The organism is Micromonospora sp. NPDC049089, from assembly GCF_040648775.1.
In the GTDB taxonomy this organism is placed as follows: domain Bacteria; phylum Actinomycetota; class Actinomycetes; order Mycobacteriales; family Micromonosporaceae; genus Micromonospora.
Genome location: NZ_JBEZEH010000002.1, coordinates 56861 through 112446 on the forward strand (window position 1 = coordinate 56861; position 55586 = coordinate 112446).

Annotated in this window: 53 protein-coding genes and 2 riboswitches (2 of these 55 running past the window's edge); of the genes, 29 read left to right on the forward strand and 24 right to left on the reverse strand. The window is 72.2% G+C overall.

Annotated elements, in window-relative coordinates; translation table 11 throughout:
- The 9 genes from AB0B48_RS00840 to AB0B48_RS00880 all read left to right on the forward strand — a co-directional run.
- Nucleotides 1–462 carry the 3' portion of a DeoR/GlpR family DNA-binding transcription regulator gene (locus AB0B48_RS00840; RefSeq protein WP_091403015.1) on the forward strand. 324 nt of this gene lie to the left of the window's left edge, so 462 of the gene's 786 nt are visible here — the last part of the coding sequence; its start codon lies off the left edge, out of view; it ends in the stop codon at nucleotides 460–462.
- 121 nt (nucleotides 463–583) lie between these two features.
- Nucleotides 584–1594: an ATP-binding cassette domain-containing protein gene (locus AB0B48_RS00845; protein WP_355005877.1), complete on the forward strand. Its 1011-nt coding sequence runs from the start codon at nucleotides 584–586 to the stop codon at nucleotides 1592–1594.
- Nucleotides 1591–2607, forward strand: coding sequence for an ABC transporter permease subunit (locus AB0B48_RS00850; RefSeq protein ID WP_357193940.1), 1017 nt, complete (start codon nucleotides 1591–1593; stop codon nucleotides 2605–2607). Before AB0B48_RS00845 ends, AB0B48_RS00850 begins: the two co-directional genes overlap by 4 nt.
- A 110-nt stretch (nucleotides 2608–2717) precedes the next feature.
- Nucleotides 2718–3116 (forward strand): DUF3263 domain-containing protein, encoded by a 399-nt coding sequence (locus AB0B48_RS00855; protein WP_357193943.1) that lies wholly within the window; start codon nucleotides 2718–2720, stop codon nucleotides 3114–3116.
- A gap of 244 nt (nucleotides 3117–3360) precedes the next feature.
- On the forward strand, nucleotides 3361–3999 hold the full coding sequence (locus AB0B48_RS00860; RefSeq protein ID WP_357193946.1) for a hypothetical protein: 639 nt from the start codon (nucleotides 3361–3363) through the stop codon (nucleotides 3997–3999).
- Complete coding sequence (locus AB0B48_RS00865; RefSeq protein ID WP_357193949.1) at nucleotides 3996–4391, forward strand: phage holin family protein; 396 nt, start codon at nucleotides 3996–3998, stop codon at nucleotides 4389–4391. The genes AB0B48_RS00860 and AB0B48_RS00865 overlap by 4 nt, the downstream gene beginning before the upstream one ends.
- A gap of 22 nt (nucleotides 4392–4413) precedes the next feature.
- A complete protein-coding gene (locus tag AB0B48_RS00870) occupies nucleotides 4414–5013 on the forward strand; it encodes a DUF3618 domain-containing protein (RefSeq protein WP_357193952.1) in 600 nt (199 codons plus the stop codon).
- A complete protein-coding gene (locus AB0B48_RS00875; RefSeq protein ID WP_357193955.1) occupies nucleotides 4982–5869 on the forward strand; it encodes a hypothetical protein in 888 nt (295 codons plus the stop codon). The genes AB0B48_RS00870 and AB0B48_RS00875 overlap by 32 nt, the downstream gene beginning before the upstream one ends.
- 149 nt (nucleotides 5870–6018) lie before the next feature.
- The gene (locus tag AB0B48_RS00880; RefSeq protein ID WP_357193958.1) at nucleotides 6019–6528 is read left to right on the forward strand and encodes a GNAT family N-acetyltransferase; all 510 of its coding nucleotides are present in this window, start codon (nucleotides 6019–6021) and stop codon (nucleotides 6526–6528) included.
- Nucleotides 6529–6580: 52 nt separating this feature from the next.
- Here the strand turns inward: AB0B48_RS00880 and AB0B48_RS00885 are convergent, their stop codons facing one another.
- The 8 genes from AB0B48_RS00885 to AB0B48_RS00920 all read right to left on the reverse strand — a co-directional run bounded on the left by AB0B48_RS00885 (nucleotide 6581) and on the right by AB0B48_RS00920 (nucleotide 15867).
- Nucleotides 6581–7513: a superoxide dismutase gene (locus AB0B48_RS00885; protein WP_357193961.1), complete on the reverse strand. Its 933-nt coding sequence runs from the start codon at nucleotides 7511–7513 to the stop codon at nucleotides 6581–6583.
- A 93-nt stretch (nucleotides 7514–7606) separates the two neighbouring features.
- Nucleotides 7607–9820, reverse strand: a complete 2214-nt coding sequence (locus AB0B48_RS00890; RefSeq protein WP_357193965.1) for an AAA family ATPase — start codon at nucleotides 9818–9820, stop codon at nucleotides 7607–7609.
- Nucleotides 9821–9856: 36 nt separating this feature from the next.
- On the reverse strand, nucleotides 9857–10357 hold the full coding sequence (locus AB0B48_RS00895) for a hypothetical protein (RefSeq protein WP_357193967.1): 501 nt from the start codon (nucleotides 10355–10357) through the stop codon (nucleotides 9857–9859).
- A 38-nt stretch (nucleotides 10358–10395) separates the two neighbouring features.
- Nucleotides 10396–11151 (reverse strand): ATP/GTP-binding protein, encoded by a 756-nt coding sequence (locus AB0B48_RS00900; protein WP_357193970.1) that lies wholly within the window; start codon nucleotides 11149–11151, stop codon nucleotides 10396–10398.
- Nucleotides 11129–11617: a DUF742 domain-containing protein gene (locus AB0B48_RS00905; protein WP_355005865.1), complete on the reverse strand. Its 489-nt coding sequence runs from the start codon at nucleotides 11615–11617 to the stop codon at nucleotides 11129–11131. The genes AB0B48_RS00900 and AB0B48_RS00905 overlap by 23 nt, the downstream gene beginning before the upstream one ends.
- On the reverse strand, nucleotides 11614–12087 hold the full coding sequence (locus tag AB0B48_RS00910; RefSeq protein ID WP_355005864.1) for a roadblock/LC7 domain-containing protein: 474 nt from the start codon (nucleotides 12085–12087) through the stop codon (nucleotides 11614–11616). The genes AB0B48_RS00905 and AB0B48_RS00910 overlap by 4 nt, the downstream gene beginning before the upstream one ends.
- Nucleotides 12084–14702: a nitrate- and nitrite sensing domain-containing protein gene (locus AB0B48_RS00915; protein ID WP_357193974.1), complete on the reverse strand. Its 2619-nt coding sequence runs from the start codon at nucleotides 14700–14702 to the stop codon at nucleotides 12084–12086. Before AB0B48_RS00915 ends, AB0B48_RS00910 begins: the two co-directional genes overlap by 4 nt.
- Nucleotides 14689–15867: a hypothetical protein gene (locus AB0B48_RS00920; RefSeq protein ID WP_357193977.1), complete on the reverse strand. Its 1179-nt coding sequence runs from the start codon at nucleotides 15865–15867 to the stop codon at nucleotides 14689–14691. The genes AB0B48_RS00915 and AB0B48_RS00920 overlap by 14 nt, the downstream gene beginning before the upstream one ends.
- A 372-nt stretch (nucleotides 15868–16239) precedes the next feature.
- Between AB0B48_RS00920 and AB0B48_RS00925 the strand changes: the two genes are divergently transcribed.
- Entirely contained in the window at nucleotides 16240–19104 is a 2865-nt protein-coding gene (locus AB0B48_RS00925) for an alpha/beta fold hydrolase (protein WP_357193980.1), read from the forward strand.
- The gene (locus AB0B48_RS00930; protein WP_357193983.1) at nucleotides 19104–19970 is read left to right on the forward strand and encodes an ABC transporter permease subunit; all 867 of its coding nucleotides are present in this window, start codon (nucleotides 19104–19106) and stop codon (nucleotides 19968–19970) included. The genes AB0B48_RS00925 and AB0B48_RS00930 overlap by 1 nt, the downstream gene beginning before the upstream one ends.
- Here AB0B48_RS00930 and AB0B48_RS00935 read toward each other — a convergent pair.
- From AB0B48_RS00935 to AB0B48_RS00950, 4 genes are all read right to left on the reverse strand, one after another.
- The gene (locus AB0B48_RS00935) at nucleotides 19960–20574 is read right to left on the reverse strand and encodes a DUF4232 domain-containing protein (protein ID WP_357193986.1); all 615 of its coding nucleotides are present in this window, start codon (nucleotides 20572–20574) and stop codon (nucleotides 19960–19962) included. The two genes, AB0B48_RS00930 and AB0B48_RS00935, sit on opposite strands and share 11 nt — an antisense overlap.
- 68 nt (nucleotides 20575–20642) lie before the next feature.
- A complete protein-coding gene (locus tag AB0B48_RS00940) occupies nucleotides 20643–20897 on the reverse strand; it encodes a hypothetical protein (RefSeq protein ID WP_357194073.1) in 255 nt (84 codons plus the stop codon).
- Nucleotides 20885–21133 carry a DivIVA domain-containing protein gene (locus AB0B48_RS00945; protein ID WP_357194075.1) on the reverse strand — a complete coding sequence of 83 codons (249 nt, stop codon included), beginning with the start codon at nucleotides 21131–21133 and terminating at the stop codon, nucleotides 20885–20887. The genes AB0B48_RS00940 and AB0B48_RS00945 overlap by 13 nt, the downstream gene beginning before the upstream one ends.
- A gap of 484 nt (nucleotides 21134–21617) precedes the next feature.
- Complete coding sequence (locus AB0B48_RS00950; protein WP_357194078.1) at nucleotides 21618–22151, reverse strand: hypothetical protein; 534 nt, start codon at nucleotides 22149–22151, stop codon at nucleotides 21618–21620.
- A 248-nt stretch (nucleotides 22152–22399) separates the two neighbouring features.
- Here AB0B48_RS00950 and AB0B48_RS00955 point away from each other — a divergent pair, with 248 nt between their 5' ends.
- Entirely contained in the window at nucleotides 22400–22633 is a 234-nt protein-coding gene (locus AB0B48_RS00955) for a winged helix-turn-helix domain-containing protein (RefSeq protein ID WP_357193989.1), read from the forward strand.
- A 459-nt stretch (nucleotides 22634–23092) separates the two neighbouring features.
- Complete coding sequence (locus AB0B48_RS00960; protein WP_357193992.1) at nucleotides 23093–23548, forward strand: DoxX family protein; 456 nt, start codon at nucleotides 23093–23095, stop codon at nucleotides 23546–23548.
- A gap of 317 nt (nucleotides 23549–23865) precedes the next feature.
- On the opposite strand, the gene AB0B48_RS00965 is transcribed toward AB0B48_RS00960, so the two are convergent.
- On the reverse strand, nucleotides 23866–24171 hold the full coding sequence (locus AB0B48_RS00965) for a metalloregulator ArsR/SmtB family transcription factor (RefSeq protein ID WP_355005850.1): 306 nt from the start codon (nucleotides 24169–24171) through the stop codon (nucleotides 23866–23868).
- 91 nt (nucleotides 24172–24262) lie between these two features.
- On the opposite strand from AB0B48_RS00965, the gene AB0B48_RS00970 reads away from it, so the two are divergent.
- From AB0B48_RS00970 to paaN, 4 genes are all read left to right on the forward strand, one after another.
- Complete coding sequence (locus AB0B48_RS00970) at nucleotides 24263–25225, forward strand: DMT family transporter (RefSeq protein WP_357193996.1); 963 nt, start codon at nucleotides 24263–24265, stop codon at nucleotides 25223–25225.
- A gap of 68 nt (nucleotides 25226–25293) precedes the next feature.
- A riboswitch (SAM riboswitch) is annotated at nucleotides 25294–25429 on the forward strand.
- A gap of 10 nt (nucleotides 25430–25439) precedes the next feature.
- Nucleotides 25440–26726 carry a threonine synthase gene (gene thrC / locus AB0B48_RS00975; protein WP_357193999.1) on the forward strand — a complete coding sequence of 429 codons (1287 nt, stop codon included), beginning with the start codon at nucleotides 25440–25442 and terminating at the stop codon, nucleotides 26724–26726.
- Between the two features lie 266 nt (nucleotides 26727–26992).
- A complete protein-coding gene (locus AB0B48_RS00980; RefSeq protein WP_357194001.1) occupies nucleotides 26993–28012 on the forward strand; it encodes a GNAT family N-acetyltransferase in 1020 nt (339 codons plus the stop codon).
- A 100-nt stretch (nucleotides 28013–28112) separates the two neighbouring features.
- The gene (gene paaN, locus AB0B48_RS00985; protein WP_357194003.1) at nucleotides 28113–29786 is read left to right on the forward strand and encodes a phenylacetic acid degradation protein PaaN; all 1674 of its coding nucleotides are present in this window, start codon (nucleotides 28113–28115) and stop codon (nucleotides 29784–29786) included.
- 172 nt (nucleotides 29787–29958) lie between these two features.
- Here the strand turns inward: paaN and AB0B48_RS00990 are convergent, their stop codons facing one another.
- A complete protein-coding gene (locus AB0B48_RS00990) occupies nucleotides 29959–30489 on the reverse strand; it encodes a GNAT family N-acetyltransferase (RefSeq protein ID WP_357194005.1) in 531 nt (176 codons plus the stop codon).
- A gap of 325 nt (nucleotides 30490–30814) precedes the next feature.
- Between AB0B48_RS00990 and AB0B48_RS00995 the strand changes: the two genes are divergently transcribed.
- From AB0B48_RS00995 to groL, 3 genes are all read left to right on the forward strand, one after another.
- Complete coding sequence (locus AB0B48_RS00995) at nucleotides 30815–31018, forward strand: cold-shock protein (protein ID WP_355005844.1); 204 nt, start codon at nucleotides 30815–30817, stop codon at nucleotides 31016–31018.
- 95 nt (nucleotides 31019–31113) lie between these two features.
- Nucleotides 31114–32277, forward strand: coding sequence for a hypothetical protein (locus tag AB0B48_RS01000; protein WP_357194008.1), 1164 nt, complete (start codon nucleotides 31114–31116; stop codon nucleotides 32275–32277).
- Between the two features lie 272 nt (nucleotides 32278–32549).
- Nucleotides 32550–34172 (forward strand): chaperonin GroEL, encoded by a 1623-nt coding sequence (groL, locus tag AB0B48_RS01005; protein ID WP_074314936.1) that lies wholly within the window; start codon nucleotides 32550–32552, stop codon nucleotides 34170–34172.
- Nucleotides 34173–34228: 56 nt separating this feature from the next.
- On the opposite strand, the gene AB0B48_RS01010 is transcribed toward groL, so the two are convergent.
- The 3 genes from AB0B48_RS01010 to AB0B48_RS01020 all read right to left on the reverse strand — a co-directional run bounded on the left by AB0B48_RS01010 (nucleotide 34229) and on the right by AB0B48_RS01020 (nucleotide 38251).
- The gene (locus AB0B48_RS01010) at nucleotides 34229–34477 is read right to left on the reverse strand and encodes a hypothetical protein (protein WP_357194012.1); all 249 of its coding nucleotides are present in this window, start codon (nucleotides 34475–34477) and stop codon (nucleotides 34229–34231) included.
- 78 nt (nucleotides 34478–34555) lie between these two features.
- The gene (locus tag AB0B48_RS01015; protein ID WP_357194015.1) at nucleotides 34556–35494 is read right to left on the reverse strand and encodes a GNAT family N-acetyltransferase; all 939 of its coding nucleotides are present in this window, start codon (nucleotides 35492–35494) and stop codon (nucleotides 34556–34558) included.
- 57 nt (nucleotides 35495–35551) lie between these two features.
- Complete coding sequence (locus AB0B48_RS01020) at nucleotides 35552–38251, reverse strand: S8 family serine peptidase (RefSeq protein WP_357194018.1); 2700 nt, start codon at nucleotides 38249–38251, stop codon at nucleotides 35552–35554.
- Between the two features lie 200 nt (nucleotides 38252–38451).
- On the opposite strand from AB0B48_RS01020, the gene AB0B48_RS01025 reads away from it, so the two are divergent.
- Both AB0B48_RS01025 and AB0B48_RS01030 read left to right on the forward strand, forming a co-directional pair.
- On the forward strand, nucleotides 38452–40317 hold the full coding sequence (locus tag AB0B48_RS01025) for a glycerol-3-phosphate dehydrogenase/oxidase (protein WP_357194021.1): 1866 nt from the start codon (nucleotides 38452–38454) through the stop codon (nucleotides 40315–40317).
- Nucleotides 40318–40405: 88 nt separating this feature from the next.
- The gene (locus tag AB0B48_RS01030) at nucleotides 40406–40942 is read left to right on the forward strand and encodes a hypothetical protein (protein ID WP_357194024.1); all 537 of its coding nucleotides are present in this window, start codon (nucleotides 40406–40408) and stop codon (nucleotides 40940–40942) included.
- 10 nt (nucleotides 40943–40952) lie between these two features.
- Here the strand turns inward: AB0B48_RS01030 and AB0B48_RS01035 are convergent, their stop codons facing one another.
- Nucleotides 40953–42353 (reverse strand): FAD-linked oxidase C-terminal domain-containing protein, encoded by a 1401-nt coding sequence (locus AB0B48_RS01035; RefSeq protein WP_357194027.1) that lies wholly within the window; start codon nucleotides 42351–42353, stop codon nucleotides 40953–40955.
- 67 nt (nucleotides 42354–42420) lie between these two features.
- On the opposite strand from AB0B48_RS01035, the gene AB0B48_RS01040 reads away from it, so the two are divergent.
- Nucleotides 42421–42705, forward strand: coding sequence for a DUF4031 domain-containing protein (locus AB0B48_RS01040; RefSeq protein WP_357194030.1), 285 nt, complete (start codon nucleotides 42421–42423; stop codon nucleotides 42703–42705).
- On the opposite strand, the gene AB0B48_RS01045 is transcribed toward AB0B48_RS01040, so the two are convergent.
- The gene (locus tag AB0B48_RS01045) at nucleotides 42677–43333 is read right to left on the reverse strand and encodes a metal-dependent phosphohydrolase (protein ID WP_357194033.1); all 657 of its coding nucleotides are present in this window, start codon (nucleotides 43331–43333) and stop codon (nucleotides 42677–42679) included. The two genes, AB0B48_RS01040 and AB0B48_RS01045, sit on opposite strands and share 29 nt — an antisense overlap.
- Before the next feature lie 106 nt (nucleotides 43334–43439).
- Between AB0B48_RS01045 and AB0B48_RS01050 the strand changes: the two genes are divergently transcribed.
- Nucleotides 43440–44675: an FUSC family protein gene (locus tag AB0B48_RS01050; RefSeq protein ID WP_357194036.1), complete on the forward strand. Its 1236-nt coding sequence runs from the start codon at nucleotides 43440–43442 to the stop codon at nucleotides 44673–44675.
- A gap of 24 nt (nucleotides 44676–44699) precedes the next feature.
- Here AB0B48_RS01050 and AB0B48_RS01055 read toward each other — a convergent pair whose 3' ends face one another.
- Nucleotides 44700–45959 carry an aminotransferase class V-fold PLP-dependent enzyme gene (locus AB0B48_RS01055; protein WP_357194039.1) on the reverse strand — a complete coding sequence of 420 codons (1260 nt, stop codon included), beginning with the start codon at nucleotides 45957–45959 and terminating at the stop codon, nucleotides 44700–44702.
- A gap of 46 nt (nucleotides 45960–46005) precedes the next feature.
- Nucleotides 46006–46126, reverse strand: a riboswitch (SAM riboswitch).
- A 23-nt stretch (nucleotides 46127–46149) separates the two neighbouring features.
- Here AB0B48_RS01055 and AB0B48_RS01060 point away from each other — a divergent pair.
- The gene (locus AB0B48_RS01060) at nucleotides 46150–47640 is read left to right on the forward strand and encodes a PrsW family intramembrane metalloprotease (RefSeq protein ID WP_357194042.1); all 1491 of its coding nucleotides are present in this window, start codon (nucleotides 46150–46152) and stop codon (nucleotides 47638–47640) included.
- A gap of 203 nt (nucleotides 47641–47843) precedes the next feature.
- Here the strand turns inward: AB0B48_RS01060 and AB0B48_RS01065 are convergent, their stop codons facing one another.
- Nucleotides 47844–48011: a hypothetical protein gene (locus AB0B48_RS01065; RefSeq protein WP_167337262.1), complete on the reverse strand. Its 168-nt coding sequence runs from the start codon at nucleotides 48009–48011 to the stop codon at nucleotides 47844–47846.
- A 93-nt stretch (nucleotides 48012–48104) separates the two neighbouring features.
- On the reverse strand, nucleotides 48105–48443 hold the full coding sequence (locus tag AB0B48_RS01070) for a co-chaperone GroES (RefSeq protein ID WP_091402887.1): 339 nt from the start codon (nucleotides 48441–48443) through the stop codon (nucleotides 48105–48107).
- A 105-nt stretch (nucleotides 48444–48548) separates the two neighbouring features.
- On the opposite strand from AB0B48_RS01070, the gene AB0B48_RS01075 reads away from it, so the two are divergent.
- Nucleotides 48549–49913 (forward strand): AI-2E family transporter, encoded by a 1365-nt coding sequence (locus AB0B48_RS01075; protein WP_357194045.1) that lies wholly within the window; start codon nucleotides 48549–48551, stop codon nucleotides 49911–49913.
- 118 nt (nucleotides 49914–50031) lie between these two features.
- Here the strand turns inward: AB0B48_RS01075 and AB0B48_RS01080 are convergent, their stop codons facing one another.
- Nucleotides 50032–52236: an ATP-dependent DNA helicase gene (locus AB0B48_RS01080; protein ID WP_357194048.1), complete on the reverse strand. Its 2205-nt coding sequence runs from the start codon at nucleotides 52234–52236 to the stop codon at nucleotides 50032–50034.
- Nucleotides 52237–52340: 104 nt separating this feature from the next.
- Between AB0B48_RS01080 and AB0B48_RS01085 the strand changes: the two genes are divergently transcribed.
- On the forward strand, nucleotides 52341–52847 hold the full coding sequence (locus AB0B48_RS01085) for a DUF402 domain-containing protein (RefSeq protein ID WP_357194051.1): 507 nt from the start codon (nucleotides 52341–52343) through the stop codon (nucleotides 52845–52847).
- A 24-nt stretch (nucleotides 52848–52871) separates the two neighbouring features.
- Here the strand turns inward: AB0B48_RS01085 and sigJ are convergent, their stop codons facing one another.
- Nucleotides 52872–53837 (reverse strand): RNA polymerase sigma factor SigJ, encoded by a 966-nt coding sequence (gene sigJ / locus AB0B48_RS01090; RefSeq protein WP_357194054.1) that lies wholly within the window; start codon nucleotides 53835–53837, stop codon nucleotides 52872–52874.
- A 189-nt stretch (nucleotides 53838–54026) separates the two neighbouring features.
- Between sigJ and AB0B48_RS01095 the strand changes: the two genes are divergently transcribed.
- Both AB0B48_RS01095 and AB0B48_RS01100 read left to right on the forward strand, forming a co-directional pair.
- A complete protein-coding gene (locus AB0B48_RS01095; RefSeq protein ID WP_355005826.1) occupies nucleotides 54027–54968 on the forward strand; it encodes a PPK2 family polyphosphate kinase in 942 nt (313 codons plus the stop codon).
- A 127-nt stretch (nucleotides 54969–55095) separates the two neighbouring features.
- Nucleotides 55096–55586, forward strand: the 5' portion of a protein-coding gene (locus AB0B48_RS01100) for a DUF47 family protein (RefSeq protein WP_053655020.1). Its footprint extends 136 nt past the window's final position; the window shows 491 of its 627 coding nt (coding positions 1–491); its start codon is at nucleotides 55096–55098; its stop codon lies beyond the right edge, outside the window.

Sequence of the window (55586 nt, forward strand, 5' to 3'; positions counted from 1 at the left end):
GCGCTCGCCGTCCGACCGGATCTGAACACCAGCGCCGAGGGTGCCCAGCTCACCGTGGTGACGAACGCGCTGAACATCGCCAACGAGCTGCTGGTCCGGTCCCGGATGAAGGTCGTGGTGGCCGGCGGCGTGGTGCGGCCGAAGTCGTTCGAACTGGTCGGCCCGCTGGGCGGGGCGCTGCTGCGCGAGGTCACCCTGGACGTCGCCCTGCTCGGCGTGGACGCGATCGACCCGCAGCTCGGCGCCGCCGCCCACCACGAGGGGGAGGCGGCGATGAACAACCTGATGGTGGCCCGCGCCAAGCGCGTGGTGATCATCGCGGACTCGTCCAAGCTGGGCGGTCACGCCTTCGCCCGGATCTGCCCGGTCGAGCGGGTGGAGACGCTGGTGACCGACTCCGGTGCCGCCCCAGAGGTGGTGGACGCGTTCCGCGCTGCCGGCGTACAGGTCATCTGCGCCTGAGGGGTCACGCTCCGTCGATGAATTAGCCTGATCGGCGAGTCGATGCATACCGCGTATTGCGCGCTCCTGCATACCGCGTATGGTGTCGGCTGTCACGCCCACCCATCGGGGGAGGTGCAGCTTGCCAGCTGTCCTGGAGATCGAAGGTCTACGTAAGACGTACAAGAGTCGTCGACGCGGCACCCGCAACGCGCTCGACGGCTTCGACATGCGGGTCGACGCGGGGCAGGTGCACGGCTTCCTGGGTCCCAACGGGTCCGGCAAGACCACCACGCTGCGTACCCTGCTCGGCCTGATCCGACCCGACGGCGGCCGGATGGCGCTGCTCGGGCACGAGGTTCCCGACGCGCTGCCCGCGGTCGCCGGCCAGGTCGGCGCGATAGTGGAGAGCCCGCAGTTCTTCCCGCACTTCACGGCCCGGGACACGCTGTCCCTGCTCGCCGGTGCGGGCGAGGTGCCGGCCGTTCGCGTCGACGAGGTCCTGGAACTCGTCGGGCTGCGCGACCGGGCCGGCGAGCGGGTCAAGACGTACTCGTTGGGCATGAAGCAGCGACTCGCCGTGGCCTCGGCCCTGCTGAAGAACCCGAAGCTGCTCATCCTCGACGAGCCGGCCAACGGCCTCGACCCGGGCGGCATCCGGGAGATGCGCACGCTGATGCGCACCCTCGCCGAGTCCGGAATGACTGTGGTGCTGTCCAGCCACATCCTCGGTGAGATCCAGCTGATCTGCGACTCGGTCACCATCATTTCCCTGGGCCGGCGGGTCGCGTTCGGTCCCGTCGACGAGGTGCTCGCCCAGCACTCGTCCGGCGCGGTCCGGATCCGGCTGGAGGCGGTCAGCGACCTGCCGGTGGCCACCGAGGCGCTGACCCAGGCGGGAATCCGGGTCACCGGTCACCCGGACCACCTGATGCTGACCGGCGTCGACAAGCCGGCTGCGGTGACGCGGCTGCTCGCCGAGAAGAACCTCTACGTCAGCGAGTTGGCGCCGATCGCCGTCGATCTGGAGAGCGTCTTCCTCGAACTGACCGCCACCGCGCCGGTACCCGGTCAGCACCGGCAGGTCGACGAGTCCACGAAGGTTGGCGGGACGGGTCAGCCCGGTCCCGCCGGGGGAGGGTGGGGCGCGTGAGCCTCTTTCGTACGGAGCTGCGCCGGCTCACGAAGCGGCGCTTCACCCGCTACTCGACGCTGCTCGGCCTGCTGGTGCTGGTCGCGGTGGTGGTCGGGGTGTTCTTCACCAACCAGAAGATCGACGCCGCTCAGCTCGCTCGGGCCGAACGTCAGGCCGACCAGCAGTACCAGGAGCAGGTGCGCTGGAGCGAGCAGGAGCGCGCGGAGTGCGAGAAGGCCAAGACGGCCGGTACGTCGAGCGACCGCCCCTTCCCGGACGACTGCTCGGTGATCACCGCCCCGTCCCGGGACCAGATCCAGGCCGACTGGTTCCTGCCCTCGACGTTCGACTTCAAGAAGACGTTCGACGAGACGTTGATCCCGTTCGCGGCGATCCTCGCCTTGGTCGGGTTCGTCATCGGCGCGTCCTTCGTCGGGGCCGAGTGGAGCACCGGCGGCATGATGAACCTGCTGCTCTGGCGGCCGAAGCGGCTCACCGTACTGCTCACCAAGCTGGCTGCGCTGCTCACCGGCATCCTGGCGGTGACGCTCCCGGCCGCGGTGCTGTGGTTCGCCGGGTTCTGGGCGGTCGCCACGTTCCGGGGCAGCACCGAGAAGATGACCTCCGGGGTCTGGCAGTCGTTCCTGCTGACCGGTCTGCGCGGAGTGGCGCTGGTGCTGGTGCTCACCACCATCGGGTTCGCCCTCGCCTCGTTGGGGCGGCACACCGCGATGGCCCTCGGTGGCGTGGTGGCGGTGATGGTCGTCGGCCAGTTCGGTCTGGGCATCCTGCTGGGAATGGCGGGCGTGCGGTTCGCCGAGGCCTGGCTGCTGCCCACGTACATCCTGGCCTGGATGACGAAGACGGTCACGTTGCAGGACTGGAACTCCTGCAACGCGACCTACTACGGGGAGTGCAATCCGGCCACCATGGACATCACCTGGCAGCAGTCCTCGGTTCTGCTCTCGGTCTCGGTGGTGGTGATCCTCGGGGCGGCGCTCTGGACGATGCGCCGCCGCGACATCACCTGACCGGACCGAAGTGACGCGGCGCGGCCGGCCCGGCCGTCGGGGTTCCCGGCGGTACGGACCTGCCGCGCCGCCTGCTGCGTCTCTGGTCGCCGCTGACTAGGCTGAACGACATGTCCGCCGACACCTCCCCGGCCGCCCCCGAGCCGTCCACCGACGCTCGTCCGGGTGAGCCTGCGGGTGCTGCCGGGCCGACAGTCCCGAACCCCCGACCGGCGCCGTCCATCGAGACCGCCGACGCGCCCCCCGCCGCCGACGCGGCGCAGCCCGCTGATCCGGCGGCGGGGCTGACCGAGCGGGAGCGGGCCATCCTCGCCTTCGAGCAGCAGTGGTGGCGGCACGCCGGTGCCAAGGAGCAGGCCGTCCGGGACACCTTCGGAATCTCGTCGACCCGGTACTACCAGCTGCTCAACGGCCTGCTGGACAATCCGGCAGCCCTCGCTGCCGACCCGGTGCTGATCAGCCGCCTCCGCCGCCTGCGCTCCTCCCGAGCCCGCAACCGCCGCCGCTAACCTCCCACCCCCACCCCACCCCACCCCACCCCACCCCGCCCCGACCCCCTGCACCGGCGATCTTGCACTTGCTGTCGTTGATTAGCGGCCTTTGGGGTTTTTGTCGGGACAGAAAGTGCAAGATCGCGGCGGTGGTCGGCGGGCCGGGGCGGGCCTGTTGCGGTCGCATGGCGGGTGGCCCGGCGGGTACGCGGGAGGGGTTCCGGGGTCGCACGCGACCTCGGGCCCAGGAAGGGAGCGGGGTATGACGGCAACGAACCAGAGCGGCACAGGACAGCAGGCCCGCCAGGAAGCGTCGCGCGTCGGCCAGCAGGCCGCCCAGGCCGGGGGGCAGGTCGCCCATACCGCAGCTGAGCAGGGCGGGCAGGTGGCCGCGGAGGCACGGCGACAGGCCCAGCAGTTGACAGGTGAGGCCACCGGGCAGCTTCGTGATCAGGCACAGACGCAGCAGCGGCGGGCCGCCGCGGGCCTGCGTGACCTGGGTCAGAACCTCAGTTCGATGGCCGAACGGGACGGCGACTCCGGGTTGGCCGGTCAGGTGGTACGCAAGGCCGCCGACGCCGCCCAGCAGGCCGCCGGTTGGCTCGACGAGCGCGAACCCGGCGAGGTGCTCGACGAGGTGCGCACGTACGCGCGGCAGCATCCGACGACGTTCCTCGCGGGCGCGGCGGTGGCCGGGCTGCTGGTCGGGCGGCTCACCCGTGGCCTGACCGCGCCAGCCTCGGGCAACGGTCAGTCCGCAGGTCCGTCCCGTGCTCCGTCATCCGCGCAGGGTGCACCGGCGGACGCCGGTCAGCAGCCGTACGTGGGTACGGCGCGGGCGCAGAACGTCTCGCCCCCCGGTGCGCAGACGCGGGACCTGCCCGGCGGTGTGGCACCGTGAGCGCCCCGGAGAAGGAGCGGACCCAGGCCTCGGTCGGCGAGCTGATCGGCGACGTGACCCGGGACATGTCCACTCTGGTGCGCAAGGAGGTCGAACTGGCCAAGGCCGAGCTCCGCGAGGAAGCCAGCCAGGTGGGCAAGTCGGGCGGAATGTTCGGCGCCGCCGGGCTGGCCGGATTCCTGGCCGTGCTCTTCGTGTCGTACGCCGTCTGGTGGGGGCTGTCCAACACGATGGACCAGGGGTGGGCGGCGCTGATCGTCGCGGTCCTCTGGGCCGCCGTGGCCGGTGGCCTCTTCATCAACGCCCGGACCCAGCTGAAGCGGGCTCGTACGGTTCTGCCCCGGACGAAGCAGACTGCCCGGGAGCTGCCGGACGCCCTGCGGGGTCGGTGAACGAGTCGGGAGGGAACAGGTCATGTCCAGTGATCCGGATCGGATCCGGCGGGAGATCGAGACCACCCGCAACGAGTTGAGCAGTGACGTCGACGCGCTGACCGACAGGGTCAACCCGCGTCGGATCGCCGGTGACCGCGTCGGGCAGGCCCGCGGGGCTTTCACCCGAGCGAAGGAGAAGATGATGGGCAGCTCGAACCACCTGGGCCAGGAGGCTGGCCAACGGATGTCGCACGCGGCCGGTTCGGTACGCGACGAAACCCGTTCACTCGGGCAGCAGTCCCGCGAGCAGGCTCAGGGCAACCCGATGGCCGCCGGCCTGGTCGCCTTCGGAGTCGGTCTGCTGGCGGCTTCCCTGATCCCGCCGAGCGGACGTGAGCGGCAACTCGCCGGGCGCGCGCGGAACATGGTGAGTGAGCACTCCGGTGAGCTGCGCGAGCAGGCGAGCCAGGTTGGCCACCAGATGCAGGGCAACCTGCGGGAGCCCGCGCAGCAGGCGGCGCAGTCGGTCCGGTCCAGCGCCCAGCAGGGCGTGTCCGCGGTACGCGACCAGGGCCGTTCGGCCGCCGGTCAGGTGCAGGGAGAGACGCATGCGGCCGTCGACGACTTTCGACAGCGTTGACCCGACCGGTCTGCCGGGGCCGGCGCCGGTGATGCGGGTACGTTCCGCGTCCGCGCCGGCCCCGGGCCGCCCGGTCAACGAGGACCTGGTCTTCCGGTTCGGCCCGCTGGTCGGTGTCCTGGACGGCGCGACGGTGCCGGACGGCTTCGAGACCGGCTGCGTGCACGGGCCAGAGTGGTACGTCCGGCACCTGGCGGCCCGAATCGGCGTCGCCGAGGCGGTGCGCCCGGCGGCCCGGCTGACGAGCAACCTGGCGGCGGCCATCCTCGCCGTACGCGCCGACCACGGCGGGCAGTGCGACCTCGACCACCCGGGCACCCCGTCCAGCACGGTCTGCCTCCTGCGGGACTGTGGCGACCAGGTGGACTACCTGGTGCTCTGCGACAGCCCGCTGGTCCTTGACGTCGGCGGGCAGGTCAGCGCGGTCACCGACAACAGGTTGGACGCGGCGATGGCGGAGCTGCGGGAGACAGTGGCCGTCCTGCCGGGCGGTGCGGCGGACCCGGTCACCCGGTTCCGGCACGCCGTGAGCGTCCAGCGGGAGCGGATGAACCGCACCCACGGCTACTGGGTGGCGGCCTCCGACCCGGACGCTGCCTTCCACGCTGTCACCGGGACCGCGCCCCGGCGTGGTCCCGGGGCGCTGCGGCGGGCGGCGCTGCTCAGTGACGGCGCGTCCAGTGCGGTGGAGCAGTTCGCGCTGACCGACTGGGCTGGTCTGCTCGACCTGCTGAGCGCCGACGGTCCGGGGACGTTGATCGACCGGGTGCGCAACGCCGAGCGCGACCATCCCGACCGACTGCGCCGACACAAGTCCAGCGACGACGCCTCGGTGGTGTTCTGCGAGTTCGGGTAGGCGTTTTGGGCCTGCGACACCCGGTCGGGTGACAACAGAGCGTGATGTGGAACACCGTGGCCGCCCGACCGGCCGGTACCGCTGTCCGGACCGCCAGTGGATGGCCAATGGGGTGGACTTCGGCCGATGAGGGCGGCAGACTGCGGCACGTGGCGGGTGCGGTCCGGCTGGAGCCGGTGGACGAGAGCAACCTGGAGCCGTTGCTCTCCGTAGCGGCTGCGGAGGCGGAGCCGGGTGACGTGATGCCCCCGGTCGAGGCACCCGCGGGCTGGTCGCTCGCCCGTCGCGAGGCGTTCCGCGAGTTCCACCGGGCGAGCTTCGGCGGGCTGGACGGCCCGACCGGTTCGCAGATGTACGCCATCCTCGTCGGCGGCGAGGTGATGGGCATGGTGCGGATGACGCGCTGTGACGAGCCCGGCACCGTGGAGACCGGGATGTGGCTCGGGCGCTCGGCGCGGGGGCAGGGGATCGGCGCGGCCGCCCTGCGGGAGCTGCTGAACGCCGCCGCTCGGGCTGGTATGCAAGCGGTCGTCGCCGAGACGACCCCGGACAACATCGGAGCGGTCGCCGTTCTGCGGAAGTGTGGCGCCAAACTGCGCGAGGACGACGGCAAGGTACGCGCCGAGATCTGCCTCGACTCGACGCCGCCCGCCTTCTGAGCTGGCCGTCGGGCCGGCGACGACCACGACGGGTCGCCGCCGACCGCCTGGGTCAGGCCGGCAGCCGAACGATGTCGTAGTCGGTGCTGGGCGTGGACTCCACGTCGAACCGGCCGTTCACCACGTACAACGCCGAGCCGAGCAGGTCGCCGGTGGCCGGCGAACGCAGCTGCGGGCCGGTGGTCTCCCGCTGCACCACTCCGGCGGTGTAGCCGGCGTTCAGCCGGACCACCGCGACGACGTTGGTCAGGTTCCGGATCACGTGGAGGGTGCGTCCGCGCAGGACCAGCCCGTCGGCCCGGTCCACCGAGTAGCCGCCCAGGTCGAACAGGCGACTGCCGCCGGTACGCGGGTCGACGCGCACGAGCTGACCGGTGAGCATCTGCGCGACCAGCAGATCACCGTCCGGCAGCGCCACGATCCCGTTGTTGAACGCGTCCGGCGTCGCTCCCGGGCCGGTGAGTGGCAGCACCCGGAACGCGTCGGAGGCCGGCAGACGATTACCCGGGCCCAGCGGCACCACGTACAGCACCGGCCGGGCGGAGTCGGTGAACCAGATCGCCCGCTTGGTGATCACCAGGTCGTTGACCAGGGTGTTCGGGTCGGTGGTGAACTGGTAGTGGGCCAGCCGCGCACCGGTGCCCGGGTCGTACACGCTGGCCCCGCCGCCGGAGAAGTCGGCCGTCCAGAGCCGGCCCTGCCTGTCGAGTTTCATGCCCGCCTTGGCGGTTCCCGGTGTGCCGGGGATCAGCACGGAGCCACGTCCGGTGCGTAAGTCACCCCGCCACACCGCACCGTCCAGGACGGAGCCCACGTACACGGTGGTGCCCCGACCGATCGTCAGTCCTTCCGGGGTGAACCCGTTCGGCAGCGCGATCCGGGCCGGGAACGGCTTCGCCGGACTGGCCGCCGCCGGTGCGCCGACCGAGACCACTGTCGCCGCCGCCAGGAGGGGTACGAGGAGAAGAGAGAGCCGCTTGCGCACGGAACACCACCTGACGTCGCAGTGGACCAATCCACTGAGGAATGTGACGTACTAGGAACGTCCCTTACGCTGCAAAAGGTTGTGCCGGCCTGATCACTCCCGGTTGGCGGCGTAGTCGGCGAGCCACTTGACCTGGACCGGGTCCAGCGATGGTCGTACGCGGGCCCGCGCGGTCGACACGTGCTCGGCGGTGACCGTGGCGGCGGCGAGCGACTCCCGCATCGCGGCAAGCGCCGCCTCGCGGATCAGCGCCGCGCAGTCCGCGGCGGAGAAGCCGGTCAGCTCGTCGCCGAGAGCCGGCAGGTCGACGTCCGGTGCCAGCGGCACCTGCCGGGACGCGGCCCGAAGGATCTCCGCGCGGGCGGGCCCGTCCGGGGGCGGCACGTAGACCAGCCGCTCCAACCGGCCCGGCCGCAGCAGCGCCGGGTCGACCAGGTCCGGCCGGTTCGTCGCACCGACCACCACCACGTTGCGCAGCGTCTCCACCCCGTCCAACTCGGTGAGCAGGGCGGCGACCACCCGGTCCGTGGTGCCCCCGTCGGTGGCCTGGCCACGTACCGGGGCCAGCGCGTCCACCTCGTCAAGGAAGATCAGCGTGGGGGCCGCCTCCCGGGCCCGACGAAACAGTTCGCGGACCGCGCGTTCGCTCTCACCGACCCACTTGGAGAGCAGTTCGGCCCCCTTGACCGACAGCACGTTGGCCCGCCCCGACCCGGCCAGCGCGGTGACCAGGTAGGTCTTGCCGCAGCCCGGTGGCCCGTAGAGCAGCACACCGCGCGGCGGCTGCACGCCGAGCCGGGCGAAGGTGTCCGGGTAGGTCAGCGGCCACAGCACCGATTCGGTCAGCGTCTGCTTGACCTCGTCCAGGCCACCCACGTCGTCCAGGGTCACCGAGGCCAGATCCAGCGTGGATGCCGCCATCGTGGTGGGCCGGACCACCTCCCGGGCGGCGGTGAAATCGGCCATCGACACCGTCGGCGTCTCGGCGGACTTCTGCCGCAGCGCCGCGCGTACCCCGGCCTCCCGGACCAGCGCGGCCAGGTCCGCCGCGACGAACCCGGGGGTACGCGCTGCCAGCTCGTCCAGCCGGACGTCGTCGGCCAGCGGCACCTGCCGGGTCAGCACGGTGAGCTGTTCGCGGCGCAGTGCCTGATCCGGGAGCGGGACGCTGATCCGCAGCGACAGCAGGTCGGGCGCGCGCAGTGCGGGGTCAACCGCCTCCGGTCGGCCGGTGGTGCAGACCACCGCCACGCCGGCGCGGATGCTCTCCGCGAGCACCTGCCGGAACACCGTCGCCACCGGACCCGGATCGTCGGCCGGCGCGAGCGCCTCGACGTCGGTGACCAGCAGTACCGCGGGCCCTTCGGCCCGGGCCGCCGATGCCGCGACGCGCAACCGCTCCGCGGCGGCCTGACTGGCCAAGGCGGCCACCTCCGGCGCCCAGAGCGGGTGGACGCGGGCACCGACCCGGGCGGCCACGGCCCGGACCAGCGCCGACTTTCCGGAGCCCGCCGGACCCACGAGCAACACCCCCAACGAGATGGTGGTGCCGAGCCGACCCAGCACCTCCCGGTGGTGGAAGCCGAGGTCCAGCAGCTCGGTCAGCTCCTCGGCCTGAGCCCGCAGCCCGGGCAGCTCGTCCACGTCGGGCGCGTCGTCCGCCGCAACGGCGTCGGCGCTCGCAACCGGCCGGGTCGACGCGGCGCCGGCCGGGGGAGGTCCGCCGTGGGTCGTCGCACCGTGCTCCCACGCGACCGCTGTGCCCATGGTGACCAGCGCGCCGGCCGCCGGCTCGACCTCGACCACGCTGAGCAGCGTGCTGGTCCAGGCGAAACCGACGGTGTTGGCGAGGCTGCGTCGCGCCGCCTCGACCAGGCTGCGGACCGAGGCGTCCGGCAGCACGTCCTGCGGCAGCAGCGACACGTCGTCCCCGGCGGTGAGCACCTTGCCCAGCAGGGCGAGCCGGAGCATCTCCGGGCTGACCGCCGCGACGACCCCCACCGGCCCGGCCAGGACGACCCGGCTCGCCGGGACCAACGGCACCGGGCTCACCCGCACCTGACCCCCGTCGCGCAGACCCAGGTTGCCCAACGTCAGGTCGTCGGCGTACAGCAGGGCGCTGCTCGCGCCCGGCCCGGCTTCCGCCGCGATCCCGGCGGTCTCCCGGCGGCCGACAAGGCGGACCGGGTCGCCGGGGCGCAGCCCCAGTGCTGTCAGTGCCTCCGGGTGCAGGCGCACGATGCCCCGTCGGGCGTCCAGCGCCGCCGGCCGCAGGCTCGCCGTCAAGGTCAGGTCGGGTTGCGCCACTGCCCGACCGTAGCCGCCGGCAGCCAGCCCCGCCGGTCAGCGCCGCGGATCCAGCTCGTCCAGCAGTGTCGGGTCGCTTCGGATCAGCTCGGCCAACCGGGCCGCCGGGTCCGGCGTCAACCCGTCCGGACCGGGCGCCCAGGCGGGCACCGTCCGGCCGGAGAGCGGCCAGACCGGCGGGGGTTCCACCGGAGTCGGCGGGGGAACCGGTCCGACAGTGACGGCAGGGCCGTCCCAGGAGACCCGCATCGGGTACGTCCGACCGGCGTGCTCCACCTGCACCGTCACCGCCAGCCCGGGGTAGGCCCCGACGACCTGGCGGACCGCCTCGGCCACCTCCTCGACAGGCCCCCATCCGGCCACCTCGCTCGGCGTCTCCACCCCCGCGTGCCGGCCCGACCGGGCGTGGCGGGTGTCGCCGCCGAGGCCGGGCGGGCCCGACGGTGCGGTGGTGTCGTCACGGTCGGCGGCCCGACGGCGCGACGCCTCCACACGTCGGGCCATCCGAGCCAGCGTCTCGTCCAGGTCGCCCCTCACCAGATCACCTCTTCCCGCCACGGCCGGAGCTGGTCGGCTCAGGCCCTCCTGTCCCGGGTAGCGCGGTCCAACGCGCGGTCCAGGACGACCAGTAGTGCGTCCCGCACCGAGAGCCGGTCGCGGGCATCGAACTGCACCAGGGGCACATGGTCACCGATGGCCAGCGCCCAACGGATCTCGCCGAGCTCCAGGGCCAGTCGCCCGTCGAAGGCATTGACCCCGACGACGAACGGCAGACCGGCCCGCTCGAAGAAGTCGATGGCCGGGAAGCAGTCGTCCAGCCGGGCGCTGTCCACCACGACCAGCGCGCCGAGCGCTCCCCGGGCCAGGTCGTCCCACATGAAGCCGAACCGGGTCTGCCCCGGCGTGCCGAACAGGTAGAGCTTCAGACTGCGGTCGATCGTCACGCAGCCGAAATCCATCGCCACAGTGGTGGTGGTCTTGGTGGACCGGGTACCCGGGTCGTCCACCCCGATCCCGGCGGTGGTCATCTCGGCCTCGGTGGTCAGGGGCGCGATCTCGGAGATGGCACCCACCGTGGTGGTCTTGCCCACCCCGAACCCGCCGGCGACCAGGATCTTGACCGGGATCGGCGGTGCGGCCGGCTTACCTGTCGAAGGGCTGGACCCCGCCCCGAACGGGGGCCGGTACGGAGGCGGTGCGGTCGGCGGTGGGCCGGCCCGCCCGACTATCGGCCCGGTGCCCGGGGACATGCCGTAACGGGCGGTGGCGCTGTTCGCGGCGACCCCGCCGAGCGGGGCGACCGGCCATTCAGGAGATCGCACGGAGTCCATCAATCACTCGCAGGATGAGATCGGGGTCGACAGCGTCGTCGGTGTCGGTCACGTGCACGTCCAGGTGCCCGGCGGCGCGTAGATCGCCGACCAGGACCCGCGTCACGCCGAAGTGCAGTCGGGCGCGGGCCGAGATCTCGGCCACCGAGATCGGCTCGGCGCAGAGCGCGATGATGGTCTGAAGTTCCGGTGCCAGCAGCGCGCCCGGCGGGCCGGCCCACCAGCCGCTGTCCATGCGGGCGGTCACCTGGGTCTCCAACCCGATCGCCGGGTCGGCACCCGCGACCCGCCCGGAGGTGAGCACGAACGGACGGGGACCGCTCGGCTGGTCCGCGTCCGGCTCCGGCTCGGGCAGCGCCGGTGTCGCCGCCGCGCCCACCCCGGTCGGGGGTGACGTGCGCAGGTACGGCCGGATCCGAACTCTCGGGTCCGGATCCGGATCCTCACCGGCGACGTCGGGGGTCACTGCTGAACGGCGTTCTTCAACTCGACGATCAGTCGCGGGGTCAGGGCGCCACCGGCCCGCCCGGCGAAGAGCGTCATCTCGTACGCGACGGTGCCCAGGTTCGCCGAACGGTCGGCGACCACCCCGAGCACGGAACCGCTGCTGATCGCGCTGATCAGCAGGTAGCCGTCGGCCATGTCGACGATCACCCGGTTCAGGCCGCCGAGGGCGTACCAACTGGCGGCCCCACCGGCGAGGCTGGTCATCCCGGACACGACGGCGGCCAACCGCTCCGCGTTGGACCGATCCTTGATCGCCGACATGGCCATCAGCAGGCCGTCCGAGGAGACCGCGATCGCCTCCAGGACCCCGGCAGTGCTGGAGGTGAAGGAGTCCAGCAACCAGTTGAACGTACGGGCCTCCGGGCTGAGGTCCCCATTGGCGCTGGGCTGACTCTGTTCGACGTTGTCGTGCAGGAAGGGGCTGGTCACCGTGATGATCCTTCTTCGTTCCGGTGGTCGGGGCTGACTTCGCGGAGAGCGCGGGCGACGCCCGCCTCGAACTCGCTGATGAGGTCGCGAACCTCGGCCGGGTCACCGAGGTCGGTGCTGGGCGGCTGGCAGACCGGGATGGCCGTGAGGTTCGCTCCCGGCACCCGTCGGCTCAACAGGGGCCGCTCCGGGGCGGCATCGGTCGAGCCACCACCACGCGGCACCGTGGGGCCGGCGCCTCCCGGGGTGCTGGGCAGGTCGACGGTCGGGCCCAAGTCCACCACGGCCGCCCCGGCGCTGGCCGACGGGTCGCCGGCCGTCCGCGTCGACGCGCGGTCGAGGCCCGGTGCCACGTGCAGTTCGGCGCGGCGTACACCGGCTTGGAAGGCCTCGACCAGCGCGCGGACGGCGGCGGGGTCCGCGCTGGTGGCGTCCACCGGCCGGGTCGCCGGAGCGGTGACGTGCAGCGTGGCGCCGGGCACCCGCTGCCGCACCCGTGGCCCGCCCGGCTTGCTCACCGGCTCCGGGTCCGGGGGTTCCGGGGCGGCCTGCTCCGGCTGACCCCGACCGAACGCGTTCCAGGACGGGCCGGCGTCCAGGCTGAGGGTGGCCCGGCTCAGCAGGTCCGAGTCGAAGCGGGCCGGCGCGGCGATGGCCACCGCGCCGGGCCGCGCTTCGTGCTCGGGGTTGGGCGTCGCCGTCGTACGCCGGTCCCGGTCCGGCACCACGGCGCGGGCCACAGTGGCTCCGGCTCGGTCGGCGCGGCGCAGCACCAGCGACGTCGACGGGATCTCCAGCTGTGCTGTCACGCCGCCGCCGCCGGTGGCGGCCAGGGCGACCTGCCAGCCGTGCCGACGGGCCAACCGGCCCACCACGAAGAGGCCGAGCACCTCGGTCGGGGCCAGGTCGAGACGTTCCCGGCGGGTCAACCGGGCGTTCTCCTCAGCCAGGCGTTGCTCGCTCATGCCGATGCCGTGGTCCACCACTGTGAGACGTACGCCGAGGCCGGACGTCTCGGCGGCCACCAGCACCCGGGTGTGCGGCGGGGAGAAGACGGTGGCGTTCTCCATCAGCTCGGCCAGCGTCAGGACGAGATCACCGACCACCGCCGGCGCGGCCGAGACGCCCGCCGGGACCTGCACCTCCACCCGGGTGTAGTCCTCGATCTCACCGAGCGCCAACCGGACCACGTCGGCCAGCGGCACCGGCGCGGTGTGCGCGTCGGCCCCGGCCGAGCCGGAGAGCACCACGAGGCTGCCGGCGTTTCGCCGCAACCGGCTGGAGATGTGGTCGAGTCGGTACAGGTGCTCCAGGCGGCCCGGGTCGGCCTCCTGCTGCTCCAGCCGGTCGATCAGCGCGATCTGCCGACCCACCAGGTTCTGGGTACGCCGTCCGACGTGGCCGAACATCTGCGCCACGTTGCGTCGGCCGGCGACCTGCCGCTCGACCAGCTGCGCCGCTGTGTTCTGCACCCGGTCGAAGGCCCGCGCCAGGTCGCCGATCTCGTCGTTGGCGCGGATGTCCACCGGCTCCAGCCGGACCGCCTGGTGTCTCTCCACCTCGTCGTCGGTGACCCGGACCAGTTCCGCCTCGGCGACCCGGGCGACCCGGTCGGCCGAGCGGGTGAGTCGGGTCAGCGGTCGGGCCACCGTCCGCGCGACCGCCACGCTGAGCAGCACCACCAGCGTCAGGATCAGTGCCGCCGCGGCACCGACCAGGTACGCGGCGGTCAGCGCGCGCCGCTGCTCGGCCGTCACCTCGGCGAGCACGTCGGCGATCAGCTTCTTCTCGACGAACTGACCGAGCCGGATCATCGTGCGGACGGCCGGGAAGAGCGCCTCCATCGGTACGGGGCGGACAGCGGCGGCCGGATCCCGGGCGCTCCTGACCAGGAAGTCGGGGCTGGTACGCGCGGCCACGGCGGCGTCGTTGAGCTGGGCCACCTTGAGCTGCTCGGGCGTGATCAGGCTGCGGAAGCGCGAGTTGTCGACCATGAGCGCGGCGATGCACGCCACGTACCCGGCAGTGGTGTCCGGGGTGCCGATCGCCTTGACCAACAGGCTCAGGGTGGCGCAGGTGCCCAGGCCCTCGTCGGAGCGGAGCAGCCCGTCGAGGGCGAGCACCTGACGGCCCGGCAACGTGTCGGTGTCCACCCCGACCACCAGCCGCAGCGACTCGATGATCCCCTTGTTGACCGGGCCGAACGCGTCCATCACCTGCATCGGCTTGGCGGCCCCGGCCAGGACGGCGGTGCGCAGCTCGACGAGGCGGGACACGCCGTCGAGGGCGCGGTCGACCTGCTCGGTCAGCGCGTCGCTCCGCGCCGCCCGCAGGTCGGCCACCCGGTCGTCCACGTCCGCGGACTTACGGACCAGCTCACCGCGCTCGACCCGGCCGAGCAGGAAGCCGACGGAGAGGATGCGTTCCTGCTGGAGGTCCTGGACCAGGCTGCCGACCCGGCTGGCGAGCCGGACCCGTTCGGCGGTGTCGCCGGCCCGCTGTGCCGCGGCGACCCGGTCGAGCATCACCGGCACGGCCAGACCGACCATGCTGAGCAGCGGAATCACCACGAGCAGCGCGAGCTTGCCGCGGATCCGGAGCCTACCGAGCAGCATCGAACGCCCCCCACTGTGCGGTCTCCGGGTCACGGGTCGCGCCGACCGGTTGCAGCGCACGCGCCTCGTCGGCCGGCGGTTGCCACAGGTCGCGCTGGGGCGGGGCGTCGGGGCTCTCCGCGTGGGTCGCGGCCAGGGCGGCCCGCCGTTGTGCCCGGCGACCGGCGGCGACCAGCAACGCGGCGAGCCAGCCCAGCAGCAGGACGGCGACGACACCCGCCCCGGCGGTCAGCCAGCGGTCCCGGTCGAGCCGATCGATGCGCTCGGCCAGCAGGGAGTCCAGTTCGGTGAGGATGACCGGCTGAAGCTGGCGGGCGGAGCGGTGCGAGCTGAGCGCGGCGGCACTCAACTGGCCCGGGTCGACCACGCCGGTGTCCTTGGTGGGCAGGCTGTACCCGGCGAGCGCCTCCACCGAACGCTGGTAGGTGTCCAGTGGGGTCAGCACGTTGGCACCGAGGTCGGTGCTCTCCGAACCGTCCACTGCCGAGCGCAGGTTGTCGACGAGGTCCGCGGCGGGGGTCAGGGCGGACACCCGCAGGCCGGTCAGCTCCAGCAGGCCGCGCGGTTGCTCGGCGGCGGGCCGGCGGGCGACAAGCGTGGACAGGTCGGCCAGCCGACCGGCGCCGATCACCGCCTCGGGAAGCTCTTGGCCGGCGCTGTCCTGGAGGAAGAACGAGTCGGCCTCGGGATCACGGACCAGCCCGGAACTCTCCCGGACCTTCCGGTGCAGGGCCAGCAGCAGGTCGGAGACCTCGCCGTACGCGGTGTAGGCGGCCTCGGGGTCGGTGGCGCTGCGGCCGCGCAGCGCCTCCAGCTTGGCCCGTACGCCAGCCCAGCGTTCCTGGCTGAGCAGCTCCTTGCCGATACGGGCGTCCACCGCGGCGACCTTCTCGACGGCCTCGTTCAACGCCTCCCCGGCGACGGGGCGACCGTTCACCGCGTTGGACTGTGCCTCCACGAGGGCGTCGGTGACCGCCGCCAGCGCGGTGAGGTACTGCACGCCGAGCCGTTCCCGGGCGGCGAGGTCCCGGTGGTCGGTGATCTGCCGCCAGTTCGATGTGACGAGCAGGCCCAGCGGTGCCAGCAGCGCTCCGATGAGCAGCAGGGGCAGCAGCCGGCCCAGCGTGGACGGCCGTCGACGGGCCCGCGGCGCGGGGACTGTCATGTGTGTCTCCTCCGGCGTGGGGCGCTGATCGGCGCGGCGTCGGGCTGGCCGACAAGTCCCGTGCACCGGACCGGAAAACTAATCGAACCGCCGCCGGGTCAGACCTCACTCGGGGAGTCAGGTTCGCGTCACTTCGAGTCATGTCACCATTTGTCCGCGTTACCGCCACGCTCCGTGTCCGCTGTGGGTGTGACATGGAGGGATCGAGGTGGATATCTGCGGAAGATCGGAATTCACGGGATCCGAACTCAACTCACTGTGCCGCGTCGGACGGTGCGCGCTCGCACCCCCTCGGGCACCGATCGGGGCAACCGGACGGACGTACGGCGGATCTCAGCCAACGCTCAGGCTGTGGGCCGTACCGTGTGCCGCATGACATCGCCGTCGCCGGCCGCGTGGTTCCGGCGTGCCCTGCCCACCCGCCGACGGGCGATCGCCGCCGCGGTGGTCGTCGTGCTGTTGGCCGCCGCAGTGACCTGGGCGGTGTGGCCGCAGGGACCGGGCGTGCGCACCGAGAGCGCGATGCTCACCGTCCGCTCCGGACCGTCCGGTGACGAACCGGTGAACCTGGACACCACCCTCTATCTGCCGGACGACGCCTCGTCCGGTCGGAAGGTGCCGGCGGTGCTGCTGGCGCACGGGTTCGGCGGCACGAAGGAGTCGGTGCGCTCCGACGCGGAGGAGTTCGCCGGGCGCGGCTACGCGGTGCTCACCTGGACCGCGCGGGGTTTCGGCCGCAGCGGCGGTGAGATCCACCTGGACAACCCGGACTACGAGGTACGCGACGCCGAGCGACTGCTGGACTGGCTGGCCGCCCGTCCGGAGGTGCGCACCGACGCGGCCGGCGACCCGAAGGTCGGTGTGGTCGGCGGCTCGTACGGTGGTGGGTTGGCGTTGCTGTTGGCCGCCCAGGACCGTCGGGTCGACGCGATCGTGCCCATGATCACCTGGAACGACCTGTCCCGCGCGTTCCTGCCGGAGAGCACCGGCGGAGCGCCGACCGAGGGCGTGTTCAAGAAGGGCTGGGCCGGCCTCTTCTTCGGCGGCGGCGGCAACGTGGGCTCCGGCCCGGCCGGGCTCTCCGGCGCGACCGCCGCCCAGCCGCAGGGCGCACCGGCGTCGGCCGGGCCGCCCAGCCCCGGGCCGGGTGCCGGCCCCGGCACCGGTCCCGGTGGCGCCCCGGCGGGTGCCGCCGACCCGTCCTGCGGTCGGTTCGCCGCCGACGTCTGCGCCGCGTACCTCCGGATCGCCACCACCGGCCGCGCCGACCAGGCCGCCGTGGACCTGCTGCGCCGCTCCAGCCCGGCCGGTGTGCTGGACCGGATCAAGGCCCCCACCCTGCTGGTGCAGGGCGAGGCGGACACCCTCTTCCCGCTCGGTGAGGCGGACGCGAACGCGCGGGGCATCGCCGCCGCCGGCACCCCGGTACGGGTCGCCTGGTTCACCGGCGGGCACGACGGCGGCAGCGGGCCCCGGTCGGACTCCGACCGGGTGAAGTTCCTGACCGTCCAGTGGCTCGACCACTACGTCAAGGGCGAGGGGGACGCGCCCGGCGACGACTTCACCTGGTCGCGGATCGCCGGCTTCGATGCGCTCGACAGGGGTCTCGTCGCCACCGGTTTCCGCCGCGCCGACTACCCGGGCCTCGCCGGCAACGCCCGCCGGGAGGTGACGGTCGCCGGCCCGGCGCAGCCGATCGCGAACCCGCCGAACGGCAACCCGGCCGCCATCTCCTCGATTCCGTTCGCGGGCGGGCTCGCCTCGCTGCTGGACGGCGTGGCCGGCGACGTGCCCGGCCAGCACGCCCGGTTCGAGTCCGCCCCGCTGACCGAGGCCGTGGACGTGGCCGGTGCGCCCACAGTCACAGTGCGGGCCGCGTCGCCGACCGGCGAGGCGGTGCTCTTCGTCAAGCTCTACGACGTCGACAATGACGGGGCGGCCACCCTGCCGAACGGCCTGGTCGCCCCGATCCGGCTCACCGGCCTGCCGCAGCAGGTGCAGGACGCCCGCCCGGTCACCGTGACGCTGCCCGGGATCGTCCGCCGGCTGGAGGCCGGGCACCGGCTTCGGCTGGTGGTGGCCACCTCCGACCAGGCGTACACCACGCCGGCCGCGCCGACCGTCTACACGGTTGCCGCGGACGGTGCGGTCAGCCTGCCGACGGTCAGCGGTGAGCCGATCCCCACCGCGGCGACGATCTGGCGCTGGGTGCTCGCCGGCCTGCTCGCCGCCATCGTGATCGGGCTCGTCGTGGTCGTCGCCCTGGTCCGCCGCCGGCACCGCCGCCAGGACCGCTCGGTGCACCCGGAGTACGCGGACACTCCGCTGGCCGTGCGCGCACTGCGCAAGGAGTACGCGGACGGCTTCGTCGCCGTGTCGAACGTGGACTTCGAGGTGCACCCGGGTCAGGTTGTTGGTCTGCTCGGGCCGAACGGTGCCGGTAAGACCACCACCCTGCGGGTGTTGATGGGGCTGACCCAGCCGACCGCCGGGGAGATCTACGTCTTCGGTCGTCGGCTGGTGCCCGGCTCGCCGGTGCTGTCCCGGATCGGGGCGCTGGTGGAGGGGCCGGGCTTCCTGCCGCACCTGTCGGGCCTGGACAACCTGAAGGCGTACTGGCGGGCCACCGGGCGGCCGTGGGAGGACGCGCAGTTCGACGCGGCGCTGGAGATCGCCGGGCTGGGTGACTCGGTGCACCGGCGGATCAAGAACTACAGCCACGGCATGCGCCAGCGGCTTGCCATCGCCCAGGCCATGCTCGGTCTCCCCGAACTGCTGGTGTTGGACGAGCCGACCGACGGGCTCGACCCGCCGCAGATCGCCGAGATGCGCCGGGTGCTCCAGCGGTACGCCACGGAGGGCCGGGCGGTGCTGGTCTCCAGTCACCTGCTGGCCGAGGTGGAGCAGACGTGCACGCACGCGGTGGTGGTGAACAAGGGTCGGATCGTGGCGTCCGGGCCGGTGGAGGAGATCGTGGGCGAGTCGCCGAGCGTGCTCTTCGACGTCACCGACCCGGTGGCGGCGCGGGCGGTGCTGGACCGGCTGCACGGGGTCCGCGTGTTGCCGGAGAGCGACGGCCAACTGGTTGTCGACACCAACGGCACGGCCCGCAGCGAGGTGGTGGCGGAGCTGGTGCGCGCCGGCATCGGGGTGGACCGGGTGGTGCCCCGGCGTCGCCTGGAGGACGCGTTCCTCGCCCTGGTGGGCGAGAACTCTCGGGGAAGCGGTGACCGGTGATGGTTGTTACTGACGCGGGTGAGGCCCGTGGCTACCGGCCGTCGGCCACCATGCCGTTCGGGGCGGAGTTCCGCCGGCAGGCGTCCCGGCGGCGGACCCAGCTGGCGCTCGGGTTCATGGTGCTGCTGCCGCTGATCATCCTGATCGCGTTCCAGTTCAACTCCGGTGGCGACGACGACAACGGCAACAACGAGTTCGCCAGCCTGGTCGACTTGGCCACCTCGGGCGGGCTCAACTTCACCCTGTTCTCGATCTTCGTGTCGGCGTCGTTCCTCCTGGTGGTGGTCGTCGCGCTGTTCTGCGGCGACACGGTGGCCAGTGAGGCGAGCTGGGGCAGCCTGCGGTATCTGTTGGCGATCCCGGTGCCCCGGGCGCGGTTGTTGACGGTGAAGCTGGTGGTCGCGCTCGCGTACTCGGGACTGGCTCTGCTGCTGTTGGCCGGCACCGCGTTGCTGGCCGGCACCCTGCGCTACGGCTGGTCGCCGCTACGCAGCACTGTCGCCGCCGAGCTGGAACCCACCGAGGGGTTGCTCCGGCTGATGGCCGTGCTGGGCTACCTGGCGGTCGTCCTGCTGGTGGTGGCCGGTCTGGCGTTCCTGCTGTCGGTGATCACGGACGCCGCGCTGGGCGCGGTGGGTGGTGCGGTCCTGCTCTGGATCCTGTCCAGCATCCTGGACCAGATCACCGCCCTGGGCGCGCTGCGTGACTTCCTGCCGACCCACTTCAGCACCGCCTGGCTGGGCCTGCTGTCGACTCCGGTGCAGACCGACGACGTGGTGCGCGGCTGCATATCGGCGGTCAGCTACGCGACGCTGTTCTGGGGGCTGGCGTTCTGGCGCTTCACCCGCAAGGACATCACGTCGTAGCCTTCTTCCAGGCGCTGACGCCGATCCGGCCGGTGTTGCCGAGGTCGATCGGCCCGTCCGGGTCGACCTCCTCGGCCGGCTGCCCGGCGGCGGGTGCCACAGTCAGGAACTCGCCGTTGGTGGCGACCACCGTCGAGTCGGTGACCAGGTTGCGCCAGAGCACCACGGCGGTGGCCCGCTCCCCGGCGGCGAGGGTGACCTGCCGGGGTGGTTGGTCGAAGCCCAAGGTGATCTCCTTGGCGCCGTTGACCACCCGCAGCAGGACCGGCTCGCGCGCTTCGTCGAAGACGTGCAGCACCGGGTACCCGTTGAGCTGGTAGGGGCTCTCGCCGCAGTTGACCAGTTCCAGACCGAGGGCGCGCAGGCCCATCGCGGCGTCCCCGCCGGTCGACCGGATCCGGACGCCGCTCGCCGGGCACCCGGCCGGCGGCTCGGTGCTGGCTGTCGGGCCTGCTTCCGACCTGGACGCGGCGGGCGGCGGCCCGCTCGGGTCCCCACCCTGGCCTTCATGGTCACGAGTGCAGCCGCCGAGCACGAGAGTCGTCGCGACAGTCGCGACAGTCGCGGCGATGCGTCGCAGTGCTGCCGTGTCACGGGAGATCATCCGTTGATCCTCGCCCATGGAGGTGTCTCGCTGGCGTCGGGCGTCGGACCGACCCGCCGAGGCCCGCGTCACGGTGCCAGGCAGGGTCCGTCGTGGTTGGCCGGGTGCCCGCATCGGCCGGTCCCGTCGAGCCTGGTGTCGCACCAGACCCGGGTACGCACCATCTGCCGGTCCTCCTCGCTGAGCGTCGTCTCGCCGAAGTCGATGGCGAGCACGTGGCCGAGGGAGTGGCGCAGCGCCATGGCCAGCGCCGCCGCGTCGTCGACCCGCCGCAGGGTGGTCGGCAGGTGGATGATCCAGTGCGGTTCGGTCACCGGGACCACCGGCTGTTCGGGGCCGCCGAGGTGTGCCGACAGTCGGTGTGCCGCGACTGCCACTGCCGCAGAGCCTGCCGGACGCGTTCACCCTCGGTGTTCGCGGTGGCGAGATCGCGGGTGAGCCGTTCCAGTTCGTCGGCGAGCAGGCCAAGGTAGGCGTACACCTGGATGGGGTCGAGGCCGCGCCACCGGCGGACGCTGAAGGTGGCGGCGCGGACGTGCTGGGGGAGCAGGCGCCGCATGGTCTGGTAGATCACTACTGAAGCTCCTTTCCATCACCGTTGCCGTAGGACGTGAGGCGTAGCGGCAACCCTGCCGAGACCGGGAACAGGCTTCCTGGCAGATCATGTGCACCGAGCCGGAGGGTCGTGCCGATCTTGCATTTTCGGTTGTCGATACAGGTGATATGCCCCTTGTGTCGGGACAGAAAGTGCAAGATCGCGGAGAAGTGGCACCCGGCCTTGTCGATCAAGGAGTTGTGGTGCCTGGCTTGGTCATGTTGAGGATGCTTTGTCACCCACCACAACTCCATGATCGACGAGGCGGTGTGGGGTGACGAACAGCCGCTCGGGCTGACGCAACCCTGTTGAACTTCTTCGTTCGATGCTGGGGCTGGGCGGCACCGGGGTGGGCGGGGTCGGCCGGCACGACCGCGCGTGACATACCGGCCGGAGCCCGGCACCCACCCCGGGCCCTCTCCTTCCCGCGGAGGTCCGCGGGCAGGCTTCAGGCGGTCGCGGCTTCCGCGCCGGACAACCCGCCGGTGTACGACGTGAGCGCGGCGACCGCCGCGGACAGGCTCTCGGTCATCAGCCCGAGCTGGTCGGCGGCCCGGTGCCACTGCCCGGCTGCCGTCTCGGTCGCCGGGTCGCTGGGCCGGTCGTGCTGTTCGGGGTCGATCAGCTGCTGCCCGGCGGTGGTGATCCGGGCCGGGAGCGCACCGATCCGGGCGCGTGCGCCAGCCAACTGCTCCCGGACGGTGTCCAGCACTTCGACCAGAGCGCCGATGGTGGCCCGATCCTGGTGGCCAGCGTCGGCGCGGAGCAGGTGAACGCCGTCGCTGAGCTGCCGCTCGGCGTCGCCGGCCAGGTCGAGCGCGTCCTCACCGCTGCGGCGCGCCAGCCGGATCGCCGGGTGAGCGCAACCCGCCCCGGTCCGTTCCAGCAGCACAGCAGCGGCGGCGACGGCGAGGTACGTCTCGCGCAGCTCGGCCGTCACCTGCTCCACGGGCCAGATCGCGCTCGCCGCCGGCACTTCCATTTCGGTCCCTGAAGTGGTCACGTCAAACCTCCTGCTCAAGGGCTGTGAAGACGCCGGGGCGGCGCACAGGTGCCGCCCCGGCGAACCGGGCGTACCCGGGGGTGAGCCGCCCCTTGTTTTGCCGACGAGGGCCGCCTCGGACTCAACATATGATGCCTAGTATCAGTAGTGCAACCCTTAGAACACCAAGAACTTGATGTCATAAGCAAAGAGTGGTCAGATGGAGGTGCCGACGAGGGAGCACCACCATGCCAGTCACGCCGTTCTACGAACGCATCGCCACCGAGATTCGCGATCGGATCAAGTCCGGTGACCTGAAGCCTGGCGACAAGCTGCCGTCGATCTCCGAACTCTGCGCCCATTACGGGGTCTCGACCCAGGTCATCCGCTCGGCCATGTTGACGCTGCGCGCCGAGGGCCTGGTCGAGGGGCATCAGGGTCGCGGCGTCTTCGTACGGGATCGAGCCGACGACCAGCGGTAGGCGTGCCTAGCTGGCTGGGAGTACCTCGCACGCCCTCACCACGAAATTTGAGCCGCACGTAGCCGGGTAGCGTCTGCTCGGTCGCCTCGATGGCCGCCCGGATCTGCTGCTGGGCGTTGGCCGCTTCCCGCAAAATTGCCACAGTCCGCGAGACGACACCACATCAGAGTTACCGCCCCGCGTTCGCCGGGCTGGGCCGATACGTAGGCGCTGACCTGGAACGCCTCCGCGCGAGAATGCGCTTCAGCGGCGATCTTGCAGTTTCCGCTGTCGGTATGAAGGGATGCGTCCCTTGTGTCGGGACGGAAAGTGCAAGATCGCGGAGAGAGGGCGGGGCGGGTGAGGAAACGTCCTACCATTTTCAGGGCGGATTTTCCCACCAGCAAGGAACTTATGACTTTCGATGCCCGCTTGCCTCAGGATCATTGAGACCCATTCACTCTCCTCGATGGAGGTGCCATGAACGTCTCTCGGCTCGGCGGGCCGACCCTGTCCCTGTTCCGCATCGTGATCGGTCTGCTGTTCACGTTGCACGGCCTGTCCTCGGTGTTCGGGTTGTTCGGCGGCAACCCGATGACTGGCAAGGCGGTACCGTTCGGCACCTGGCCGGGCTGGTGGGCCGCCCTGATCCAGTTGGTCTGCGGCGTACTGGTGCTGGTCGGGCTCTTCGCCCGACCCGCCGCGCTGCTCGCCTCCGGCTCGATGGCGTACGCCTACTTCGTTGTGCACCAACCGGATGCCCTGCTGCCGCTGCACAACGGAGGTGAGCTGGCGGCGCTCTTCTGCTGGGCGTTCCTGCTGGTCGCGGCTCTCGGCCCGGGTGCCTGGGCACTCGACACGCTGCTCGCCCGGCGGCGTACCGACAGCCCCTCGGTCTCGGCTTCGGCGGCCGAGCCCGGCACGGTGTCCGTCTGATCAGACCCGAACCGCGCGTCGCCGAAGCCTCGACGAAGCGGCTTCGGCGGCGCGCCCGGTCACTGTCGGCCGATGTGCCCCGGCCCGGGGCCGGCCAACACTCCCGGTCGCGGCGCCACCTCTGCGCTGATGTCGTAGACGATTCAGCTCCACAGCGAGCGTCGGGGACATGTCCCGGCCGCCGAGGTCACGTGCCGCATGCCTCAGCCGCCGAGGTCGCGTGCCGCCGTCAACCGGCTGGTGCGGCCACGCAGACCGCGACCGCGGACCGCGGACCGCAGCCGCAGCCGCAGCCGGCGAGCGGAGGCAAGGCGGGGTCAGGCCGGCGGGCGCTGGGTGAGGACCGCGTCCAGCAGGCCGGGGTAGAGCTTGTCCAGCTCGTCGCGGCGGAGCCGGACCAGTCGGCTGGTGCCGGCCGCCCGGGTCCGGGTCAGCCCTGCCTCGCGCAGCACCTTGAGGTGGTGGCTGCGGGTCGCCTTGGAGACGCCGAAGTCGAAACTGCCGCAGGCGGACTCGCCGCCCTCGGCGAGCGCCCGGACGATCTGCAGCCGCACGTCGTCGGCGAGTGCGGCCAACACGTTGGTGACCGGTACGGCGGTCAGGTCGGGTTCGTGCGGCTCCATGTGACCAGTGTAACCCTTGTTCGACAACCATCGAACGACGCCCTATGGTCAGTCTCGTTGGTTCGACGATACTCGAACATTGGAGTTGCCGATGCGATCCCGCGCCACCGCGTACCCACTGGTCGCCGTGCTCGGCTGGGGCGTGATGTTCCCGATCCTGGCCAGCGCGCTGCACCGGGTCGACCCGCTCAACCTGACCACCGCGCGCTACCTGCTGGCCGCCGTCGTCCTGGTCGCCATCCTGCTGCTCCGCGAGGGCGCCGGCGCGCTCCGCCACGGTGGCCGGGCGCTGGAGGTGGTGGTGCTCGGAGTGGTCGGCTTCGCGGGCTTCAACCTGCTCACCAACCTGGCGCTGGAACACGCCGCCCCGCAGCAGATCTCCCTTTTCGTGGCCACCACCCCGGTGATCACCCAGCTGGTCCGCTGGGCTCGCGACGGCGTACGCCCGAAGCCGCTCCTGCTGGCCCTCTCCCTGGCGGCGCTCCTCGGCGTCGGCCTGGTGATCACGCGCGGGAGCCTGGCCGGGCTCGGACAGTTCGGTCTCGGTGGGCTCATGATGATCGGCGCGGTGCTGGGTTGGGGCATCTACACCCACGGCGCCAGCCGGTTCGGCGAGTGGTCGCCGCTGCGCTTCACCACACTGACCGCGCTCGCCGGCACGGCCGCCATGCTCGTCCTGAGCATCGGCGCCGACGCCGTCGGCTGGCAGCACGCGCCGGCCGCCGCCGACCTCGTGGCGGTCGCCCCGCAACTGGCGTACGCCGTGCTGGTGGGTGCCGTGATCGCGGTCCTGGCCTGGAACACCGGCGTGCAGCGACTCGGTGCCGCCAACGCCGCGCTGTTCATGAACCTGGTCCCGGTGACCACCTTCGCGGTGCAGATCGCCCGCGGCTACCGCCCGGAGCCCGTCGAACTGGTCGGGGCCGCCATCACGATCGCCGCCCTGATCGCCGCGAACCTCGCCGCCCGGCCCCGGGCCAACTCACTGCCCCGGCCGAGCGCGGTGACGGACCCGATCGCGGTGACCGACCCCGTCGCGGTGAATTTCCGCTGACCCAATACCTGGGATCAGTGGTAGCAGGGGCCGACAGCGTTGTCCTAGACTCGACGGCACAACTGAATACCTCATCCAGAGGGGCTGAGGGATACGGCCCGACGACGCCCCGGCAACCACCCCGCGCGCTCACCGCTGAGCGACCCGCGGGGCAGGTGCCAATTCCGTCCCCGCCGCACCGTGCGATGCGGGGAAAGATGAGAGGACTCTCGACATGACGTCGACGCTCGTCGCCTCCGGCATCGACACCGCTGCCAGCCCCGCCCGCGCCCTGGTCTGCCGTGCCTGTTCGGCCCGCTACCCGCTCGCCGCCCAGCACGCCTGTTACGAGTGTTTCGGCCCGCTGGAAGTCGACTACGACACCGCCGCGCTGGCCACCGTCACCCGCGAGCAGATCGAGGCCGGCCCGAACAACATCTGGCGGTACGCCGCCCTGCTCCCCGCCGGTCAGGACCCGGCCACCCGGGTCACCCTCGACCCGGGCCTGACCCCACTGGTGGCGGCCCCGCACCTCGCCGCCGAGCTGGGCATCACCGCGCCGCTCTGGGTCAAGGACGACAGCGCCAACCCCACCCACTCGTTCAAGGACCGGGTCGTCTCGGTGGCGCTCACCGCCGCCAAGGCCCTCGGCTTCACCCGGTTCGCCTGCGCGTCGACCGGCAACCTGGCCAACTCGGTGGCCGCCCACGCGGCCCGCGCCGGGGTGCCCTCGGTGGTCTTCATCCCCAGCGACCTGGAACAGGGCAAGGTCATCACCACCGCCGTCTACGGCGGCGAGCTGGTCGCCATCGACGGCTCGTACGACGACGTCAACCGGCTCTGCGGTGAGCTGGTGGAGACCGACGAATTCGAGGACACCGCGTTCGTCAACGTGAACGTCCGGCCGTACTACGCGGAGGGCTCCAAGACCCTCGGCTACGAGGTGGCCGAGCAGCTCGGCTGGCGGATCCCGGCGCAGGTGGTCATCCCGATGGCCAGCGGCGAGCTGCTCACCAAGATTGACAAGGCGTTCTCCGAGCTGGTGGAGATCGGCCTGGTCGAGGCGCCCGCCGACGGCTGGAAGGTCTTCGGGGCGCAGTCCGCCGGCTGCAACCCGATCGCCGTCGCACTGCACGCCGAGACCGACACGATCGTCCCGGTCAAGCCCACCGGCATCGCCAAGTCACTCAACATCGGCGACCCGGCGGCCGGCCTCTACGCCCTGGAGGCGGTCCGCCGTACCGGCGGCTGGATGGAGTACGTCGACGACGACGAGATCCGCGCGGGCATCCGCGATCTGGCCCGTACCACCGGGGTCTTCGCGGAAACCGCCGGTGGGGTCACAGTGGCGGTGCTGCGCAAACTGGTCGAGTCCGGTCGGCTCGACCCGACGGCCGAGACCGTCGTGTTCAACACCGGTGAGGGTCTGAAGACCATCGACGCGGTGGCCGGCCAGGTCGGGCCGACCCACCACATCAAGCCCTCGCTGCGGGCGGCCCGCGACGCCGGCCTCCTCGGCTGAACGGCCCGCCTGGCACCGGGGCCGGGTGGATCAGTCGGTAACTGGGTTTTCGCTGTGAGTGTGGAAAACCCGCCCCTACGGACTTGACGGCAGGAACCGGACGGCGCAAGATGCTCCGTGCGGGAGGGCATTTCGCCGAAGACTTTTGAAGTTCTTGCGACCCAACGCCGGAGGCGTTGTGCGAGTGTCCCTCCCGACCAACGTTCGATCGGGCCAGCGAGTAATTCGCTGGCCCGATCGCTTTTGTACGGTGCACGCTCACCGGCATGAGCATCACCATCGCGTCGTTCGACGGCGCCGACCGGACGTCGGTCGACGAGGCGTACCGGATCGGGTCGGCGGCCAACGACGCCGATGTGCCGGACTTCCCGCCCTCCTGCCGGCGCCGCTTCGACGCGTTGTTCCACACGCCGATGCCCGGTACCCGGTCGCTCTGGGCGCTGGCCCGTCTGGACGGCGTGCCGGCCGGCTACCTCCAACTGGACCTGCCGCAGCTCGACAACACCGACAACGCCACCGCTGAGCTGCTGGTACATCCGCAGCTGCGGCGCCGGGGCGTTGGCCGGGCCCTGCACGAGTACGGGCTGCGCCTGCTCCGCGAGCACGGCCGTAAGCGGGTGGTGGCGATGACCGTCTCCGCGCTGCCCGGCGGGCCGGCCCGAAGCGTGGCCGGTGACGCGTTCGCCGCCGCGACCGGAGCCCAGCCCGCTCTCGCCGAGGTACGCCGACGGCTCGACGTCGGCGACATCGACCGGGTCGCTCTGCGCGCGGCGCTCGCCGAGGCGCAACCCCGAGCCAAGGGCTATCACTCGGTCTGCTGGCAGGGCTCCACCCCACCGGAGTACGTCGCCGACATCGCCTACCTGGACGGCCGGTTACTGATGGACGCGCCCATGGGCGACGTGCAGTGGGAACCGGAGCAGGTGGACGCCGAGCGGATCCGCGGCAACGAACGGGCGCTGGACGCCCGGGGCCGGCGGCGCTACCACCTCGGGATGCGACACGAGGCGTCCGGCCGGCTGGTCGCCTGGACCCTGCTGGACGTGGGCGCCGCCGCCGACTGGCACGCGTTCCAGCAGATCACCATCGTCGACCCGGCCCACCGTGGGCACCGGCTCGGCCTCATCGCCAAGGCCGAGAACCTGCACCACCTGCTCACCCACGAGCCGGCGGTACAGGTGATCGACACTTTCAACGCGGCCAGCAACAGCTACATGGTGGCGATCAACGAACAGCTCGGCTTCCGCCCGGTGGACCGGTGGACCGACTGGCAGCTCACCCTCTGACGGGTATCGGCGCTACTGCTCGCGGACCTGACTCAGGCATGAACCGCTGCCGGGCATTCGCGCTACTGCTCGCGGTGGGGACTCAGGCATGATGGCGGGCATGACGGAGACCCCGCATCCCCTGTACGACAGGCACGCCGACACCCTCAACCGTGCGCTGACCGCGATCACGGAGCGGGGCTACTGGTCCGCCTATCCCGAATCCCCCAGCCCCCGGGTGTACGGCGAGACCGCCGCCGCGGACGGTAAGGCCGCCTTCGAGGCGTACCTCGGCGGTGACTTCCCACTCGACCAACCCGGCGCTGGCTTTCGGGTCGCCACCGAGACGAGCCCGTTCGGGGTGGATTTGGCGGTGCGTTACCCACACGCCGGCCCCGGTGAGCTGATCGACGCCGCCTCCGCCGCGCTGCCCGCGTGGCGCGACGCCGGCCCGCAGGCCCGGGTGGGCGTCTGCCTGGAGATCCTCGACCGGCTGCACAAGCACATCTTCGAGCTGGCCAACGCTGTGCAGTTCACCAGCGGGCAGGCGTTCGTGATGGCCTTCCAGGCCGGTGGCGCGCACGCGCTGGACCGGGCGCTGGAGGCGCTGGCGTACGCGTACGCCGAGATGACCCGGCACCCGGGCACGGCGGGCTGGGAGAAGGCCGCCGGCAAGGGTGACCCGCTGCGGATGACCAAGACGTTCCACGTGGTGCCGCGTGGGGTGGCGCTGGTGATCGGCTGCAACACCTTCCCGACCTGGAACTCGTACCCCGGGCTGTTCGCCTCGCTGGTCACCGGCAACCCGGTGATCGTCAAGCCGCACCCGCGCGCGGTGCTGCCGCTGGCCATCACCGTGAGGTACGCCCGGGAGGTGCTCGCCGAGGCCGGGTTCGACCCGAACCTGATCATGCTGGCGGCCGAGGCGCCCGGTGAGAAGCTCGCCAGTGACCTGGCCCTGCACCGCTCCGTCAAGATCGTCGACTTCACCGGCTCCACCGAGTACGGCGACTGGCTGGAGACGCACGCCCGGCAGGCTTCGGTCTACACCGAGAAGGCCGGCCTCAACACCGTCGTCGTCGACTCCACCGACGACTTCGCCGGCATGTGCCGCAACCTCGGGTTCACGCTGACCCTCTACAGCGGGCAGATGTGCACCACCTCACAGAACATCCTCATCCCGGCCGGGGGCATCGAGACCGACCAGGGGCACAAGAGCTTCGACGAGGTGGCCGGCGGGATCGCCGCCGCCGTCGGCAAGCTCACCGCCGACCCGGCCCGGGGTGTGGAGCTGACCGGTGCCATCGTCAACGACGGGGTGCTGGAGCGGCTGGCCGAGGTGACCAAGGTCGGCGAGCCGGTGCTGGAGTCGCGGGCCGTGGCCCACCCGTCGTACGCCGACGCGGTGGTGCGTACCCCGACGATCGTGAAGCTGACCGCGGACGACTCGGAGACGTACGGCCGGGAATGGTTCGGGCCGATCTCGTTCGCCATCGCTACCGACTCGACCACGCACAGCCTGGAGCTGCTGCGCCGGACGGTCGGCGAGAAGGGCGCGCTCACCGCCGGTGTCTACTCGACCGACGAGGCAGTGCTGGACGCAACCGAGGCGGTGGCGGTCGAGGTCGGGGTGCACCTGTCCTGCAACCTCACCGGCGGTGTCTTCGTGAACCAGTCGGCGGCGTTCTCCGACTTCCACGGCAGTGGAGCCAACGCGGCGGCCAACTCGGCGCTGACCGACGGGGCTTATGTGGCGAACCGGTTCCGGATCGTGCAGTCGCGGCGTCATGTTTGATCTTTAGTTGCGGTGGGGGTTTCCGGGGCAGCCCGACCCGCTTCGGGCGGTCAGGCTTGATCCCTGCGCGGGTCGGGCTGCCCCGGAAACCCTGACGTGGACACGGTTGTCGCTTACGCTTCCGGTTTTTTGGGGGGCATCAGGGTGGTTCTGCCTTGGGATGAGTTTGGTTTTAGGCTGTTCGGCGCATCTGTAGCTCGGTTAGGGCTGGGATGTTCGGGTGGGGGACCCGTACCCCGGTGTCCTTGAAGCCCAGGCGCTGGTAGGCGCGGTAGGCGCGGTCGTTGCCGACCACCACCTCCAGCAGCAGTTCCGGCCGGCCACAGGCCCGCGACCAGGCGGCCACCCCGTCGATCAGCTCGCCGAGCAGGCCACTGCCGCGCCAGGTCGGCGTGACGTACACGGCGTAGATCACGGTCAGTCCCGGTTCGTTCGGGTGGGTCGTACCACCGGCGTGCCCGACCAGCCGGCCGCCCGGGTCGGCGACGAACTGCGCGTTACCGGCACCGGCCGAGGTGTACGCGACCCGGGCGGCGAACTCGTTGTGCGGTCGGGCCGCCGCGTCCGCCAGGGTCTCCAGGAAGGCCAACGGCGCGTCGGCCAGCATCTCCAGGCGCAGCGCCCGCATCCGGGCGGCGTCCTCCGGCCGGACCCGGCGGATCTCCGCGAGCCGCACTGCCGGCGGGCCCATGTCGGTGGTCATGTCCGCATGCCTACCACAGGGCAGGGGTGGCGTTTCGCGAGCTGGGCCCGATCGCCGTCATCTCGGGGTCGCCCGGCGACCGTCCCTCCATTTCGCAATGACGCGGGCGAATTTGGTGGCTCGGGAACCCGGCCGATCAGCGCGGCCGGTGCGCCTCGGAGTGTGTCTGTTTTGTGGCAGTGCGCGGCCGTCAGTCCTCGTGTAGCGTGCGATTTCGGTCACCTTCTTCAATGGCGGTCATCGATCGCTGAGTCGGTGGTCCGGGGCGTCCGGCCGTGCCGTGCGCCGAGTCAGGCAACGCCGGGCAGAGTGAGGGAAGTGCACAGTGGCACAGGGCTCCGTGAAGTGGTTCAACGCCGAAAAGGGCTACGGCTTCATCGCCGTCGACGGCGGGCAGGACGTTTTTGTCCACTTCTCCGCGATCGAGATGGACGGTTACAAGGCGCTGGACGACGGTCAGCGGGTCGAGTTCGAGATCACCCAGGGCCAGAAGGGCCCACAGGCAGAGCACGTACGCGTCATCGACTGAGCTTCCTGGCCGATCGGCCCCGTGAGTCGGGGCTGCGGCACTGGCGTGCACCCGGGAAGATCGTGAACCGTTCCAGCCGATGCTGAGGAGCGTTCATGACCGACCAGCCACCCCCGCACACTCCGTCCTCCGGGTCGGGGGAGCCGGACCCGTCCTCGCCCGCCGGCAGCTCCGGCCACGCCGGTCCGCCGCCCGGCTGGGGGCCGGGCACGCCCCCGGTTGGCCCGTCCTCCGGCCCCGCCGGTCCGCCGCCCGGGTGGGATCCCGCGCAGGGTGCCTGGGGTGCGGCCCCGCCATCGCAGGGCTGGGCGTTCCCGCCCACCGGGGGCTACCCGCCCGGGTCGGGTCCCTACGGCGGGCAGCCGTGGTACCCGGGGCCGCCGGTCGGCTGGTATCCGCCCGGTTACGGGGTTGACCCGAACGACGCCCTGGTCACGCCACCCGGCGCGGGTATCGGCGGCTGGTTCAACCGGTGCGGGGGAGCGCTGCGCCGGGGCTGGCGGCAGTTGGTGCCGATCATGCTGCTCACCCAGGTGCTGCCCGCGGCGGTGCTCTCGGTGGTCTCCCTCGGGCTGGACCCGTCGGCGAAGTGGTCCGCCCAGGCCGGATCGACGTCGACCCCCGCGCTGCCGGACAATTTCGTCGCCGAACTGCTGAGCCTCCTGGTCCTGTTGCTCGGCGGCAGCCTGGTCGTCGGGTTGGTGCAGGCCGTCGGGTGGGCTGCCGGCACCTGGGTGATCACCCAGCAGGCGGCCGGTCAGCCGGCCAGCCTGGAGTCCGCGTTGCGCTACGGCCTGCGCCGGGCACTCGGGCTGTGGGCGTGGACCCTGCTGGTCAGTCTGCTCATCGGCGTCGGTGTCTGCTTCTGCGTGCTGCCGGGCATCTACCTGGCCTTCGCGCTGAGCATGGCCGGCCCGGTCTATCTCTTCGAACGGCACAACCCGATCGGTCGATCGTTCCGGATGTTCCACGACCGACTCGGCCTGCTGCTCGGACGGGTGGCCCTGGTGGCCGTTGCCGTGATCGTCGGCACGCTGATCCCCGGTGCCCTGGAAGGGATCGGCACCGGCGCGCTCGGAACGGACCCGTTCTCCTCGGCGGGTACCGCGGCCGGGGCGGTGGTGGTGATCGGGATCACCGCCGTGCTGGCCCTGCCGGCCCATCTCGCGCAGATGGTCGGTCTGCTGGTCACGTACGTCGAGCAGCGTGCCCATGAGGCGCCGGTGAACAGCGCCGGACTGGCTGCGGAACTCGGCTGAGCGGCGGCATCGTGCTTGCACTCGGCAGGGGAGAGTGCTAAACAAGTCATTGGCACTCGCATACCGTGAGTGCCAACGGTCGGGACGGTGGGGCCAGGTTGTGCCGGTGTGGAGACACCGGGGCAGCACATGGCCGGTCGTCGCGGGCTATCCGGCCCGGCCGAAGGACGTCGTCGTCGCCAGGTGGCGACGTCCCTAGGTGCGCACACCAGGCGGCCCATCCGGGGCACACATCTCGGGTGGCCCGTGAGTGTCCAGGAGGACAACGCCGTATGGCCAAGATGATCGCTTTCGACGAAGAGGCTCGCCGCGGCCTCGAGCGGGGCATGAACCAGCTCGCCGACGCCGTAAAGGTGACCCTCGGCCCCAAGGGCCGCAACGTCGTGCTCGAGAAGAAGTGGGGTGCCCCCACCATCACCAACGATGGTGTGAGCATCGCCAAGGAGATCGAGCTCGAGGACCCGTACGAGAAGATCGGCGCTGAGCTGGTCAAGGAGGTCGCCAAGAAGACCGACGACGTTGCCGGCGACGGCACGACGACGGCGACCGTCCTGGCCCAGGCCCTGGTTCGCGAGGGCCTGCGCAACGTGGCCGCCGGCGCCAACCCGATGGCCCTGAAGCGGGGCATCGAGGCTGCTGTCGCGAGCGTCTCGGAGGAGCTGTCCAAGCTCGCCAAGGACGTCGAGACCAAGGAGCAGATCGCCTCCACCGCCTCCATCTCCGCTGGCGACAGCACCGTCGGCGAGATCATCGCCGAGGCGATGGACAAGGTCGGCAAGGAAGGCGTCATCACCGTCGAGGAGAGCAACACCTTCGGGCTGGAGCTGGAGCTCACCGAGGGTATGCGCTTCGACAAGGGCTACATCTCGGCCTACTTCATGACCGACCCGGAGCGTATGGAGGCCGTCTTCGACGATCCGTACATCCTGATCGCCAACAGCAAGATCTCGTCGGTGAAGGACCTGCTTCCGATCCTGGAGAAGGTCATGCAGTCGGGCAAGCCGCTGCTGATCATCGCCGAGGACCTGGAGGGCGAGGCCCTCGCCACCCTGGTGGTCAACAAGGTCCGTGGCACCTTCAAGTCGGTCGCCGTCAAGGCGCCGGGCTTCGGTGACCGCCGCAAGGCCATGCTGACCGACATCGCCATCCTCGCCGGTGGCCAGGTCATCAGCGAGGAGGTCGGCCTCAAGCTCGACGCCGCCAGCGTCGACATGCTGGGCCGCGCCCGCAAGGTCGTGGTGACCAAGGACGAGACCACCATCGTCGACGGTGCCGGTGACGCCGAGCAGATCCAGGGCCGGGTGAACCAGATCCGGGCCGAGATCGACAAGAGCGACTCCGACTACGACCGCGAGAAGCTGCAGGAGCGGCTGGCCAAGCTGGCCGGCGGCGTCGCGGTCATCAAGGTCGGCGCGGCCACCGAGGTCGAGCTCAAGGAGCGCAAGCACCGCATCGAGGACGCCGTTCGCAACGCGAAGGCGGCCGTCGAAGAGGGCATCGTCCCGGGTGGTGGCGTCGCGCTGGTGCAGGCCGGCAAGACCGCCTTCGACAAGCTCGACCTGGTCGGCGACGAGGCGACCGGTGCGAACATCGTCAAGGTCGCGCTGGACGCCCCGCTGCGGCAGATCGCCGTCAACGCCGGCCTTGAGGGCGGCGTCGTGGTGGAGAAGGTCCGTAACCTCGAAGCGGGTCACGGTCTGAACGCCGCCAACGGCGAGTACGTCGACCTGCTGGCCGCGGGCATCATCGACCCGGCCAAGGTGACGCGTTCGGCGCTGCAGAACGCCGCTTCCATCGCGGCGCTCTTCCTCACCACCGAGGCTGTTGTCGCGGACAAGCCGGAGAAGACCCCGGCTGCCCCGGCTGGCCCGGGTGGCGGGGACATGGACTTCTGAGTCCAGTTCCGACACCGAACGGGGCGGGCCGCTGACGCGGTCCGCCCCGTTCGTCGTCAGGTCGGCAGTGGGCGCTGGTTGCGCCGCTTCTGCGCCCGGTTGTACGGCGGGAGCAGCTGGATCGGCGCGTCCACCATCTCCTGCGACTCCTCGGCCGCCGACGGCTCGCCGTCGGTGGTCATCTCGGCCAGTTGCTCGGCGTCGCCGTAGTCGAGCCTGTCGAACGGCAGTTGGCCCGGGAGTTCACCCACCGGCTTCCAGGTGATCGGCGGGCCGTCCTCGGTCTGGTTGTCATCCGTGGTCATGGCTGCCTCCTCTACCGAAACGGTAGGGGGCGTCGTTGGCCGATGCGGGCGAATGAATCCATGTCCTGTTTGCCCCGGTTATCCCCCGGACAGGGTCCGCCGGTACAGGAAGAAGACCCGCTCGATCCGCGCACCCGCGCTGCCCGAGTAGAACGGCACCGGTCCTACCCAGCCGATCTGTGCCCGGTCCAGCCCCGCCGACCGCTGGTCGCGCAGGCAGCGCCGCAACAGCACCCCACCGATGCCCGACCCCTCCGCTGCCGGTGCGGTGCCCATCGGCCCGAACCAACTCGGCCGGGACGACCCGTACGCGGCGAAGCCGAGCACCTCGCCGTCCCGCTCCGCCAGGTGGCAACCGGCGTCCGCGCGCCCCACCGACCCGGCCAACTCGCCGTCCCACGTTCCGCCGAAGGTGGACCGGGCGAACGCGGTCAGCGCCGGAAGATCCGCCGGCTCCGCCCGGCGTACCGTGACGCCCTGGTCGGCCAGCCGCCGCTCCGTCGCCTCGGTGGACCGCAGTGCCGGCGACCCGTCGTACGACAGGTCCGCAGTCATGTTCCAGGCGGTCCGGTCCTGCTGGTAGCCGAGCGCGAGGGCGGCGCAGACCGCCGGCGTGTAGCGGACGTCGATCCCCGGCCACGCGTAGTACGGCGGGTTCCCGGCCAGCAGCACCTCGGTCGCCCCACGGTCGGCGAGCACCCGCTCGGCCCGCTGGAGCAGCGCCCGGCCGACGCCCCGACGCCGCTGATCCGCAAGGACCGCGACCAGGTCGACGTGCCCGATCCCCGGCTCGACCGACGACACCGAGCAGATCAGCACCCCCACCAGGTCCGCACCTCGGTACGCGCCCAGCCCGACCACGGGCCGGTCGGCGGCGGCGGCCCGGGTCCAGAGCACGTCCACTATGGAAGCCGCCTCGGCGGAGTCCTCGGGCAGGTCGAGCGCCTGCTGGCAGAGCTGCACGACGCTGGTGACCAGGTCGGCGGTCAGCTCGGTGACGGTGATCTCGGCGTCCATGGTCGCCGACCCTAGATCACCGGATGTCGAGCCGCACCCCCGCCCGTGGGGCGACGATCACCCCTGGGCGGCCCGAACGGCGGCGTAGGCGTCGACCTGGCCGGCGCCGGTGACGTTCGCCGGAGCGCCGCAGGCGTCGGAGGGACTGTCGGAGCGATAGGTGGGCGTCACCTCAGTGGCGGTGTCCCGCAGGATCTGCCGGGTCCGGGTCACGTCGCCGACCAGCGCCGGGTTCGCCGACCACATCAGGGCGACCACCCCGGCCACCTGCGGGGTCGCCATCGACGTGCCGTCCAGCTTGGCGTAGGTGCCGCCCGGCATGGCCGACACCACACCCACCCCCGGTGCCAGCACGTCCGGTTTACCCGAGCCGCCCGGCACCGGTCCGCGCGAGGAGAACTCGGCGACGCGCCGCTGATCGTCCACCGCGCCCACTGTCAGCACGTCCGGGTAGGGGGCGGGCGGATCGTCGATCGACGCGCACCACGGGCCGGTGTTCCCGGCTGCGGCGACCACGAAGATCCCGGCGGCGTCGAGGGCGGCGGTGGCCGGCCGCAGAACGCGCTGGTCGCAACCCTCGATGGGCGGGCAGCCCCACGAGTTGGTCAGCACCTGCGGGGCGCGCTCCGGACGGCCGTCGGTGAACGGGTCGCCGCCGGCCGGGAAGGGCGCCAACATGAACTGGAGACAGTCCAGGTAGTGCGCGGGGCTGCCGAGGTTGCGGTCCAGGTTGACGCAGCCCACCCACTGCGCGTCCGGGGCCACCCCGATGCCGTCCCGCCCGACCGCGCTGCCCACCGTGTGGGTGCCGTGCCCGCCCTTGTCGGTCGGGCTCCGGGTGTCGTCCCACGGGTCGAACCAGGAGTCGTCCCCACCACGGAACCCGGCACGTAGCGCCGGATGGCCGCCGTCCACCCCCGAGTCGGAGCTGCCGACCACGATGCCCGCGCCGGTGACCCGGAGTTGGGACCACACCCGGTCGGCGCCGATCTGACGGATGTTCCACTCCGGGCCGGTGGGCTTGGGCAGGGTGCCCCGGCTCTGCCCGGCCGGGGCCGGCAACGGTCGCAGGCGCTGGCTGACCAGCACCCGTGCCACCTCCGGTCGGCGGGCGAGCCAGGCCCGCACCGCCGGGCCGCCGTCCACCTCGACCGCGTTGACCAGGTAGTACGACACCGGGTCGAGCCGCAGCCGGTTCAACCCCCGGAGCAGGTCGCCCTGGCTCTGCTCGGCGGTCGTCACCAGCCGCCGGTAGACCTCCGCCGCGCGGGCGTCCCGTCCGGCCCGGCCCGGCGCGGCGGCCGGGAGACCGCTCAGGTCGGCCTGCGTACGCAGCACCACGAACAGCCGCTCGCCGTACAGGCCCGGCTGGCCGGGGCCGAGGTCGACAGCCCCGAACGCCACCAGCAGCACCACGGCCGCCACCGCTGCCATCCGCCTGCTCGGGGTGCGTGCCGTCGGCCGGGCGAGCAGCACCGCGTACCCGATGGCGACCAGGACCGCGACGGCGAGCCCGACGCCGGCGGCGGCCGCCACCCAGAACGGGATGTCCCGGGTGCCGACCAGCAGCAGGCTGATCTCTTCCGGGTCGGTGAAGGCCAGCGGGCCGAGCGCGGCCAGGCCCACGAGCCAGCCGGTCGCCGCTCGGCCGGCGCGCACGGCCTCGGCCGGCTCGGCGGTGGGCCGCCGCGTCGCGGCCCAGAGCGCGGCCTCGGCCGGGGCGGCGGTGGGCTGCCGGGTCGCGGCCCGAGGCTCGGCCTCGGCCGGCTCGGCGGTGGGCCGCCAGGTCGCGGCCCAGAGCGCGGCCAGCGCGAAACCCACCGGCGGCACTGTCAGCAGCGCGGGTAACTGCGCGCCGGACTGCCCGGTCCCGGCCGCGAGCAGCAGCAACGCCACCCCGGCGACCAGACCGCCGACCAGCACCAGCCGAGCCGGCCGGGGTGGTCGCCCAACAGCGAACCGGGCCCAGAAGGGGGCGTCCAGCAGTGTCGCGGCGAGCACCCCGAGCGCGGCGGCCGCCACCAGCGCGAGAGCGGTCTCCAGGAGGCCACCGAGCGCACCAAGCCACGCCCACGGCAGCAGCAGCGCCAACCCGGCGGCCACCGCGAGCAGCGGCACCGGGCCGATACGGCGCACGCGCCGTCCGACCGACTCCGCGCCTCCGGTGGCCTCGGGCCGCGTGGCGTCGCCGTCTCTGGTGGCCTCGGGCCGCGTGGTGTCGCCGCCTCCGGTGGCCTCGGGCCGCGTGGTGTCGCCGCCTGCGGTGGCCTCGGGCCGCGTGGTGTCGCCGCCTCCGGTGGGTGCCGGGCCGCCGACCGAGCCAACCAGCCCGGGGTACGCCCATCGGCGCGCCGACCAGCGCACGGCGAGCGCGCTGAGCAATGCGGCGGCGGCCAGCGCGGCGAGGTACGCCTCGTGGTGCACCGGTGGCACGGCCCGCAGCAGTGTGAACACGCCGAGCGCGATCGCCCCGATCAACCAGGCCCGCCCGGTGGCCCGGACCGCGCCCGACCGGGGCAGGACTGCCAGCAGGAGGGCGGGCGTGCCGACCAGCACGACGGTGGCCAGGCCGAGCACCGGCCAGAGCCAGCCGAGCCGGTCCCGTCCGAAGCCCAGCAGCACCTGATCGGTGAGCCAGCCCCCGGTCTGGGTGCCAACGGTGACCGCAACCGTCCAGCAGCCGACCAGCACGGCCGCGACCACCGGCCACGGGGAACTGCGGTTGCTGGGACCCTGGTACGCAGGTTGACCTTGCATCCGAGAACCTTACGACTACGAGGAAGGGTTTCGACCCGACCGTCGGGTTCCGAGGCGTCGAGGAAGCGTGCAGATCTTGGAAAGTTTCCGTCACGTGATGACGGAAACTGTCCAAGATCTGCGATGGGTCGGCCGGGATCGGGTGGCGGGACGTGTCGTGCGCTCCGGAGCAGGTAGGCGCGGTGCGGGGCGGGCGGCGAATGTCGACACGGTGGCTCGACGGTTACGGTGGACAGGTGCGCGACCCCAATGTCTCCCGATCCGTCGCCGGTCAGCTCTCACCGGTCCGCCGTGCGTCCGACCTGCGTCGACTGCGTGCCGAGCGCTTCGACGTGCTGGTCATCGGGGGCGGGGTGACCGGAGCCGGTGCCGCCCTGGACGCTGCGTCCCGTGGCCTGAAGGTGGCGCTGGTCGAGGCACGTGACCTTGCCGCCGGGACCTCCAGCCGGTCCAGCAAACTCATCCACGGTGGCCTGCGGTATCTGGAGCAGTTGGAGTTCCACCTGGTCCACGAGGCGCTCACCGAGCGCGGCCTGCTGGCCACGCGGCTCGCGCCGCACCTGGTACGCCCGGTGCCGATCATGGTGCCGCTGCCGGCCGGCCGGGGCCTGCGGGACCTGCCGGCCCGGGTCTTCCGGCGCTCGTACTACGGCGCCGGGGTGGCCGCGTACGACGCCTTCGCCGGGATTTTCGGCGGTGGTCGGGGGATGCCCCTGCACCGTCACCTGACTCGGGAAGGCGCCCGGCGGATCTTCCCGAGTCTGCGGGCCGACGCGCTGGCCGGGGCGATCCGCTACTACGACGGGCAGGTCGACGACGCCCGGCTGGTTGTCACACTGGCCCGCACCGCGGCCAGCCTCGGCGCCACAGTGGTGAGCAGTGCCCGCGCCGTCGGGCTGATCCGGCAGGCCCGCGAGGTGACCGGCGTCCGCGTCCGGGACCTGGAGGCGCCACCGGGCTCGCCGGACGCGGAGTTCGAGGTGCAGGCCCGCACCGTCATCGCCGCCACCGGCGTGTGGAGCGACGACATGTCCCGGATGCTGAACGACGTCGGCCTGCGACCCGGCATCCGGGTGCGCGCCTCCAAGGGGGTGCACCTGGTGGTGCCCCGCTCGGCGATCACCGGCGAGACGGGGCTCATCCTGCGTACGGCGAGTTCGGTGCTCTTCGTCATCCCGTGGGGCGGGCACTGGATCATCGGCACCACTGACACCGACTGGCGGCTGGACCGTTCCCACCCGGCCGCCTCGGCCCGCGACATCGAGTATCTCCTCCAGCAGGTCAACACCGTGCTGGAACGGCCACTGACCACCGCCGACATCGAGGGGGTGTACGCCGGGCTGCGCCCGCTGCTGGCCGGCGAGGCCGACTCGACCTCGAAGCTCTCCCGGGAGCACGCGGTCTTCGAGCCGATGCTCGGGCTGCTGCTGGTCGCCGGCGGCAAGTACACGACGTACCGGGTGATGGCGTCCGACGTGGTCGACCGGGCCGCTCGTCGACTCGGTGGCGCTCGCTCGTCGCGCACCGCCGACCTGCCGCTGCTCGGCGCCGACGGCTACCCGGCCATGTGGCGGGACCGGGCCGACCTGGCCCGCCGGCACGGCGTGCCGGTGGGCGTGGTGGAGCACCTGCTGGAGCGGTACGGCACCCTCACCCTGGACCTGCTGGCGCTGGTCGACGCCGATCCTCTGCTGGCGTCCCCGCTGGCTGGTGCTCCGGAGTATCTGGCGGCCGAGGTCGCGTACGCGGCGCGGGCCGAGGGCGCGCTGCACCTGGAGGACGTGCTGACCCGGCGGACCCGCATCTCGTTCGAGACCAGCCACCGAGGGCTGGAGTCGGCGGAGCACACCGCTGAGTTGATGGGGGCGGTGCTCGGTTGGGACGCGGCCACCCGGGCGCGGGAGGTCGAGCACTACCGGGTTCGGGTGGAGGCGGAGCGGCAGTCCCAGTTGATGCCGGACGACGCGGCGGCGGACGCGGCCCGCCTCGGCGCTCCGGACGTCAGGGGTTACGCGGCCGACCGGGGCGACGACAACCAGGCGGAGCTGCGCTCGTCCGCTCGATGACGAATTGCGACGTTACCGATGGGTAACCATCGATACCGGCCCGGATGGTGGTTTCGGACGCTACCTACGGTGGGGTAGGTTTCCGCGCGTGCTAGCCCGCGCGCGCCCTCGTCTGCTCCTACCGTTGCTCGCCGTCGCGCTCGCCGGTGCCCTGACCGGGTGCTCCCTGTTCGACGGAGACAAGCCGAGCACCCCGGTGGCGCAGCCGACCCCCGGCACGGCGGGTGGCGGCTCGCAGCTGGAGATCCCCACCACCGTCGCCGCCGGTCAGGTCAGCCTGCTCCAGCGGCTCGGCGAGGACGGGCCGATGCGCACCCTGAGCGTCGAACGGAACGGCGGGTGGCAGTGCGTCGACTGCGCCGGCGACGGCGTGACCTCCCGGGGCACCCTCGCGCCGGAGCTGACCGAACGGCTCCAGGTGCTGCTCGCCAACCCGAAGCTGGCCGACGAGACCGATCAGGCCCGGCGGTACCGGACAACCTGCATCGACGCGCTGACGTCCAGCCTCATCACCTCGGCCGGGCTGATCACCTCGCAGGACTGCCCGGGCGAGGAGCTCACGCCGGTCGCCGGGGAGATCCTGCTGCTGCTCACCCAGGCGACCCCGGCCGAGGTCAAGGGCTGACCGCAGCCGCTCAGAGCACCTTGCCCGGGTTGAGCAAACCGGCCGGGTCGAGCGCCGACTTGATCGCCTGATGCACCCGGACACCGACCGGCCCGATCTCCCGGGCCAGCCAGTCCCGCTTGAGCAGCCCCACCCCGTGCTCACCGGTACACGTGCCGCCCAGGTCCAGGCCGAGCCGCATGATCTCGTCGAAGGCCCGCCGACCCCGCTCCACGCTCGCCGGGTCGGCCCGGTCGACAACGATGTTCGGGTGCATGTTGCCGTCCCCGGCGTGCCCCACCACGCCGATCGGCACCTCACACTCGGCCGCGATCCGGGCGACCCCGTCCAGGAGCGCGGCGAGCGCGCCGCGCGGCACCGCCACATCGTCGATCACCAGACCGCCGATGCCGCCCGGGTAGGCGTCCGCCGCGAACTTCTCCATGGCCGGGTGGGCCAGCCGGCGAGCCTGGAGCAGCGCCGCCGCCTCCACCGCGTCGGTGGCCGCGTAGACCTCGTCGGCGCCAACGGCCTCGCACACCTCCGCCAGCACGGCCAGGTCGTCCGCCGCCCGGGAGCCGGTGTCGGCGGCGGCCAGCAACAGGGCCTGCGCGTCGGTCCGCAACCCCATCGGTTGGTACGCCTCGATCGCCCGCAGGTGGGTCTGGTCCAGCAACTCCAACAGGCTGGGGGTGAGCCCGCGAGCCGCGATCTCGGCCACCGCCGCGCCGGCCGTGGCGGTGGATCCGAAGACCGCCACCAGGGTCAGTGAGTCGGCCGGGGCGGGGCGCAGCGCCACTGTCACCTCGGTGATCACGCCGAGGGTGCCCTCCGAACCGACGAACAGTCGGGTCAGGTCGTAGCCGGCCACCCCCTTGGCCGTACGCCGGCCGGTGCGCAGCACCTCACCGGAGGCGAGCACCACCTCCAGGCCGAGCACGTACTCGGTGGTCACTCCGTACTTCACACAGCACATGCCGCCGGCGTTGGTGGCCACGTTGCCACCGATCGTGGACGACTCCCAGGAGCCGGGGTCCGGCGGGTACCAGAGGCCCTGTTTCGCCACCGCCCCGGCCAGGGCCGCGTTGACCACCCCCGGTTGGACCACAGCGATCCGGCTCACCGGGTCGATCTCCCGGATCTCGGTCATCGCGACGGTGCTGAGCACCACCGCGCCGTCCACCGCGTTCGCCGCGCCGGCCAGCCCGGTCCGTGCGCCCTGCGGCACCACAGGTACGCCGTGCCGCGCCGCCGCCTGGATCACGGCGACCACCTGCTCGGTGTCGCGCGGGCGGGTCACCACCAGCGGGACGCCGGCGGCGCACAGGTCGGCCTCATCCCGCTGATGCAGGCGCAGCAGGTCCGGGTCCGTGAGCACGGCGTCGTCACCGAGCGCGGCGCGCAGGTCGTCGAGGAGCGCGGTGGGGGCCATGCAGCCGAGGTTAGGGCGGTCCCAGGCGATCATCAACATGATCGACTGGTCGGGTTAACGTGGCACCATGCTCTACCTGGACCGGCCGGCCTGGCCGTGGCGCGGTCGGCTCTGGTCGCACCTGATCAGCGACGTCTCGTACGCCGAGCTGCACGCCTTCGCCGAGGCGCTCGGCGCGCCCCGACGCGGCTTCGACCGGGACCACTACGACATCCCCGCGGACCGGTTCGCGGCGGCGGTGTGGCTCGGTGCCCAGGTGGTGCCGAGCCGGGAGCTGGTCCGGTTGCTCCGCGCCGCCGACCTGCGTCGGCCGAAGCACCTGGTCAACCCGCGTTCTCCGGTGCCCCGGTGAGGGTGGCCAGCTCGCGGCGCACATTGTCCCGGGCCGGCTCTTCCCACCGGCTCGCCAGCGGTGGCGACCGGAACAGCGCGGGCAGCGACAGCAGGCCGGTCAGCACGGCGGCCCGCCCAGCCCGGAAGGCCGGCTCCGGCACGTGGGCGTACTCCCGGCGGATCGCCGCCGCGTAACGCTCGTAGCTGGCCGGCGGCGCGGCCAGCACGGCCAGGTCCGCATCGCACAGCAATGCCCCGTCCCGGTCGCCCGGCGCTACCGTGTGCCCGGCGGTGAGCAGCACCAGCCGGCGCACCTCGGCCACCGTGGGCGCCGGCACCCCGAGCCCGGTGAGCACGCTCTCGGCCAGCGCGGCGCTGTCCCGTTCGTTGGCGTCGCCGTCGGCCCGGGGGTCGTACACCGCGTCGTGGAACCAGGCCGCCAGCCGGACCGCATCGGCCTGGGCGGCCAGGTCGGCGTGCTGGTCCACCACATCGAGCACCGCCGTCAGGTGGGCCACCGTGTGGTAGTGCCGGTGCGGCTCCCGCCAGCGGGCGATCAACTGCTCGCCGGCCCTGGTGGTCTCCGGCTCGTGCCTCGCGCCGGCACCCCGGGCCGCCGCGCGCCACCGGTCCAACAGATCAACCACCGCCCGAGTCTGCCGCATCCGCCCGCGACGCGCGGGTAGGGAGGGTTCAGCGGGGCCACCACGGGTAGTCGCGCCCATGGCCGTGGCCCGGGACAAGCGACAGCCGATGGTGCGACGTACCGCGCTGCGCGACGGTTTGGTGGACATCGACGGCGCACGGATCGCCGAGGCCACCGAGCAACTGCGCCACCGCAGCCGGGCTACCCTGCACGATCGGCTGCACCGGGTACGGATGGCCGGCGGACTCGCGGTGCAGGCCGGGCTCGCCGCCGGGCTCGCGTACCTGATCTCGCACAAGGTGCTCGGCAACCCGCAACCGGTCTTCGCCCCGATCTCCGCGGTCGGCACCCTGGCCGCGTCGGTCGGTCAGCGGTTCCGCCGGACGGTGGAGCTGATCGTCGGGGTGGGGGTTGGGGTTTTCGTCGGCGACCTCCTGATCTACCTGCTCGGCACCGGGGCGTGGCAGCTCGGCCTGGTGGTCACCGTGGCGATCCTGCTCACCATCTTCGCCGGAGCGAGCGTGGCCATCGTCATCCAGGCGGCGGCCACGGCGGTGCTGATCGTGACGCTGAGCCCGTCGACCCAGAACCTGGAGATCCCCCGCTTCGTCGACGCGTTCCTCGGCGGTGGGATCGCGCTGCTGGTCACGGCGTTGCTGCTGCCACTGAACCCACTCCGGGTGATCAACCGGGCGGCCCGTCCCGCCCTGGACCTGCTCGCCGCCCAGCTCGACGCCACCGCCGACGGGCTGCGCAACCGGGACCGCGCCACCATCCAGGCAGCACTGGAGAGGCTGCGCAACAACAAGGAGGAGCTGGCCACGCTGGGCGAGGCGATCGAGGGGGCGAAGGAGACCGCCACCCTCTCCCCGGCCCGCTGGCACCGCCGCGACGAACTGACCCACTACGCCGAGGCGGCCGACCCGATCGACCGGGCGATGCGCAACAGCGGCACCCTGATCCGCCGATCCGTCACGCTGGTCGAGGACGACGAACCGGTACCCGATCCGATGCCGGACGCGATCGGTCACCTCGCCGAGTCGGTCCGGCTGCTCAAGCACGAGTTCGCCGCCGGTGAGGAGCCGGAGGAGGCCCGGGAGCGGTCGCTGCGGGCGGTCAGCGAGTCCGGCCGGGCGTACGGCGCCGGGGTGGGGTTCTCCGGCAGCGTGGTGATCGCCCAGATCCGGACGACAGCGAGCGACCTGCTGGTCGCCTCCGGCATCGAGCAGGAGGAGGCGAACCGGTGGATCCGCACCGCCTTCGGGGAGCAGGAGCGCCCGGTCGGTGAGCCAGCCGAGCCCGGCGAGACGCCGAAGCCACCCACCGCCCCGCCGGTCGGCTGAGCGGAAACGACCGCCGGGCGGGCCTCAGGCCAGCTCGGCCAGGGCCGCGAGCAGCCGGTCCACCTCGGCGGCCGTGCTGCCCAGCCCGATGCTGGCACGCAGCGCGGTGGGCGGCAGGTCCCGCCGGCCGGTACGCCCCGCCGCCTCGCCGAGCAGACGCCGGGCCAGGGGGTGGGCACAGAACAACCCGTCCCGTACGCCGATGTGGTGCTCGGCGGCCAGCCGGGTGGCCACCTCGGTGGAGTCCCAGCCGGCGACCACGAACGAGACGATGCCGACCCGGGGCGCGTCCGGGCCGAAGGTGCGCAGCTCGACGACGTGCGGCAGGGCGGCGAGGCCGCTCCGTAGCCGGGCCAGCAGGGCCTGCTCGTGGGCGGCCAGCGCGCCCTGGTCCGCCTCGTCGAGCGCCCTGCACACCGCCGCCAGCGCGACCGCTCCGAGCAGATTCGGGGTGCCGCCCTCGTGTCGTGCCGGGCCGGTCGCCCAGGTCACGTCGTGGGTGGCCGGCCCGACGTGGCTGGTGGCGCCACCGCCGGCCAGGTAGGGCGGGGCGGCGTCCAGCCAGTCGGCGCGACCGATCAGCACGCCCGCGCCGAACGGCGCGTACAGCTTGTGACCGGACACGGCCAGGTAGTCGACGTCCAGCGCGAGCAGGTCGACCGGAGCGTGCGGGGCGAGCTGCGCGGCGTCGAGCACGATCCGGGCACCGTGCCGGTGCGCCACCCGCGCCAGTTCGGCGACCGGCCACCGCTCACCCGTCACGTTGCTCGCACCGGTCACCGCTACCAGCACCGGCAACGCCGGGCTGCTGCCCCGGCGCAGCTCGGTGAGGGCGGCGGCGAGATCGCGTACCGCCCCGTCGGGGTCGCTGGGCACCGGCAGCCGCACCGACCCGCGCGGCCAGGGCAGCAGGTTGGCGTGGTGTTCGGAGGCGTTCGTGACCACTGTGGTGCCGGCCGGCAGGGCCCGTGCCAGCAGGTTGAGCGCGTCGGTGGTATTGCGGGTGAAGATCACATGATCGTCGGCGCGAGCGCCGAAGAAGTCCCCGATCGTCTGCCGGGCCTGCTCGTACGCGAGGGTGCAGCGCCGCGACAGCGCTCCCGCTCCGCGATGCACGCTGGCGTACCAGGGCAGCAGCTCGGCCACCGCGTCGGCGGCGGCCCGCGCGCACGGCGCACTCGCCGCGTAGTCCAGGTTGATCTCGCCGGGCACGCCGAGGACGTCGAGCGACGCGGACGGCACGGTGGGCAGGCTGGGCAGCGAGGGTGCGAGAGTGACGGACACGCCGGAACCTCCGGGGTCAGGGACCCCGGGTGCGACATCGGGACGGGGTCCGCGCTTGCCCAGCACACCGATCGGGCTGGGCCCGGTCATCACCCGGGGCACCCCACCGCGAACTCGACGAGGGTTGCCGGCCAGCAAGCCGGGGCTTGACGCTGGCGCTCGTGACCTGCCGGCAGCATAGCGGCTACCGATGCGACCGAACCAGCCGGCGGCGGATGGCTACGCTGACCGCATGGCCGACACCCCGCCCGGTTCACCGCTGCCGCCTGCGCCCGCCGCCCCGCCCGCGCCCGCCGGCCCGCCCATGGGTGAGACGCCGCGAATGCCGCTGCGCCGACTGGGCTGGCGGCGGTTCCTGGTGCTGGCCGGGGTGGTGCTGTTGATCGCGGCGTGCGCGGTCTTCATGGTCTTCACGCTCGGCCAGTCGCTCGGTGCGCAGGCCCTGCTGATCGGGGTGGTCGCCGCCATTCTGCCGGTACCGGTGCTGGTCGGCTGCTTCCTCTGGCTGGACCGGTACGAACCGGAGCCGCTGAAGTATCTGATCTTCTGCTTCGCCTGGGGAGCGTTCGTCTCCACCGCCGCATCGCTCACCGTGAACGATTTCGCGGCCAACCGCTTCGCCGACTGGGGCCTGCCGTCGGCGCTCACCGGGGTACTGGTGGCGCCGTTCATCGAAGAGCTGACCAAGGCGCTGGGCCCGATCCTGCTGCTGGTGTTCCGCCGCCGTGAGTGGTCGGGGATCACCGACGGCCTGGTCTACTGCGGGCTCTCCGCGGTCGGCTTCGCGATGGTGGAGAACATCCTCTACCTGGGCGGGTTGGGCTACGCGTCCGGCGCCGACCGGTACGGCCCGGCCACCGGCATCCAGCAGGTCATCGCGATCTTCATCCTGCGGATCCTGCTGTTCGGGTTCGCCCATCCCCTTTTCACCTCGATGACCGGTGTGGGGTTGGGCATCGCCTCTCGGACGGCGGACCGGCGCATCCGGGTGCTCGCCCCGATCGCCGGTCTGCTGCTGGCGATGATGCTGCACGGCACGTGGAACCTGCTGCCCACGCTGACCCAGGCCACCGGCGAGGCCATGATCATGCTGTACGGCTTCCTGGGCCTCATGGTGCCGGTCTTCTTCGGCACCGTGGGGCTGGCGCTGTGGCTGCGCGCCTGGGAGGGGCGGCTCACCGAGCGGGTCCTGCCCGACTACGTACGCGCCGGCTGGCTCAGCCCGCCCGAGGTGGCCGCCCTGAGCAGTCTCGGCCGGCGGCACGCAGCCCGCAGTTGGGCGCGACGGGTGGCCGGCGACGCCGGGGTGCGGGCGATGCGGGGCTACCAGTCCGCCGCCACCCGGCTGGCCCTGCTGCGCGACGGGGCGCTGCGCGGCCTGGACCGCAAACCCGCCGACCAGGAGCGGACCGCCCGCGAGGAGCGGGAACTGCTGGACGCGATCACCGGATACCGGTCGTTCTTCGTGGGCCGGGACCCGCAGGCCCCGGCGGGGGTCTGGGACGGCAGCCGCTACCACCTGCGCTTCCCGGACGGCACCGAGCGCGCGGTGGACGCGCCGGACGAGCCGGTGGTGCCGATCCCGGTGGTGCTGGCTCCCGCCCCGGCTCCGATGGGTTACGCCCCGCCCGGTCAGCCCAGCCTGCGCCCGGCCTCCCCCTGGCCGCCAACGCACCCCTGACACCGCCGGCTACCGCCCAACCAAAGCAGCGCAGCAAGGCGCGGCAGGCCCACGCCCCGCGCCCGCGCCGCCCCCGCCCGCGCCGATCTTGCAGTTTCGGTCGTCGAAAAGCGTGGAATGCCCTCTACGCCGCGACAGTAAGTGCAAGATCGCGGCCGACGTGGCGTGGCGTGGCGTGGCGTGGCGCGTGGCCTCGCTGGGCGTCAGGTCATCAGCGAGGTTAGGAAGTCGCCGAGGCCCTGGAACATTGCGATCAGCGCGGCGCCGATCGCCCGGAACATCTGCGCGGCGCCGTCCGGCCGAAAGGCCATGAAGTAGATCAGGAACGCGACACTGCCCCAGGTCAAGAGCTTCTTCACGAATACCGGCATCGTCCCTCCCCAGGGCCACGGTCGCCGGATGGCTTCCCGTCGTGCGGCTGGGCAAACGGTGCGCGACGGGGCCTGGTGGCCGGGGGAGGTGCGTCAGAGGTAGAGGCCGGTCGAGTCGTTCTCGATCCGCTCGGCGGCTACGGCGTGCACGTCCCGCTCCCGCAGCAGCACGTAACCGCGGCCGTGCAGCTCGACCTCGGAGCGCTCGTCCGGGTCGAAGAGCACCCGGTCGCCGGAGACGATGGCGCGCACGTTCGGCCCCACCCCGACCGCGGTGGCCCAGGCGAGGCGCTTGCCGACCGCTGCGGTCGCCGGAATGACGATGCCAGCGGTGGAGCGGCGTTCGCCCTCGCTGCCCTCCATCCGCACCAGCACGCGGTCGTGCAGCAGGCGGATCGGCAGGCCGGCGTCGAGATCGTTGTCGGCGGTCACGTCGCAGACGCTACCGTGTGGCCGACGGTGGCCGGCCGGTGGTTACGCCGGAGGTGGTCGGGGCATTGTGTGGTGGAACCGCCCTACGGTGTCGGGAACGGACGTATGCTGTCCGACCTGTCGCCGTCGGCGGGCCGGGTTTTCTGCCAGGAGGTGCGCTTGAGCCGCTTCGAGCGGGTACGCGGGCGGCTTCGCCGCGCCTACCAGTCACGACAGGAGTCGGCGCCTGCCGACGAGGGCGCCGCGAGTGACGCGTTGAACGACGCGTCGGAGGCGGCCCGGGTGGCGTCGCCGGCCGTGCCGGGGCCGACCGCGCCGCCGAGCGCCGCTGTCTACGGCGCGGAACCTCCGGTGGACCTGCACAGCTCCACCTCCAGTCGGGACGACGCCGACGTTCCGCACGGGTTGCGGATCGCCGCCGCGTGGTGTTGGCGACTGATCGTGATCGGCGTGGTGGCCTGGGCGCTGCTGCGGATCGTCGGCACGGTCAAGATCGTGATCATTCCGCTGGCCATCGCGCTGCTGCTCTCCGCACTGCTCGCCCCTGCGGTGGGCTGGTTGCTGCGGGTCCGGTTCCCCCGGTCGCTGGCGACGGCGGTGGTGCTGGTCGGCGGCCTGGCCGCGGTGATCGGCACGCTGACGCTGGTGGTCAACGAGTTCATCCGTGGCGTACCGGAGCTGAGCGAGAAGTCCTCGGAGGGCGTCCGGCAGATCCAGAACTGGCTGAAGACGGGCCCGCTGCACCTCTCCGACACCCAGCTCGACCGCTACATCGACGAGGCGCAGGCCTGGATCAACAACAACACCTCAAGGTTCACCAGCGGCGCGCTGAGCACCGCCGCGACGCTGGCCGAGGTGCTGACCGGCACGCTGCTGGTGCTCTTCGCGACGTTCTTCTTCCTGCGCGACGGCAACCGGATCTGGCGGTTCCTGGTCCGGCTGCTGCCGGTGGCCGCTCGGTGGAAGGTCGACGACGCCGGCCGCGCCTCCTGGCAGACGCTTGTCGCCTACGTCCGCGCGACAGTGCTTGTCGCCTTCATCGACGCGGTCGGCATCGGCATCTTCCTGGTCGCCTTCGACATCCCGTTCGCCTTCCCGCTGGCCGCGCTGGTCTTCCTCGGCGCGTTCATCCCGATCGTCGGTGCGGCGCTCTCCGGCGGCGTGGCGGTGTTGGTGGCCCTCGTCGACAGCGGCCCGGTCACCGCGTTGATCATCCTCGCTGCGGTGATCGTCGTGCAGCAGGTGGAGGGTCACATCCTGCAACCGCTGATCATGGGCCGGGCGGTCGCCCTGCACCCGCTCGCGGTGATCATCGGTATCGCTGCCGGCGTCGTACTCGCGGGCATCACCGGCGCGCTGGTCTCCGTGCCGCTCATCGCGGTGCTGAACACCGCGGTCCGCCGGCTTGCCGCCCGCAGGGTGCCGGACACCCCGCCCGACGCCGTGGTCGTCGCCTCCCAGGCCCCCTAGGGCCGCGATCACGCAGGATCACGGAAAGAGTGGCCTCCCGCCAGCGGGAGACCACTCTTTCCTTGTTGTAGCGCGATCGTGGGCCGGTCAGAGCGGCCCAGGTGCGGCGCGGCGAGGGTCAGGACTTGGCGAGGCGTTCCAGTGCGCCTCGGGCCACCTCGGGGCGGGTCGTGTACCAGAACGGGGGCAGCGAGCGGCGCAGGAACGGCCCGTAGCCCCGCGCCGTCTCCAGTCGGGAGTCGAGCACCGCGACCACGCCCTTGTCGCCGGTCGCCCGGATCAGCCGGCCCACGCCCTGGGCCAGCCTCACCGCCGCGATCGGCACGCTGACCGCTGCGAAGCCGGAGCCGCCGCCCGCGTCCACCGCCGCCGCGCGGGCCGCCGCCAGCGGTTCGTCCGGGCGGGGGAAGGGCAGCCGGTCGATGACGACGAGCTGACAGGCGTCGCCGGGCACGTCCACCCCCTGCCAGAGCGACATCACCCCGAACAGGCAGCTGGCGCGCTCCTCGCGGAAGCGACGCACCAACAGCGGCAGCGCCTCCTCGCCCTGAAGCAGGACCGGCAGGTCGGTCCGCGCACGCAACAGCTCCGCCGCCTGCTGCGCGGCCCGCCGGGAGGAGAAGAGCCCGAGAGTACGACCACCGAGCGCCTCGACCAGCCCGAGCAGTTCCTCCCCGGCAGCATCGGGCAACCCGGAGACGCTGGGGCGGGGGAGGTGCGCGGCGACGTACAGGATGCCCTGCCGGGCGTAGTCGAACGGCGAACCGACGTCGAGTGACCGCCACCCGGGGCCCTCGGTGGCCGGGACGACGGCGTTCGGGGTGACCTCGCCGGCGAGGCGACGGCCGGGCGCTTCGGCAGCCGGCCGGCCGGGGCCGGTGCGGGCGGCCTGTGCGGCCGCGGCTGGGGTCGGCGGGGCGGGCGGTGGCGCGTCCAGTCCGAGGGCACGGGCTACCGTGTCGAACCGGCCGCCCAGCGCCAGGGTCGCCGAGGTGGCCACGACGGTGCGTTCGTCGTACAGGTGGGTGGCGAGGGTGCCGGCCACCGACAGCGGCGCGACCACCAGCGCCCGGCGGTTGCCGCTGTCGTTCTTCTCCACCCAGGCCACGTCGTGGTCGCCCTCCTCCAGTAGCCGCTGCGCGGTGGTGGAGAGCTCGTCCAGGGCGGCCTTGGCCTGCTGCTTACGGACCGGGTCGGGGTCGTCGGCCTTGATGTCGCCGATCGCGTCCAGGGCGGAGCGGGTCGCCGCGTCGAGCAGCGTGCACGCCTCCCGCAGTGGCGTCGGCAGCCCCGCAGTGATCCGCCCGGCCGGTGCCTCGGCCAGCCCGACCGCCAGGGCGTCCCCGGCGGCGGTGAGCGCCTCGGCGGTCTCCGGGCGCAGCAGCGTACGGGCCCGCCGGGTGGTCCGGTCGATCAGCTCGGGCACCAGCTCCGCCTGGGCGGCGGAGGAGACCCGGTCGGCCAGTTCGTGCGCCTCGTCGACGATGAGCAGCTTGTGCGGCGGCACGATGTGCCGGTCGGCGAGCATGTCGACAGCGAGCAGGCTGTGGTTGGTCACCACGATGTCGGCCTCCCGGGCGCGGGCCCGCGACGCCTCGGCGAAGCACTCCTGCCCGAACGGGCAACGGGCCGCGCCGACGCACTCGCGGGCCGGCATCGACACCAGCCGCCAGGCCTGGTCTTCGACGCCCGGGTCCAGCTCGTCCCGGTCGCCGGTGGCGGTCTTCTCGGCCCAGTCGCGTAGCCGCTCGATCTGCTTGCCCAGCCGGCCCGCCTCACCGAGCCACTTCACCGCGCCGCCGGGGCGCGCCGCGGGGGCGTCGAAGAGGGTGTCCTCCGGCTCCTCCTCGGTGGAGTTGTCCAGTCGGGCGAGGCAGAGGTAGTGATGGCGGCCCTTGAGCACGGCGAAGGTGGGCCGACGGCCGAGCACCGGCTCGACCGCGTCGGCGAGCCGGGGCAGGTCGTGGTCGACAAGCTGCGACTGCAACGCCAGGGTGGCAGTGGAGACCACCACCGGACCGTCCACAGTGAGCGCCGGCGCGAGGTACGCCAGCGACTTGCCGGTGCCGGTGCCGGCCTGCACGAGCAGATGCTCGCCGCCGGCCACGCACTCCTCGATCGCCGTGGTCATCTGCAGTTGGCCGGGGCGCTCCGCGCCGCCGGGCACCGCGCCGACCGCCGCCGCCAGCAGCTCGGTGCCACTGGGTCGGGCACCCCGCCGCCGGCCCTTGGCACGAGCCGACGGGGTGGCGGAACCGGTGGCGGTGCGGGGCGGAGTCACCGTGCGACGGTACCCGGCGCCGCCGACACCGACCGCGCCCATCCGCCGCGTGGCGCGATGCCGACCGGGGCGAGGTGTAGCAGCCGACCCCGTCCGGTTACGGCCACGCTACGACGCGTTGGGCTGTATCGGTTAGGGTGCGAATCATGCCGAGCGACATGGTCCGAGTGATCTACCGCAAGTACGACGGCAGCGCCCACCGCGACTACCCGGCCCGTCGGCTCACCGAGGACGATCTCGGCGTCTGGCTCGGCGTGCCGGAGGGCACCGAGTCGGTCTACCACGGCCGGCCCTCGGTGGAGAAGATCCCGTTCGTGCTGTTGGTGCCACACCGCGCCTGGTGGACGGGCATGTTCAACCCCCCACCCCGCACCAGCGAGGTCTACTGCGACATCACCACCCCGGCCCGCTGGGAGTCCGACGACACGGTCCACCTGATCGACCTGGACCTGGACGTCGTCAGGCGTCGGGCCACCGGCCTGGTGGAGCTGCTCGACGAGGACGAGTTCGCCGAGCACCGGGCCCGGTTCGGCTACCCGGAGGATGTGGTGGCCGAGGCCGAGGCCGCGGCACAGCGGCTGCTGAGGGCGCTCGGCGACGGCACCGAGCCGTTCGCCACCGCGTACCGCAAGTGGTTGGCCCTGGTGGTCTGAGGCCGCACGGCCGGTCTGGCCGGCTCACCAGCGTGGCGGCCAGCCGTCGTCGGCGCCCAGTGGTGGCAGGTCGGTCAGTTTCTCCGGGTTGAGCTGGTTGTAGATGGCGGTGATCCGGCCCTGGTCGACAGCGAACGCGGTGACCAGGCGGATCGGTCGACCATCGCTGTGCGTGGTCTCCAGCTGGAGGCCGAGAATGCCGTCGACGAGCACGGGCCGAGCCAGCACCCGGCCGGTGTACCGGCCGGTCCGGCCGAACAGGCCGAGCGTGAGGCGAGCCACGGGGTCCGCGCCGAACACCGGCCAGCGGGCGGCCGGGAAGTGCCCGCCCGAGTCGCCGACGAAGACCACGTCCGGCGCGAGCACCTGAAGCAGCTGATCCAACTCGCCGGACTCGGTGGCGGCGACGAACGCCTCGAGCACCCGACGCTGCTCGGCCGGGTCGGCGGTGTGCCGGGGTACGTCCGGCGAGGTGACCGCCCGCCGGGCCCGGGAGGCGAGCTGCCGGGCCGCCACCTCGGTGGTGCCGAGCACCCCCGCGACCCGGGCGAACGGCAGCGCGAACACGTCGTGCAGGACGAGGGCGACCCGTTGCTCCGGCGCGAGCCGCTCCAGCACCACCAGCAGGGCCGTGCCGACCTCGTCGGTGCGCACCGCCCGCTCCGCCGGGTCGGGCGCGTAGCCGTCGGCCGGCGACCGGCCGCCCAATGGGCTCACCACCGGCTCCGGCAGCCACTGCCCCGGGTACGCCTCCCGGCGGACCCGGGCCGAGCGGAGCACGTCCAGGCAGATCCGAGCGCAGGTGGTGGTCAGCCAGGCGGACAGGTCTCTGATCTCGGCGCGGGCCGCCGGGTCGGCCAGCGCCCCGGCGTAGCGCAGCCAGGTCTCCTGTACGGCGTCCTCCGCCTCGCTGCGGCTGCCCAGCATCCGGTGGGCCACCGCGAGCAACCGGCCCCGCTCGGCCTCGAACTCCGTCGCCAGCTCCCGCACGACCCACCACCCCTTCCGGTCGGCGTCCCGGACTACATCCTCCCGCCGAGCGGGCTCCACGGCTGCCCCGAGACGGCCCGGCAAACCGGTGCTCGCCGTGGGCGCAGGTCGGTCGGTGCCGATCGGCGGGCCAGGTTCGGAGGTGGGCCTCGGCGGGCGGAACGGCGGTGGGTGGGCGATGATCCGTGCATGAGCGCACCCCAGCAAGGGCAGGTCGTGGCACCCGAGGGCGGTTCCGTGCGGGACCTGCTGCGGGTCACCGCGCCGGTGGATCTCGGCGCGATCGACCCGCGGTCCATGCCCGGCCTACCGGAGCCCGCAGGCCGCGGCGAGCACCGTAAGACCTGGGCGCGGGAGCAGGTGGAACTGGTCGGCGAGGAGCTGGGCCGGCAGCAGGAGATGCTCTTCGCGATGGCCAAGACCGGGTCGGAACGGCCGGCGCAGCGGGTGCTGCTGGTGCTCCAGGCCATGGACTGCGGCGGCAAGGACGGCACGATCAAGCGGGTGGCCGGCGCGATGAACCCGCTGGGCCTGCACATCCGCTCGTTCGGACCGCCGACCCGCCAGGAGTTGCGGCACGACTTCCTCTGGCGGATCCGGCGTGAGCTGCCACCGCAGGGCTACGTGGGGATGTTCAACCGTTCGCACTACGAGGACGTGTTGATCGCCCGGGTCGGCTCGCTGGTGCCGGAGACGACCTGGCGAGCCCGCTATGACGAGATCAACTCGTTCGAGCAGGAGCTGACCGAGGGCGGCGTCACCCTGATCAAGGTGATGCTGCACATCTCGTACGCCGAGCAGGGCAAGCGCCTGATGGATCGGCTCACCGACCCGCGTAAGCACTGGAAGTACAACCCCTCCGACATCGACTCGCGAGGGCACTGGGACGACTACCAGGCTGCGTACGCCGAGGCCCTGAGCCGGTGCGGCACGGACGCCGCGCCCTGGTTCGTGGTGCCGGCGGACCGCAAGTGGTACCGGGACTGGGCGGTGGCCCACCTGCTGCGTGAGACGTTCGACACGCTCGAACTGGGGTATCCGGCTGCCGATTTCGACGTGGCGCGGGAGCGGAAGCGCCTCCTGGCTGGGGGAGCGGGTGCTGGTGGGGCGGCCGAGATGAACGGCAGGTGAACGAGCGGTGAATGACGCCTGGCCAGGGGTGGGCCGGCGAATTCCCGGTTCCGCCGTTTCCTAGCATTCACCGAGCGGGCGCTCTCGGGCACCGCCACCCTTCCACCGACGCGACGAGGTCTGTGCTGTGAAGTTTTCCTTCCGCCCCACCGAGGGCGCCTTCTACGAGCTCTTCACCAGGGCCGCGCAGAACCTGGTCCGGGGCACCGCGCTGCTCAACGAACTGGCCCTGCCCGGCGTGGACGTGCAGTCCGTCAGCGAGCGGCTGACCGAGGTCGAGCACGACAGCGACCAGATCACCCACGACCTGTACAAGAAGATCAACTCGACCTTCATCACCCCGTTCGACCGGGAGGACATCTACCGGCTCGGCTCGTTGCTGGACGACGTGATGGACCACCTGGAAGCGGTGGGCGACCTGCTCTACCTGTACGGGTTGACCGAGCTTCCGGCGCTGCCCCGCGAGCTGCACGAGATGGTCAACGTGCTCGACCAGCAGGCCAAGCTGACCGCCGACGCGATGCCCCGGCTGAAGTCGATGAAGGACCTCGAGGACTACTGGATCGAGTGCAACCGGCTGGAGAACGAGGGCGACCGGATCAACCGGCAGCTGCTCGT

What these genes read in the sequence shown, in the direction of transcription:
- AB0B48_RS00855 (WP_357193943.1), top strand. Translation starts at nt 2,718, where the DNA reads ATGTCCGCCGACACCTCCCCGGCCGCCCCCGAGCCGTCCACCGACGCT.
- AB0B48_RS00860 (WP_357193946.1), top strand. Translation starts at nt 3,361, where the DNA reads ATGACGGCAACGAACCAGAGCGGCACAGGACAGCAGGCCCGCCAGGAA.
- AB0B48_RS00870 (WP_357193952.1), top strand. Translation starts at nt 4,414, where the DNA reads ATGTCCAGTGATCCGGATCGGATCCGGCGGGAGATCGAGACCACCCGC.
- AB0B48_RS00875 (WP_357193955.1), top strand. Translation starts at nt 4,982, where the DNA reads ATGCGGCCGTCGACGACTTTCGACAGCGTTGACCCGACCGGTCTGCCG.
- AB0B48_RS00900 (WP_357193970.1), bottom strand. Translation starts at nt 11,151, where the DNA reads ATGGACTCCGTGCGATCTCCTGAATGGCCGGTCGCCCCGCTCGGCGGG.
- AB0B48_RS00915 (WP_357193974.1), bottom strand. Translation starts at nt 14,702, where the DNA reads ATGCTGCTCGGTAGGCTCCGGATCCGCGGCAAGCTCGCGCTGCTCGTG.
- AB0B48_RS00920 (WP_357193977.1), bottom strand. Translation starts at nt 15,867, where the DNA reads ATGACAGTCCCCGCGCCGCGGGCCCGTCGACGGCCGTCCACGCTGGGC.
- AB0B48_RS00925 (WP_357193980.1), top strand. Translation starts at nt 16,240, where the DNA reads ATGACATCGCCGTCGCCGGCCGCGTGGTTCCGGCGTGCCCTGCCCACC.
- AB0B48_RS00930 (WP_357193983.1), top strand. Translation starts at nt 19,104, where the DNA reads ATGGTTGTTACTGACGCGGGTGAGGCCCGTGGCTACCGGCCGTCGGCC.
- AB0B48_RS00935 (WP_357193986.1), bottom strand. Translation starts at nt 20,574, where the DNA reads ATGATCTCCCGTGACACGGCAGCACTGCGACGCATCGCCGCGACTGTC.
- AB0B48_RS00945 (WP_357194075.1), bottom strand. Translation starts at nt 21,133, where the DNA reads ATGCGGCGCCTGCTCCCCCAGCACGTCCGCGCCGCCACCTTCAGCGTC.
- AB0B48_RS00950 (WP_357194078.1), bottom strand. Translation starts at nt 22,151, where the DNA reads ATGGAAGTGCCGGCGGCGAGCGCGATCTGGCCCGTGGAGCAGGTGACG.
- AB0B48_RS00955 (WP_357193989.1), top strand. Translation starts at nt 22,400, where the DNA reads ATGCCAGTCACGCCGTTCTACGAACGCATCGCCACCGAGATTCGCGAT.
- AB0B48_RS00960 (WP_357193992.1), top strand. Translation starts at nt 23,093, where the DNA reads ATGAACGTCTCTCGGCTCGGCGGGCCGACCCTGTCCCTGTTCCGCATC.
- AB0B48_RS00965 (WP_355005850.1), bottom strand. Translation starts at nt 24,171, where the DNA reads ATGGAGCCGCACGAACCCGACCTGACCGCCGTACCGGTCACCAACGTG.
- AB0B48_RS00970 (WP_357193996.1), top strand. Translation starts at nt 24,263, where the DNA reads ATGCGATCCCGCGCCACCGCGTACCCACTGGTCGCCGTGCTCGGCTGG.
- thrC (WP_357193999.1), top strand. Translation starts at nt 25,440, where the DNA reads ATGACGTCGACGCTCGTCGCCTCCGGCATCGACACCGCTGCCAGCCCC.
- AB0B48_RS00980 (WP_357194001.1), top strand. Translation starts at nt 26,993, where the DNA reads ATGAGCATCACCATCGCGTCGTTCGACGGCGCCGACCGGACGTCGGTC.
- paaN (WP_357194003.1), top strand. Translation starts at nt 28,113, where the DNA reads ATGACGGAGACCCCGCATCCCCTGTACGACAGGCACGCCGACACCCTC.
- AB0B48_RS00990 (WP_357194005.1), bottom strand. Translation starts at nt 30,489, where the DNA reads ATGACCACCGACATGGGCCCGCCGGCAGTGCGGCTCGCGGAGATCCGC.
- AB0B48_RS01000 (WP_357194008.1), top strand. Translation starts at nt 31,114, where the DNA reads ATGACCGACCAGCCACCCCCGCACACTCCGTCCTCCGGGTCGGGGGAG.
- groL (WP_074314936.1), top strand. Translation starts at nt 32,550, where the DNA reads ATGGCCAAGATGATCGCTTTCGACGAAGAGGCTCGCCGCGGCCTCGAG.
- AB0B48_RS01010 (WP_357194012.1), bottom strand. Translation starts at nt 34,477, where the DNA reads ATGACCACGGATGACAACCAGACCGAGGACGGCCCGCCGATCACCTGG.
- AB0B48_RS01015 (WP_357194015.1), bottom strand. Translation starts at nt 35,494, where the DNA reads ATGGACGCCGAGATCACCGTCACCGAGCTGACCGCCGACCTGGTCACC.
- AB0B48_RS01020 (WP_357194018.1), bottom strand. Translation starts at nt 38,251, where the DNA reads ATGCAAGGTCAACCTGCGTACCAGGGTCCCAGCAACCGCAGTTCCCCG.
- AB0B48_RS01025 (WP_357194021.1), top strand. Translation starts at nt 38,452, where the DNA reads ATGTCGACACGGTGGCTCGACGGTTACGGTGGACAGGTGCGCGACCCC.
- AB0B48_RS01035 (WP_357194027.1), bottom strand. Translation starts at nt 42,353, where the DNA reads ATGGCCCCCACCGCGCTCCTCGACGACCTGCGCGCCGCGCTCGGTGAC.
- AB0B48_RS01040 (WP_357194030.1), top strand. Translation starts at nt 42,421, where the DNA reads ATGCTCTACCTGGACCGGCCGGCCTGGCCGTGGCGCGGTCGGCTCTGG.
- AB0B48_RS01050 (WP_357194036.1), top strand. Translation starts at nt 43,440, where the DNA reads ATGGTGCGACGTACCGCGCTGCGCGACGGTTTGGTGGACATCGACGGC.
- AB0B48_RS01060 (WP_357194042.1), top strand. Translation starts at nt 46,150, where the DNA reads ATGCGACCGAACCAGCCGGCGGCGGATGGCTACGCTGACCGCATGGCC.
- AB0B48_RS01065 (WP_167337262.1), bottom strand. Translation starts at nt 48,011, where the DNA reads ATGCCGGTATTCGTGAAGAAGCTCTTGACCTGGGGCAGTGTCGCGTTC.
- AB0B48_RS01075 (WP_357194045.1), top strand. Translation starts at nt 48,549, where the DNA reads ATGCTGTCCGACCTGTCGCCGTCGGCGGGCCGGGTTTTCTGCCAGGAG.
- AB0B48_RS01080 (WP_357194048.1), bottom strand. Translation starts at nt 52,236, where the DNA reads ATGGGCGCGGTCGGTGTCGGCGGCGCCGGGTACCGTCGCACGGTGACT.
- AB0B48_RS01085 (WP_357194051.1), top strand. Translation starts at nt 52,341, where the DNA reads ATGCCGAGCGACATGGTCCGAGTGATCTACCGCAAGTACGACGGCAGC.
- AB0B48_RS01095 (WP_355005826.1), top strand. Translation starts at nt 54,027, where the DNA reads ATGAGCGCACCCCAGCAAGGGCAGGTCGTGGCACCCGAGGGCGGTTCC.